This window comes from Streptomyces pacificus (assembly GCF_011766325.1).
GTDB lineage: Bacteria > Actinomycetota > Actinomycetes > Streptomycetales > Streptomycetaceae > Streptomyces > Streptomyces pacificus.
Genome location: NZ_BLLG01000001.1, coordinates 519,044 through 574,069, shown reverse-complemented (window position 1 = coordinate 574,069; position 55,026 = coordinate 519,044). Strand labels below are relative to the sequence as shown.

General features: G+C 71.1%; 64 protein-coding genes and 1 tRNA gene (2 of these 65 only partly in view). 42 read left to right on the top strand and 23 right to left on the bottom strand.

The features are described from left to right. From SCWH03_RS02440 to SCWH03_RS02325, 24 genes are all read left to right on the top strand, one after another. A protein-coding gene (locus SCWH03_RS02440) for a phage portal protein (RefSeq protein ID WP_173261079.1) crosses the window boundary here: on the top strand, nt 1–295 show its end. It extends 1,163 nt beyond the left edge of the window; 295 of the gene's 1,458 nt are visible here — the last part of the coding sequence; the start codon falls outside the window, past its left edge; its stop codon occupies nt 293–295. Beyond that, nucleotides 292–1,365, top strand: coding sequence for a hypothetical protein (locus SCWH03_RS02435; protein ID WP_173261077.1), 1,074 nt, complete (start codon nt 292–294; stop codon nt 1,363–1,365). Before SCWH03_RS02440 ends, SCWH03_RS02435 begins: the two co-directional genes overlap by 4 nt. A 62-nt stretch (nt 1,366–1,427) precedes the next feature. Next, nucleotides 1,428–2,120 carry a hypothetical protein gene (locus SCWH03_RS02430; protein ID WP_173261075.1) on the top strand — a complete coding sequence of 231 codons (693 nt, stop codon included), beginning with the start codon at nt 1,428–1,430 and terminating at the stop codon, nt 2,118–2,120. Further along, nucleotides 2,117–2,311, top strand: a complete 195-nt coding sequence (locus SCWH03_RS02425) for a ribosomal-processing cysteine protease Prp (protein ID WP_173261073.1) — start codon at nt 2,117–2,119, stop codon at nt 2,309–2,311. The genes SCWH03_RS02430 and SCWH03_RS02425 overlap by 4 nt, the downstream gene beginning before the upstream one ends. After that, nucleotides 2,308–3,633: a major capsid protein gene (locus SCWH03_RS02420; protein WP_173261071.1), complete on the top strand. Its 1,326-nt coding sequence runs from the start codon at nt 2,308–2,310 to the stop codon at nt 3,631–3,633. Before SCWH03_RS02425 ends, SCWH03_RS02420 begins: the two co-directional genes overlap by 4 nt. A 54-nt stretch (nt 3,634–3,687) precedes the next feature. Then, the gene (locus SCWH03_RS02415) at nt 3,688–4,023 is read left to right on the top strand and encodes a hypothetical protein (RefSeq protein ID WP_173261069.1); all 336 of its coding nucleotides are present in this window, start codon (nt 3,688–3,690) and stop codon (nt 4,021–4,023) included. 13 nt (nt 4,024–4,036) lie between these two features. Beyond that, nucleotides 4,037–4,672: a hypothetical protein gene (locus SCWH03_RS02410; protein ID WP_173261067.1), complete on the top strand. Its 636-nt coding sequence runs from the start codon at nt 4,037–4,039 to the stop codon at nt 4,670–4,672. After that, the gene (locus SCWH03_RS02405; RefSeq protein WP_173261065.1) at nt 4,669–5,085 is read left to right on the top strand and encodes a DUF6093 family protein; all 417 of its coding nucleotides are present in this window, start codon (nt 4,669–4,671) and stop codon (nt 5,083–5,085) included. The genes SCWH03_RS02410 and SCWH03_RS02405 overlap by 4 nt, the downstream gene beginning before the upstream one ends. Next, nucleotides 5,082–5,474, top strand: a complete 393-nt coding sequence (locus SCWH03_RS02400) for a hypothetical protein (RefSeq protein WP_173261063.1) — start codon at nt 5,082–5,084, stop codon at nt 5,472–5,474. The genes SCWH03_RS02405 and SCWH03_RS02400 overlap by 4 nt, the downstream gene beginning before the upstream one ends. Continuing rightward, nucleotides 5,471–5,872: a hypothetical protein gene (locus SCWH03_RS02395; protein WP_173261061.1), complete on the top strand. Its 402-nt coding sequence runs from the start codon at nt 5,471–5,473 to the stop codon at nt 5,870–5,872. The genes SCWH03_RS02400 and SCWH03_RS02395 overlap by 4 nt, the downstream gene beginning before the upstream one ends. A gap of 10 nt (nt 5,873–5,882) precedes the next feature. Next, nucleotides 5,883–6,215: a hypothetical protein gene (locus SCWH03_RS02390; protein ID WP_173261059.1), complete on the top strand. Its 333-nt coding sequence runs from the start codon at nt 5,883–5,885 to the stop codon at nt 6,213–6,215. A gap of 70 nt (nt 6,216–6,285) precedes the next feature. Then, nucleotides 6,286–6,768: a phage tail tube protein gene (locus tag SCWH03_RS02385; RefSeq protein WP_173261057.1), complete on the top strand. Its 483-nt coding sequence runs from the start codon at nt 6,286–6,288 to the stop codon at nt 6,766–6,768. Next, on the top strand, nt 6,768–7,283 hold the full coding sequence (locus SCWH03_RS02380; protein ID WP_173261055.1) for a hypothetical protein: 516 nt from the start codon (nt 6,768–6,770) through the stop codon (nt 7,281–7,283). The genes SCWH03_RS02385 and SCWH03_RS02380 overlap by 1 nt, the downstream gene beginning before the upstream one ends. Before the next feature lie 122 nt (nt 7,284–7,405). Next, nucleotides 7,406–7,591, top strand: a complete 186-nt coding sequence (locus SCWH03_RS02375; RefSeq protein WP_254076502.1) for a hypothetical protein — start codon at nt 7,406–7,408, stop codon at nt 7,589–7,591. A gap of 13 nt (nt 7,592–7,604) precedes the next feature. Continuing rightward, nucleotides 7,605–11,438 carry a phage tail tape measure protein gene (locus SCWH03_RS02370; protein ID WP_173261053.1) on the top strand — a complete coding sequence of 1,278 codons (3,834 nt, stop codon included), beginning with the start codon at nt 7,605–7,607 and terminating at the stop codon, nt 11,436–11,438. Beyond that, the gene (locus tag SCWH03_RS02365; RefSeq protein ID WP_173261051.1) at nt 11,435–12,907 is read left to right on the top strand and encodes a hypothetical protein; all 1,473 of its coding nucleotides are present in this window, start codon (nt 11,435–11,437) and stop codon (nt 12,905–12,907) included. The genes SCWH03_RS02370 and SCWH03_RS02365 overlap by 4 nt, the downstream gene beginning before the upstream one ends. Beyond that, complete coding sequence (locus tag SCWH03_RS02360; protein WP_173261049.1) at nt 12,904–13,995, top strand: hypothetical protein; 1,092 nt, start codon at nt 12,904–12,906, stop codon at nt 13,993–13,995. The genes SCWH03_RS02365 and SCWH03_RS02360 overlap by 4 nt, the downstream gene beginning before the upstream one ends. A 91-nt stretch (nt 13,996–14,086) precedes the next feature. Continuing rightward, nucleotides 14,087–14,797, top strand: a complete 711-nt coding sequence (locus tag SCWH03_RS02355; RefSeq protein WP_173261047.1) for a hypothetical protein — start codon at nt 14,087–14,089, stop codon at nt 14,795–14,797. Next, complete coding sequence (locus SCWH03_RS02350; RefSeq protein ID WP_173261045.1) at nt 14,794–15,549, top strand: glycine-rich domain-containing protein; 756 nt, start codon at nt 14,794–14,796, stop codon at nt 15,547–15,549. The genes SCWH03_RS02355 and SCWH03_RS02350 overlap by 4 nt, the downstream gene beginning before the upstream one ends. 10 nt (nt 15,550–15,559) lie before the next feature. Then, nucleotides 15,560–16,054, top strand: a complete 495-nt coding sequence (locus SCWH03_RS02345) for a hypothetical protein (protein ID WP_173261043.1) — start codon at nt 15,560–15,562, stop codon at nt 16,052–16,054. A 54-nt stretch (nt 16,055–16,108) separates the two neighbouring features. Next, entirely contained in the window at nt 16,109–17,209 is a 1,101-nt protein-coding gene (locus SCWH03_RS02340; RefSeq protein ID WP_173261041.1) for an N-acetylmuramoyl-L-alanine amidase, read from the top strand. Nucleotides 17,210–17,224: 15 nt separating this feature from the next. After that, on the top strand, nt 17,225–17,455 hold the full coding sequence (locus SCWH03_RS02335; RefSeq protein WP_254076501.1) for a holin: 231 nt from the start codon (nt 17,225–17,227) through the stop codon (nt 17,453–17,455). Then, a complete protein-coding gene (locus SCWH03_RS02330) occupies nt 17,452–17,706 on the top strand; it encodes a hypothetical protein (RefSeq protein WP_173261039.1) in 255 nt (84 codons plus the stop codon). Before SCWH03_RS02335 ends, SCWH03_RS02330 begins: the two co-directional genes overlap by 4 nt. Before the next feature lie 113 nt (nt 17,707–17,819). Then, nucleotides 17,820–18,263 (top strand): RapZ C-terminal domain-containing protein, encoded by a 444-nt coding sequence (locus tag SCWH03_RS02325; protein WP_173261037.1) that lies wholly within the window; start codon nt 17,820–17,822, stop codon nt 18,261–18,263. A 266-nt stretch (nt 18,264–18,529) separates the two neighbouring features. Here the strand turns inward: SCWH03_RS02325 and SCWH03_RS02320 are convergent, their stop codons facing one another. The 5 genes from SCWH03_RS02320 to SCWH03_RS02300 form a co-directional block, all read right to left on the bottom strand. After that, nucleotides 18,530–18,826, bottom strand: a complete 297-nt coding sequence (locus SCWH03_RS02320; protein ID WP_173261035.1) for a hypothetical protein — start codon at nt 18,824–18,826, stop codon at nt 18,530–18,532. 88 nt (nt 18,827–18,914) lie between these two features. Further along, nucleotides 18,915–19,790, bottom strand: a complete 876-nt coding sequence (locus SCWH03_RS02315) for a hypothetical protein (RefSeq protein ID WP_216854704.1) — start codon at nt 19,788–19,790, stop codon at nt 18,915–18,917. Continuing rightward, nucleotides 19,787–20,089 (bottom strand): hypothetical protein, encoded by a 303-nt coding sequence (locus tag SCWH03_RS02310; protein ID WP_173261033.1) that lies wholly within the window; start codon nt 20,087–20,089, stop codon nt 19,787–19,789. The genes SCWH03_RS02315 and SCWH03_RS02310 overlap by 4 nt, the downstream gene beginning before the upstream one ends. Before the next feature lie 97 nt (nt 20,090–20,186). Beyond that, a complete protein-coding gene (locus SCWH03_RS02305; protein ID WP_254076500.1) occupies nt 20,187–20,756 on the bottom strand; it encodes a hypothetical protein in 570 nt (189 codons plus the stop codon). Nucleotides 20,757–20,792: 36 nt separating this feature from the next. Continuing rightward, on the bottom strand, nt 20,793–21,317 hold the full coding sequence (locus tag SCWH03_RS02300; RefSeq protein WP_173261031.1) for a hypothetical protein: 525 nt from the start codon (nt 21,315–21,317) through the stop codon (nt 20,793–20,795). 199 nt (nt 21,318–21,516) lie between these two features. Between SCWH03_RS02300 and SCWH03_RS02295 the strand changes: the two genes are divergently transcribed. Further along, a complete protein-coding gene (locus tag SCWH03_RS02295; protein WP_173261029.1) occupies nt 21,517–21,942 on the top strand; it encodes a DUF6221 family protein in 426 nt (141 codons plus the stop codon). Here the strand turns inward: SCWH03_RS02295 and SCWH03_RS02290 are convergent, their stop codons facing one another. Beyond that, nucleotides 21,943–22,107 (bottom strand): hypothetical protein, encoded by a 165-nt coding sequence (locus tag SCWH03_RS02290; RefSeq protein ID WP_173261027.1) that lies wholly within the window; start codon nt 22,105–22,107, stop codon nt 21,943–21,945. A gap of 313 nt (nt 22,108–22,420) precedes the next feature. Between SCWH03_RS02290 and SCWH03_RS02285 the strand changes: the two genes are divergently transcribed. Beyond that, on the top strand, nt 22,421–22,633 hold the full coding sequence (locus SCWH03_RS02285; RefSeq protein WP_173261025.1) for a hypothetical protein: 213 nt from the start codon (nt 22,421–22,423) through the stop codon (nt 22,631–22,633). Between the two features lie 13 nt (nt 22,634–22,646). Continuing rightward, nucleotides 22,647–22,949 carry a hypothetical protein gene (locus SCWH03_RS02280; RefSeq protein WP_173261023.1) on the top strand — a complete coding sequence of 101 codons (303 nt, stop codon included), beginning with the start codon at nt 22,647–22,649 and terminating at the stop codon, nt 22,947–22,949. Nucleotides 22,950–23,043: 94 nt separating this feature from the next. On the opposite strand, the gene SCWH03_RS02275 is transcribed toward SCWH03_RS02280, so the two are convergent. Further along, complete coding sequence (locus SCWH03_RS02275) at nt 23,044–23,304, bottom strand: GntR family transcriptional regulator (protein ID WP_173261021.1); 261 nt, start codon at nt 23,302–23,304, stop codon at nt 23,044–23,046. A 153-nt stretch (nt 23,305–23,457) separates the two neighbouring features. Here SCWH03_RS02275 and SCWH03_RS02270 point away from each other — a divergent pair, with 153 nt between their 5' ends. Continuing rightward, entirely contained in the window at nt 23,458–23,682 is a 225-nt protein-coding gene (locus SCWH03_RS02270; RefSeq protein ID WP_173261019.1) for a hypothetical protein, read from the top strand. A gap of 202 nt (nt 23,683–23,884) precedes the next feature. On the opposite strand, the gene SCWH03_RS02265 is transcribed toward SCWH03_RS02270, so the two are convergent. Both SCWH03_RS02265 and SCWH03_RS02260 read right to left on the bottom strand, forming a co-directional pair. Next, nucleotides 23,885–24,001: a helix-turn-helix domain-containing protein gene (locus SCWH03_RS02265; RefSeq protein ID WP_173261017.1), complete on the bottom strand. Its 117-nt coding sequence runs from the start codon at nt 23,999–24,001 to the stop codon at nt 23,885–23,887. A gap of 502 nt (nt 24,002–24,503) precedes the next feature. After that, a tRNA-Val gene (locus SCWH03_RS02260) sits at nt 24,504–24,575 on the bottom strand. A gap of 415 nt (nt 24,576–24,990) precedes the next feature. Here SCWH03_RS02260 and SCWH03_RS02255 point away from each other — a divergent pair. From SCWH03_RS02255 to SCWH03_RS02245, 3 genes are all read left to right on the top strand, one after another. Next, nucleotides 24,991–26,361, top strand: coding sequence for a hypothetical protein (locus SCWH03_RS02255; RefSeq protein ID WP_173261015.1), 1,371 nt, complete (start codon nt 24,991–24,993; stop codon nt 26,359–26,361). 130 nt (nt 26,362–26,491) lie between these two features. Then, the gene (locus SCWH03_RS02250; RefSeq protein WP_173261013.1) at nt 26,492–27,106 is read left to right on the top strand and encodes a DUF4383 domain-containing protein; all 615 of its coding nucleotides are present in this window, start codon (nt 26,492–26,494) and stop codon (nt 27,104–27,106) included. Between the two features lie 9 nt (nt 27,107–27,115). Then, a complete protein-coding gene (locus tag SCWH03_RS02245; RefSeq protein ID WP_173261011.1) occupies nt 27,116–27,337 on the top strand; it encodes an FmdB family zinc ribbon protein in 222 nt (73 codons plus the stop codon). 177 nt (nt 27,338–27,514) lie between these two features. Here SCWH03_RS02245 and SCWH03_RS02240 read toward each other — a convergent pair whose 3' ends face one another. From SCWH03_RS02240 to SCWH03_RS02230, 3 genes are read right to left on the bottom strand one after another with little or no spacing between them, the layout of a single operon-like run. Further along, nucleotides 27,515–28,372 carry an HAD family hydrolase gene (locus SCWH03_RS02240; RefSeq protein ID WP_371872594.1) on the bottom strand — a complete coding sequence of 286 codons (858 nt, stop codon included), beginning with the start codon at nt 28,370–28,372 and terminating at the stop codon, nt 27,515–27,517. A gap of 5 nt (nt 28,373–28,377) precedes the next feature. Beyond that, on the bottom strand, nt 28,378–31,089 hold the full coding sequence (locus SCWH03_RS02235) for a phosphoribosyltransferase (RefSeq protein WP_371872593.1): 2,712 nt from the start codon (nt 31,087–31,089) through the stop codon (nt 28,378–28,380). 59 nt (nt 31,090–31,148) lie between these two features. Then, nucleotides 31,149–32,312: an HpcH/HpaI aldolase/citrate lyase family protein gene (locus tag SCWH03_RS02230; RefSeq protein WP_173261009.1), complete on the bottom strand. Its 1,164-nt coding sequence runs from the start codon at nt 32,310–32,312 to the stop codon at nt 31,149–31,151. 291 nt (nt 32,313–32,603) lie between these two features. Between SCWH03_RS02230 and SCWH03_RS02225 the strand changes: the two genes are divergently transcribed. Then, nucleotides 32,604–33,449, top strand: a complete 846-nt coding sequence (locus SCWH03_RS02225) for a TerD family protein (protein WP_173261007.1) — start codon at nt 32,604–32,606, stop codon at nt 33,447–33,449. 203 nt (nt 33,450–33,652) lie between these two features. On the opposite strand, the gene SCWH03_RS02220 is transcribed toward SCWH03_RS02225, so the two are convergent. The 6 genes from SCWH03_RS02220 to SCWH03_RS02195 form a co-directional block, all read right to left on the bottom strand. Next, entirely contained in the window at nt 33,653–34,390 is a 738-nt protein-coding gene (locus tag SCWH03_RS02220; protein WP_173261005.1) for a TerD family protein, read from the bottom strand. Between the two features lie 145 nt (nt 34,391–34,535). Next, entirely contained in the window at nt 34,536–35,672 is a 1,137-nt protein-coding gene (locus tag SCWH03_RS02215) for a DUF475 domain-containing protein (RefSeq protein WP_173261004.1), read from the bottom strand. Between the two features lie 172 nt (nt 35,673–35,844). Next, entirely contained in the window at nt 35,845–36,420 is a 576-nt protein-coding gene (locus SCWH03_RS02210) for a TerD family protein (RefSeq protein WP_173261002.1), read from the bottom strand. A gap of 89 nt (nt 36,421–36,509) precedes the next feature. Further along, the gene (locus SCWH03_RS02205) at nt 36,510–37,085 is read right to left on the bottom strand and encodes a TerD family protein (protein ID WP_173261000.1); all 576 of its coding nucleotides are present in this window, start codon (nt 37,083–37,085) and stop codon (nt 36,510–36,512) included. Between the two features lie 131 nt (nt 37,086–37,216). Further along, on the bottom strand, nt 37,217–37,675 hold the full coding sequence (locus tag SCWH03_RS02200) for a peroxiredoxin (RefSeq protein WP_173260998.1): 459 nt from the start codon (nt 37,673–37,675) through the stop codon (nt 37,217–37,219). Nucleotides 37,676–37,953: 278 nt separating this feature from the next. Beyond that, nucleotides 37,954–38,382 (bottom strand): DUF3052 domain-containing protein, encoded by a 429-nt coding sequence (locus SCWH03_RS02195; RefSeq protein ID WP_173260996.1) that lies wholly within the window; start codon nt 38,380–38,382, stop codon nt 37,954–37,956. 342 nt (nt 38,383–38,724) lie between these two features. On the opposite strand from SCWH03_RS02195, the gene aceE reads away from it, so the two are divergent. Next, entirely contained in the window at nt 38,725–41,472 is a 2,748-nt protein-coding gene (gene aceE / locus SCWH03_RS02190) for a pyruvate dehydrogenase (acetyl-transferring), homodimeric type (protein WP_173260994.1), read from the top strand. A 106-nt stretch (nt 41,473–41,578) separates the two neighbouring features. Further along, nucleotides 41,579–42,439: an ion channel gene (locus SCWH03_RS02185; RefSeq protein WP_254076498.1), complete on the top strand. Its 861-nt coding sequence runs from the start codon at nt 41,579–41,581 to the stop codon at nt 42,437–42,439. Between the two features lie 470 nt (nt 42,440–42,909). Here SCWH03_RS02185 and SCWH03_RS02180 read toward each other — a convergent pair whose 3' ends face one another. Continuing rightward, nucleotides 42,910–43,368: a hypothetical protein gene (locus tag SCWH03_RS02180; RefSeq protein WP_173260992.1), complete on the bottom strand. Its 459-nt coding sequence runs from the start codon at nt 43,366–43,368 to the stop codon at nt 42,910–42,912. A 246-nt stretch (nt 43,369–43,614) separates the two neighbouring features. On the opposite strand from SCWH03_RS02180, the gene SCWH03_RS02175 reads away from it, so the two are divergent. Together SCWH03_RS02175 and SCWH03_RS02170 are read left to right on the top strand one after the other, a co-directional pair. After that, the gene (locus tag SCWH03_RS02175) at nt 43,615–44,835 is read left to right on the top strand and encodes an alpha/beta hydrolase (RefSeq protein ID WP_173260991.1); all 1,221 of its coding nucleotides are present in this window, start codon (nt 43,615–43,617) and stop codon (nt 44,833–44,835) included. Between the two features lie 77 nt (nt 44,836–44,912). After that, nucleotides 44,913–45,782: a DUF4429 domain-containing protein gene (locus SCWH03_RS02170; RefSeq protein ID WP_173260989.1), complete on the top strand. Its 870-nt coding sequence runs from the start codon at nt 44,913–44,915 to the stop codon at nt 45,780–45,782. Between the two features lie 186 nt (nt 45,783–45,968). Here the strand turns inward: SCWH03_RS02170 and SCWH03_RS02165 are convergent, their stop codons facing one another. Both SCWH03_RS02165 and SCWH03_RS02160 read right to left on the bottom strand, forming a co-directional pair. After that, nucleotides 45,969–46,982, bottom strand: coding sequence for an aldo/keto reductase (locus SCWH03_RS02165; protein WP_173260987.1), 1,014 nt, complete (start codon nt 46,980–46,982; stop codon nt 45,969–45,971). Between the two features lie 6 nt (nt 46,983–46,988). Next, the gene (locus tag SCWH03_RS02160; protein WP_173260985.1) at nt 46,989–47,444 is read right to left on the bottom strand and encodes a MerR family transcriptional regulator; all 456 of its coding nucleotides are present in this window, start codon (nt 47,442–47,444) and stop codon (nt 46,989–46,991) included. 88 nt (nt 47,445–47,532) lie between these two features. Between SCWH03_RS02160 and SCWH03_RS02155 the strand changes: the two genes are divergently transcribed. Continuing rightward, nucleotides 47,533–48,348 (top strand): serine hydrolase domain-containing protein, encoded by an 816-nt coding sequence (locus SCWH03_RS02155; RefSeq protein ID WP_173260983.1) that lies wholly within the window; start codon nt 47,533–47,535, stop codon nt 48,346–48,348. Nucleotides 48,349–48,405: 57 nt separating this feature from the next. Here the strand turns inward: SCWH03_RS02155 and SCWH03_RS02150 are convergent, their stop codons facing one another. Beyond that, the gene (locus SCWH03_RS02150) at nt 48,406–49,059 is read right to left on the bottom strand and encodes a pirin family protein (protein WP_173261418.1); all 654 of its coding nucleotides are present in this window, start codon (nt 49,057–49,059) and stop codon (nt 48,406–48,408) included. Nucleotides 49,060–49,453: 394 nt separating this feature from the next. Here SCWH03_RS02150 and SCWH03_RS02145 point away from each other — a divergent pair, with 394 nt between their 5' ends. The 5 genes from SCWH03_RS02145 (at nt 49,454) to SCWH03_RS02125 (ending at nt 54,369) form a co-directional block, all read left to right on the top strand. After that, nucleotides 49,454–50,650 carry a PucR family transcriptional regulator gene (locus SCWH03_RS02145; protein WP_173260981.1) on the top strand — a complete coding sequence of 399 codons (1,197 nt, stop codon included), beginning with the start codon at nt 49,454–49,456 and terminating at the stop codon, nt 50,648–50,650. 89 nt (nt 50,651–50,739) lie between these two features. Beyond that, complete coding sequence (locus SCWH03_RS02140; protein ID WP_173261416.1) at nt 50,740–51,678, top strand: ACP S-malonyltransferase; 939 nt, start codon at nt 50,740–50,742, stop codon at nt 51,676–51,678. Between the two features lie 18 nt (nt 51,679–51,696). Further along, nucleotides 51,697–52,698, top strand: coding sequence for a ketoacyl-ACP synthase III (locus SCWH03_RS02135; protein ID WP_173260979.1), 1,002 nt, complete (start codon nt 51,697–51,699; stop codon nt 52,696–52,698). Nucleotides 52,699–52,778: 80 nt separating this feature from the next. Further along, nucleotides 52,779–53,027 (top strand): acyl carrier protein, encoded by a 249-nt coding sequence (locus tag SCWH03_RS02130; RefSeq protein ID WP_017945077.1) that lies wholly within the window; start codon nt 52,779–52,781, stop codon nt 53,025–53,027. Between the two features lie 79 nt (nt 53,028–53,106). Further along, entirely contained in the window at nt 53,107–54,369 is a 1,263-nt protein-coding gene (locus SCWH03_RS02125) for a beta-ketoacyl-[acyl-carrier-protein] synthase family protein (RefSeq protein ID WP_173260977.1), read from the top strand. 273 nt (nt 54,370–54,642) lie between these two features. On the opposite strand, the gene SCWH03_RS02120 is transcribed toward SCWH03_RS02125, so the two are convergent. Next, a protein-coding gene (locus SCWH03_RS02120) for a DUF3145 domain-containing protein (RefSeq protein ID WP_173260975.1) crosses the window boundary here: on the bottom strand, nt 54,643–55,026 show its 3' portion. The gene runs 111 nt beyond the window's last position; 384 of the gene's 495 nt are visible here — the last part of the coding sequence; its start codon lies off the right edge, out of view; it ends in the stop codon at nt 54,643–54,645.

Sequence of the window (55,026 nt, the reverse complement as noted above, 5' to 3'; positions counted from 1 at the left end):
GATGTCGCTGGAGACGATCTGGCGGGACGCTTCGACGCCGACAGTCGCACAGAAGGCCGATGCGGCGGTGAAGCTCCACACGGCGAAGATCGTGCCGCTGCGGCAGACCCGCGAGGACATGGGCTACACGCAGGCGCAGATCGCGCGCATGGAGGAGGCCGACGAGGCCGCCGCCCAGAGCGCCATGGCCCGCATTCTGGCCGGCGACCTGGCGGCTCTGGAGGCCGGCCCGAAGCCGCCTGCCGAGGATGAGGACGAGGACGAGCCCACTTCTGAGCCTGTGGATGCGGCGTGACGACCGCCCCGGAGCGTCTGGGCGCGGTCGAGCTGGCTGAGGCCTACTACGTGGCCCTCTCGGGGCTGTCGCGGCGGACCGCGGACCGGGTCCAGTTGCTGTGGCGGGAGTTGGACCGGAGGGACCTGACGGGCTCGTGGGAGGCGCTGGTGGGTCCGCGGATCGTGGAGACGGTCACAGCGGGCCAGGCGGCTGCAGCGGCGCTTGCGGACCCGTACCTGAGCGGCGTGGTGGCGGCGGACGGCGCGGACCCGGCGGTGGGCAGCCGGGTCCGGCCGGGCGCCTTCGCCGGATACGCGGCGGACGGCAGAAGTCTGGAGAGCCTGCTGTATCTGCCGGTGGTGACGACGAAGCAGGCGATCGGCGCAGGCATGTCCGACGTGGACGCGATGATGCGGGGGCTGAATCAGCTGCTGCGCATGGCCGCGTCGGAGGTCACGGATGCCAGCCGCAGCGCCACCGGGGCCGGGATCACCGGCAGGCGCACGATCCAGGGCTACATCCGGATCGCGACGTCTCCTTGCTGCGCCCGCTGTGCGATCTTGTCGGGGAAGGAGTTCGGCTGGAACCGCGGTTTTCAGCGGCATCCGCGCTGCGACTGTGTACACATGCCGGCGACGCTGATCGCCCGCGGTCGAGGGGGCCGCGGGCGTGGCCTGCCGGATCGGCCGGGAACGGTCACCAACGCCAAGGACTACTTCAACTCGCTGTCGCGGCGCGACCAGGATCGGATCTTCACCATTGCCGGGGCGCGGGCGATCAGGGACGGCGCCGACATCACGTCAGTGGTGAACGCGCGCCGCGGCATGTACACGGCCGACGCCTACCGGCGGCGCGTGGCTGCGACCCGGGAGGGTACGACCCGGCGGGGCGCGTTCTACCGGGCCGAGAGGCGCAGGGTGGAGGAGCGGACCGGTACCCGGTTCGCCCGCGACCGCATCGAGGCGCGGCGCGGTCTGCCTGGGTTTCAGCTGCGGACCCCTCGGCTCCTCCCTGAGGAGATCTACAGGCTCGCCGCTACTCGTGATGAGGCCATCGCGATGCTGCGGCGCTTCGGCTACATCGACTAGCCGAAATCTCGAGGCCACGCGCAAGGCGCGGTCTGTTCCTCTACTCCGCAATGGAGATCACTGTGCAGAGCACACGACAGAGCTGGCCGCCCGCTGCCCATGGCGCGGACTGGTTCCGGCTGAACAGGCACGACGACCCCGAGCCGGCAGAGTCGCCGGAGCCCAAGGGAGATCCGGCCCCGGCAGACGATCCGGAGCCGGACCCTGGCCCGGAGGGCGCCGACAAGCTCGGCGACGCCGGCAAGAAGGCCCTCGACGCAATGAAGCGCGACCGCGCGGAGGCGAAGAAGGCTCACGCTGCGGAGAAGAAGCGCGCCGACGACCTGGCCCGCAAGGTGGCCGAGTTCGAGGACCGCGACAAGTCTGAGCTGGAGAGGGCGACCAATAAGGCCGAGGCGGCGGAGAAGCGCGCCGAAGCTGCCCTGTCGAGGGCACTGAAGGCCGAGGTGCGGGCCTTGGCGTCTGCCGAGTTTGCCGACCCGGAGGATGCTGCGGCGTTCCTCGACCTGTCGCAGTACGCCACCGACGGCGACATCGACACCGACGGGCTGCAGGACGCTCTGGCTGAGCTGCTGGAGCGGAAGCCACACCTGCGCAAGCAGGCCGCGGCCGAGCCGGAGCCCAAGAAGACCACTCCGAAGCCGGACCCGTCGCAGGGCACCCGGAAGGATCCTGCCCCGGTCGACTACCGCACCGCCCCGCGGGAGCAGCTGCAGCAGCGGCTGGCCGAGTTCGGGGTTCGCCTGCGTCGATGATCCGCATCCGTGCCCGGCTGGGCGACGGCCGTACCTCGATCGAGGTCGACGGCCACGAGGGCCATGTCGAGAGCGGGCGGGTCTGCGCCGCGGTGTCGGCCGTCACCCATACCGCGCTGCTGGGGCTGGAGGAGCTGGCCCGGCAGCATCCGGACCTCGTGTCCGTCGAGATCACAGAGGAGACATCATGAGCACCACTGTCAAGCGGTCGTGGTTCCGGCTCGACCGGCACGACGTCAGGTCGACGCTGCCCGCGTCGATCAGGGCGATGATGCAGGACGGCACGCTCGACGGCATGTTCCGCGAGTCGCTGGCCCCGGAACTGCTCTTCCCGCAGATCGCGGACGTGGAGCCGTGGCAGGGCGCCAAGGGCGACACGAAGATCATGACCCGGAACGGGCTCATGACACCCGACCCGACGCCGACCACTGGCTCGGACGCGTCCGCCGGCTCGTACAGCATCGAGCAGTGGACCGTCACGATGGACCAGTACGGCAAGTCGATCGACACGGACCTGCTCGTCTCAAAGATGACGCAGGCGTCGAAGTACCTGAACGACGTGGGCCGGCTGGGCATCCACGCCGGGCAGACGATCAACCTGCTGGCCCGAAACAAGCTGTACGCCGGCTACGCGGGCGGACGGACCTACTGCCGCACAGCGGGCACCTCGGACTCGACCATCGAGGTAGCGTCCACGGACGGCTTCACGCACGTCCTCGTCAACGGCGTTCCGACCGCGGTGTCGGCAACGACCCCGCTGAACATCACCATCGAGGGTGTCGCGAACACGGTCACCGGCGTGGACACCGGCACCGGCACGCTGACCCTGGGCACGGCCCGCGTCGACGTCGCCGGTGACGCGGTGGTGTCCTCGCAGGCCCCCTACTCGGTGCGGGCGGGGTCCAGCAACGACACGGCGTTCGACCTCGCTGCCGGCGACCTGGCGACGTTCGCCGACTTCCGTGCCGCGGTGGCACGCCTGCGGCGCATGCACGTCCCCCCGGCCGAGGGCAGCAACTATGTCACCCACATCGACTCGGTCACCGAGTCGCAGCTTTTCGAGGACACCGAGTTCCAGAACCTGTACCGCGGTCGGGCGGACTCGCCCACCTACCGGGATCTGGCGATCGGCGTGTTCGGCGGCATCGTGTGGGTCCGCAACGAGGTCGTGCCGTACCTGACCACGTCGACGACCGGGTACGAGGACCTGTCCACGACCGTGCACCGCCCGATCGTGATGGGCTCGGGCGCCCTGATCGCGGCCCCGTTCGACAACCCGGCGGATCTGCTGCGGGAGACAGGCGTTGCGGACGTCCCCGAGATCTCCATGATCAACGTGTCGCCGGGTGTGGACGTGGCGCGGATCGTCCGTCCTCCGCAGGACCGTTACCAGCAGAACGTCTCCACGACCTGGTCGTGGGTCGGCGACTACGGCGTCCCGTCGGACTCGCTGGCGAACGGCGACTCGGCCCTGTTCAAGCGCGCGGTCGTGCTGGAGCACTCCGCCAACTGACCGCACGCCCCACCCGACCCCGTGGCCGGGTGGGGCCTCTGAGAGGAGGGTCTCGTGCGCGTCCGCGTCAACGAGAACATCAAGGTGTTCAGCGGGCACAAGCCCGTGCGGCTCGCCGCCGGGCAGGAGGTGGCCGGGGAACTGGCCGCCATGCTGCTGGAGCGGGCCCCGAGGAAGGTCACCCGGCTCGACGGTGAGCCCGAGAACGGCAGCAAGAGCTCCGACCAGCCGCCGGCCTCTCTGGAGGACGCGTCGACCGCCGCCGAGGTGCTGGACTGGGTCGGCGACGACCCCGACCGCGCCGCGGAAGCCCTCGAGGCGGAGGAGGCCGCGGACAAGCCGCGCTCCACGCTGGTCAAGCAGCTCAAGAAGATCGCCGAGCAGGACTGAGGGGGCGGTCACCGTGGCTCTTCCCCCGCTGGCGACGGTGGCCGACCTCGAGGCCGCGATGCAGCGCGACTCGGGCTCCCTGAACGAGTCCCAGGCGGAGCTGGCGCTGCGCCGCGCCTCTGCCCGGGTCCGCGCCCACACCCGGCAGGACATCACCCTCGTCGAGGGCGAGACGATCGAACTGCCGGGCGGGGAGCGGGTGCTGACCGTGCCGCAGCGGCCCCTCGTTGTCGACGAGTCGCATCCGCTGACCGTGGTGGAGCTCGGCATGCCGGGCGGTGTCGAGGTGACGCTCACCGAGAACACCGACTACACCCGGCTCGGGAACGAGCTGACCCGCGGCTACCCCTGGTGGTCGCCGACACGCACGATGGGCTGGCCGTGGCAGCAGCAGCCCGGCGTGTGGGCGCCGCGAGTGCGTGTCACCTACTCGCACGGCTGGAGCGACATCCCGGACGACATCATGGACATCGTGCTCGACCTGGCGTCGATGAACCTGGCCAACCCGGAGAACCTGCGCAGCATCAGCATCGACGACTATGCGAGGACGTTCGCGTCGGAGACGATCGGCAACGCCCGCCTCACCCCCGGTCACAAGGCCGACCTCCGACCGTACCGGCGGCCCGCCTTTTCGGTGAGGCCGTCGTGACCGCGCTCGATGCCGCTCTGGCGGCGGGCCGGCGTGAGGCCGAGGCTCTCATGGTCGACACGATCAGCCTGTACCGGTTGGGCCCGGACATCTTCGACCGGGACACCGGCATGACGGTGCCCGGCGCGGTCCTGGTGACCTTCTACACCGGCAAAGCCCGCGTGAAGCCCGCGCAGCTGGCGGTGTCGGAGGTGCAGGCCGGTGAGGAGGAAGTCCGTCTGCGCCAGTACCGCATCACCCTTCCGTTCGGCACGGAGCCGCCGGCCGCGGGGGAGCGCCCGAAGCCCGGGGACGTCGTCGACGTGACGGCCTCCGCAGACCCCCGCATGGCCGGTATGCGGCTGTGGGTGCAGAGCGTCCAGTACAGCGCCACGGCCACGGCATGGCGGATCATCGCGGAGGACCGGTCATGAGCATCAACGCCAACACGCGGCAGCTGGACGCGCTGGCGAGCGTGTTCCGGGTGAACGGGGTGCGGGCCCAGATCCAGGTGCGGGCGGTTGTCGCCCGCGGGGCGCTGAATGTCAAGAACGGGTGGCGGGCGAACGCCGCGGCCACGGCGGGCCGGCACGCGCGCCTGTACCCGTCCAGCGTCAGCTACGACATGAAGCCTCACCCCACCGGGGCGGCGGCGGAGATCGGCCCGGACAAGTCCCGCCCGCAGGGCGCGCTCGGGAACCTGCTGGAGTTCGGGTCGGTGAAGAACCCGCCGCACATGGACGGCGCGCGGGCGCTTGCAGCTGAGGCTGCCGAGTTCACGGCCCATGTGGCGGCGATCGGCGCGCAGATGGGCCGCGGATGAGTACCCCGGCTGTGCTGCCGCACCGGGATGGGATCGTCGCCGCGCTGGAGGCCGTGAACTTGGTGGTGGGTCGGGGCGCCGCTCCGGATCCTGTCCCGGCGTCGCGGATGTATGCGGTGGTGTACATGTCGCCGGGCCGGTCGGTGTCGGAGTCCCTCGCCGATCTGCGCACGAATTTCGACGCCCTGTTTCAGGTGACGGCGGTCGGCCCGGACGAGGAGCGCTGCCTGTGGGTGGCGGACCGGGTGCGGGCCGGGCTGCATGCCGGTGTCACGGTCGAGGGCCGTGCGGTGTGGAGGCCGGAGGAGATCGGCGGCCCTCCGGTCATCCGCGATGACGACGTCTCCCCGCCACTGTTCTTCCTCCCCATCCAATTCATGATCCGTTCCACGAGCTAGGAGACATCCCGTGGCCACTCTCTCTGTCCAGGCGATCACAGCAGGCGGGCTGAGCCCGACCTACAGTGCCGCATCCGGCGGTGGCGACAAGGTCAAGCCGGGCCCGACGACCTTTCTGCACGTGATCAACGGCGACGCGTCGCCGATCACGGTAACGGTCGCGGTGCCGGGGAACTTCTACGCGTCTGTCGCCAACCCGGACCTGCCGGTCACGGTCGGCGCATCGGACGAGGAGATGATCCCCGTGCCGGCGACCCCGTTCGCCGACTCGTCCGACTCCGGTCTGGCGTCCATCTCGTACAGCGCCGTGACGTCCGTGACCGTGGCCGCGCTGCGCATCTGACCCTGCCCACTCGCTGCCCGCCCCGCCGCCCGGCTGGGGCTTCTTCTATGCCCCCGAAGGAGGCACTGCCGTGTCCGATGTGATCAACGACGGCAAGACCCGCGTTGCCTGGGTCACCACCATCGCCAACATCACCGCGCCGACGGTCGCCGAACTGGACGCAGGTGACGACCTCACCCAGCGGATCACCCCCGACGGCCTGAACATCCCCGCCGAGACCGCCGACGTCGACAACAGCTCGCTCGCCAGCACGTTCACCACGAACCGGGCTGGCCGCCGCGGCTTCTCCCCGGAACTGACGTTCAAGCGCGGCGACACCCCCACCGACGACCTGCCGTGGTCCACCCTCACCTACCAGACGCAGGGCTACCTCGTCGTGCGCCGCATCCTCCCGTACACCACGGCGTGGGCCGCCGGCCAGGAGGTCGAGGTGTACCCGGTTGAGTGCGGCGAGCGGAACACGATCCCGCCGGCGCCGAACGAGGTCGGCAAGTTCACCAGCCAGATGAAGCTGCGCGAGGAGCCCGACACTTCCGCGACGGTGGCCGCCTGATGCCGAACCTCAAGGACATCCTCGCGAAGGCGCGGGCCCGCGAGCACACGGTCAGGATCTGCCTGGCAGGCGATGTCGCGGCCGAGGTCGACCGGCTGGAGGCGGAGCTCGCCGGCCTGTCGCAGTGGCAGCAGGAGAGCCTCGCCGACAAGAACCCGGGCCTCGAGCTCGCCGAGAAGATCAAGGCGGCTCGGGAGCGGATGAAGGAGGCCGAGGTCGATTTCACCTTTCGGGCCCTCGGTGCGAAGGCCTGGTCGGATCTCGTGGCCGAGCATCCGGGGAAGGACTCCGACGAGTCGTGGGATGCGGAGAGCCTCGCCCCGGCGCTGGTCGCCGCGTGCGCTGTCGACCCCGAGATGACCCCGGCGGAGGTCGACGAGCTGTTCGAGGCCCTCAACTTCGGGCAGCGTCAGCAGCTCATCGACGCCGCCTGGCAGGTCAACGGGGAGGCGACGACGATCCCTTTCGCGCTGCACGCCTCCGCGATCCTCGCCTCCCACACCGAAGGGAAGTAGAGACCGCCAGGGCATGGGGCGTACCCCGGTCCATCTTCCTGGGCAGGCCGTGGCCGCAGCCGGGCGAGCCGCTGTGGCTGGACGACGACCGGGAGTGGGCCCTGGCCCTGCAGTACGTCGAGATGGACGTGTGCCCGGACTGCCGTCAGCCGTGGGACGACGCCACCAGCAAGGCCAACGAATACCTGTGGCACGCCACGCTGACCCGCTGCCACGCGTGCGCCGCGGCGGCTCGCGCCAGCGGCGAGTTCGAGAGTTCGGGTGGCGACATGCGCGGCCTGCACGTCCATGTCTCCCGAGACCAATAGCATGAGGTGAGCCGTGGCCGTCCGGACCGTATCCGTCCTGCTGACCGCCGACATCGCCGCGTTCCGGGCCCGGATGGGCGAGGCATCCCGGACGGCGAACCGCACGTCTAACGACATCCGCACCAGCATGCGCAACGCGGGTCGGACGATGACGCAGGTCGGGGAGAGTCAGAGGAACGCCCTCAAGGCGGTGCAGGGCGGCTCCATTGCCCTGATCGCCGCTTTCGGGTTCGCGGTGGCCGCGTCGGCGAGGTTCGAGAAGGCCATGTCGAACGTCGCGGCGGTGACCCAGGCGTCGGCCGGCGAGATGGCCGGCTTGCGGGCGGCGGCGCTGGAGGCCGGGCGGACGACGGCGTACTCGGCGACGCAGGCCGCGGAGGCGGAGTTCGAGCTGGCGAAGGCGGGTATCGCGGTCGCCGACATCGCCGGGGGCGCCCTGAAGGGCTCCCTGAATCTGGCGGCAGCGGCCCAGATCGACCTGTCCGAAGCGGCGGAGATCTCCGCGACGACGATGACCGTGTTCGGGCTGAAGGGCAAAGACGTCGGGCACATCGCGGACGTCCTGGCGGCCGCGGCGAACAAGTCCGCCACCGATGTGCATCAGCTTGGACTGTCTTTCAAGATGACCGCGCAGGTCGCGGCGCAAACCGGACTGACGCTGGAGGACACGACCGGCGCGATGGCCCTTTTCGCGTCCGAAGGGCTCAAGGGCTCGGACGCCGGCACGAGCTTCAAGGTGATGCTGCAGCGGCTCACGCCGCAGTCCAAAGAGGCTCAGGCCACGATGGACCGGCTGGGCTTCTCCGCCTATGACGCGAACGGGAACTTCGTCGGGCTGCATGAGGTCGCGCAGCGCATGAAGGAGGCTTTCGGAAATCTGACGCCGGAGGCGCGGAACGCGGCCATGGGCGTCATCTTCGGCTCGGACGCGGTCCGCGCCGCGGGGATCCTGTACAAGCACGGCGAGGCCGGCGTGCGGAAGTACACCGACGCCGTGGACGATCAGGGCTACGCGGCAGCAGTCGCCGCGACGAAGATGAACAACCTCATCGGCGACCTGGAGCTATTGAAGTCCGCCCTGGAGACGGCGCTGATCGAGTCCGGGTCTGCCGCGAACGCGGCGCTGCGGGACATGGTGCAGTGGGTCACCCGGCTGGTGAACGTGTACAACGGCCTGCCGCCGGCGCTGCAGCAGACTGCTGGCGTGATGACGGGCCTGGTGGGCGTCCTCGGCCTGGCGGCCGCGTCGATGCTGCTCCTGCTGCCGCGCATCATGCTGGTGCGCCGGGAGCTGGCCGCGATGGGGGTCACGGCGGCCACGGTCCGGGCGCAGATGATGACCCTCGGCAAGCTGGGGCTGGTGCTGGGGACGCTGACCGCCCTGGCCTGGGGTATCGACACGGTCGTCAGGCAGCTCGATAACGCCTCGCCGAGCGTCGCCAAGCTGACCAACTCGATGCTCGACTTCGAGCGCAAGGGGAAGGCAACCGGTGAGGCAGCGCGCCTGTTCGGGGAGAGCCTCGACGGCGTGGGGGAGGCCGCGGCCCGCATCGCCCACCCGGGCGTGCTCGACCGCTTCGAGGACTTCTTCTCCACCTTCGACCCGATGGCCGAGGGCGGCCCAGGCCTCGAGAAGGCCCGTACCCAGCTGAAGGCGATCGACGAGTCCCTCAGCAGCCTCGTGCAGTCCGGGGCCACGAAGGAGGCGGCCCGGCAGTTCGCCCTGTACGCGGCGGAGGCAGAGAAGGGCGGCACGTCCACCGAAAAATTCCGCACCCTCCTGCCCGGATACGCGGAGACGCTCGCGGGCGCAGACACGCAGACGAAGCTGGCCGCGGACTCGCAGGGCCAGCTCGGCAGCGAAGCGGCCACCACCGCGGACGAGCTGGCCGACCAGCGCACCGAGGCTGAGAAGCTCACCGACGCCCTCAGCACGCTGAACGGCGTCGCGATCGACGCCGCCCAGAAGGAGATCAGTTTCCGCGACTCCCTGCGGTCGCTGACGGAGGCGGTCAAGGAAAACGGCACGTCGCTGGACGTCACGACGGCGAAGGGCAGCGCCGTCAAGGGCGCATTCCTCGACGCCGCGGACGCGGCCATGGCGCACGCGCAGTCCGTCGCGGAGCAGCAGGGCTCGATGGAGGCCGGTAATGCCGTCCTGGGTGCGAACATCAGCGCCTTGCGGATGGCCATGGACCAGGCCGGGTTCACCAAGAAGCAGATCGACGACCTGACCGCGTCCTACCTGCGGCTGCCGCAGTCCGCGGCGACGAGTATCACCGCGCCCGGAGCGGTGAAGGCCGCATTGGAGGTCGACCGCCTTTATATGGAGGTCGCCGGGCTCCAGCCGGGGAAGACGGTCACCATCAAGGCCCCGACGTCCGCCGCGATCAAAGAGCTTCGCGCTGCCGGCTATCAGGTCAAGGCGATTCCCGGCAGCAAGAGCGTCAAGGTCACAGCGCCGACCGGCACGGCGGTGGCGAACGCCGAGGCGCTGAAGCGTGCCATCGACAACCTTCGCAGCCGCACCATCACGGTCACGACTCGGCATGTCGTCACCGGCGACACGGCACGGGCTCGAGGCTCGCACGGCTCCCAGCTCAGAGCCGGTGGCGGTCGCATCCGCCGCTATGCCGAGGGCGGCTCGGTGTGGGGCTTCCCCGCTGGCGGCATGGTGGCCGGCCCCGGGAGCTCCACCTCGGACAGTATCCCGGCGTGGCTGTCGAATGGCGAGTACGTCATCCGCGCAGCCGCGGTGAGCAAGTACGGCCTGGCGATGTTCGACCAGATCAACGCGATGCGCCTCGCATCTGGCGGGGCTGTCGGGTACGCGAAGGGCGGCAAGGCGAAGAAGACGCCCCAGTCGGTCCTGACCGCCCGCAGGGAACTGCCGGGCGACTTCGGCGACTTCTCCCGCTCGCTGACCAAGGCCGCGGGCGACATCCGCACCGCGTCGAACGCGCTGATCGCCGACCTGAAGAAGCTCGGCAGCGCGGGCTGGAAGCTCGCCGGCCAGGTCGACCGCACCAGCCGCAAGCTGCAGACCATGGCAGCTCAGCGCGACCGGATCCGGGCCAGGATCACAGAGGCGAAGGAGTATGCGTCCACGCAGCGCACATCTGCGATGGATTTCATGGCGCTCGGGGAGGGTCGGGACGCGGCGGCTCTTATCCAGGGCCTCAAGGAGCAGCAGTCTGCCGCATTCTGGTTCCGGCGGAACACGGCCTCCCTGGAGAAGCGCGGCCTGCACAAGGATCTACTGGCGCAGGTCATCGCCGAGGGTCCCGGCGGGGCGCTGGCGAGCAAGCTACTCGGCGCCAACAGTTCCGAGTTCGCCCAGCTCAACCAACTGGCGCGGCGCGGCTCCACGCTGGCCACCAGCATCGGCCGCACCACCGCAGACGCCATGTACGACGCGGGAAGGATGGCCGGTGCGGGGTTCCTCACCGGTCTGCAGGCGCAGGAGAAGGCGCTGCAGCAGCAGATGAGCAAGCTCGGCAAGTCGATGGTGGCGTCCATCAAGAAGGCCCTGAAGATCAAATCTCCGTCGCAGGTGATGCGAGACCAGGTCGGCAGGCAGCTCGGCGCCGGCCTGGTGCAGGGCATGGATCAGTCCCTAGTGGACGTGCAGGCCGCCGGCTCCCGCATGTCTGCCGCCGCGGTCAACGCCGCCTGGGGACGGCCGCTCACGGGAGCGGTCGTGAGCCCCGGGGGCGGCACGTTCGAGGGCCCCTTGTACCTCGACAGTGGCGAGTTCCTGGGCGTGGTGCGGGGCGTGGTGCGGCCGATGCTGCGCGAGTCCGAGCAGCGGCAGGCACGCCGGGCGAAGGTGGGGAGGGCGACGTGACGATCTCTTATGTCGACACGGGGGCGCTGTCCAGCCATGCGGACACCATCACGCCCGCATTCCCTGCTGGCGTCGCAGTCGGCCGGCTTGCCGTGCTCACAGTGGTGTCCGGGCATCCGAGCGAGTCGATCCCCACCATCCCCGCCGGGTGGATTCGGGCCGGGACGTTCTCGGGCGGCGGTGGCTCATTCGCGTCAGGCACTGGGCCGCGGCGCCTGACCTTCTTCACCCGAGTCCTCGACGGAGCCGAGTCGGCCCCCTCGACGCGCATCCCGTCCGGCAGCAGCGGCTCGCACATCGCCGGCCGGATCACGGTCCTGTCCCGCTCGGCAGGCACCGGCTGGCGATGGGCCGTCTCGCTCGGCGAGGACACCAGCGCGGGCACCGGCTTCTCCGCGGCGTGCAGCACCGCGCTGCCGTGGACGGCGGGCGACTTCGCCATACTCGGCTACGGCATCCGCTCCAACGCGCCCACGATGTCCGCTGAGGCGATCACCGCCACGGGGATCGCGTTCGGCACCATCACCGAGCGGGCCGACGACTCGGTCGCCATCGGCCACCTGGCCCGGCTCGGCATCGCTAGCGGGACAGTGAGCAGCGGGGCGGGCACACAGGTGCCGACCGTCGCCGCAACCCTCTCCGCGGCTCACACCGGATCCGCCGGCGTGCTGCGGATCCGGGAAGCGACCGCCAGCCTCGACGCCACCGCACAGACAGTCTTCCCGCCCCGCAATCTGATCTCCGTGACAGGGATGGCCAGTGACGACATCGTCACGGCCACGATCGAGCGGCAGGTCGGCACCGACCGGACGGCGGTACGCGCCGCGACCGAATCCGACGTCACCGGCAGCGACGTGCTGCTCCGCATCGATGCGGAGCAGCCGTTCGGTCTGGCAGTGACCTACATCGCCACCCTCACCGACAGCACTGGCGGCCAATGGGAGCTCACCTCCAGCGCCATCACCTCCACCGTCGATACGGATGTCATCTCGGACGCGGTCCGCGGTATCGGCGCCGCCGTGAGACTGAAAGCGCCCTTCAGCAAGACTCGGACCAGGGATGCCGCGACGTTCAACATCGGCGGCCGTCTCGTCGTTGTCGGTCGTCGCCGCTCGCAGCCCACCACAACTGCCACCGCAGAGACAGCGACGGACTCCGCCGGTGACGCCCTCGACGAGACCCTCGCGGACGCCACCGAGGGTGTAATCCTCATACGCGCCCGCGCCAGCATGCCTCGGCTCGACGGCCACTATGCAGTCGTCTCAGATGAAGAGGCGCCCACTTGGTACGACGGGCACAGGCTGTGGACCCTCGAGCTGGTGCGCGTCGAGGCCTGGCCCGACGTCCTGGAAGCGGCAGGCTTCACGCTCCAGGACATCGCCGACAACTTCGAGACCCTGGCCGATCTCGCGGACACCTTCACTCCCGGCACGCTCCTCGACATCGCCCTCTTCGACTTTGGAGCGTGAGCATGCTGGAAATGTCGCCCGATGCCCTCTCCGTCGTCCAGGGCTCCCACAGCATCTACATCCGCGCCGAGTCGTGGCTTGATGGGGAACTCCTTGCGGCAGAGATACCCATCAACTCTGGCGGCGAGGAACGTGACCGGTCAGCGGCGATACCGGAGTCCGTCCGGCTCAATGTGCCGCGCCGCGACAGAGGCGTGAGCTGGGAGCCCATCGAGCCCGATCACCCGCTCGGCGCCTTCGGGCAGCAGCTGCGCATCGACTACGGCGTCGACATGGGCGGCCACATCGAATGGATCAACCGGGGCTGGTTCCTGATCACCTCGTCGGAGACGGACGGCGACACGGTAGCCGTCCAAGCCGAAGGGCTGCTGACGCTCATCGACGAGGCGAAGTTCGTCGGCCCCTTCCAACCGGCCCTCGGCGACACACTCGCCTCGGTCAGCCGCGCCCTGGTGGAGCCGGCGCTCACCATCGCTTTCGACGGAAGCCTCGTCGACCGGCCGGTGCCGCAGGGCATGCAGTGGGACACCGACCGGCTCGGCGCGCTGCGCGAGGTGCTCGGCGCGTGGCCGGCGGACTGCCGCGTCACCGAGGACGGCTTCCTCGCCATCGAGCCGCTCGTCGACACCGGCCCCCCGGTGCTCAGTCTCACCGACGGCGTCGGCGGAACGGTCATGCGCTGGCAGGGCGGAGCGTCCCGCGACGGAGCCTTCACGGTAGTGGTTGCTCAGGGCGAGGACGCCGACGGCGGCCAGATTCAAGGCGTCGCCTACGACGACGACGAGACCAGCCCGTTCCGCGCGGGCGGCCCTTTCTCCCCGCTTCCCGTCCCGCACTACCACCAGTCCCCCCTGCTGACGACGGTAGCCCAGTGCAGAACGGCCGCCGCCACCACGCTGCGCCGCCTCCGTCGCAGCGCCTCAAGGAAGCTGGGGGTATCCATGGTGCCGCACCCAGGGCTCATGACCGGTGACGTGGTCTCGGCGACCGGGGCGGGCCTCACGTCCCAGCCCTGCATGATCGAGGCACTGTCGCTGCCGTACACGCCATCGGAGATGCACCTGACGGTGAGGGTCCTCAATGGCTGACTGGGCAGACACCCGCATATCCCTCGCAGGACAAGGAACGCTCGTCGGAAAGGCACTCACGGCGCCGTCCGGCGGAGCATGCCGGGCCCGCGTGTCCGGGATCGAGGTCACCGCACGCGTCGTGGATGGCGTCTCGATAGCCGTCAACGACAGCATTCTGCTGCTGCGATGCGGCTCGGTCTACTATGCGATCGCCGTGCCCCCGGCCGCCCCGTCGGTGGAGCCACCGCCACCTGACCCGGAAGAAGTGGAGGAGGACGAGAGCGACCCTCCACCCCCGCCGAAGCCGACAGTCCGAACCGGCACGCTGACGTGCGTGCCGGTGGCGACCGCCACGTACCGCAGCGGGTGGCGCAGCGACGGCAACCCGACCAGCAGCTTCGACACCTACCAGGGCCGCTACTCCGGCAGCAGCTTCGGCAGGATGACCGGCTGCGCTTTCTACGGCTCCAAGCCCCGCTCGATCACCGGCGCCACCGTGACCCGGGCCACCGTGAAGTTCCGGCGCCTGCCGGGTGGCGACTTCGCCGCCCGCACCGCCACCCTGCGCCTCGTCTCCCAGTCCACCCGGCCGGCCGGGGCACCGACGCTCAACGAGTCGACGGGAGGCCCGTCGCTGGCGGTAAACGCCACAGCCAGCTCATTCGTCATCCCCGACTCGTGGGCGCAGGCCATGGTCGACGGCACCCGCGGCGGCCTCGCCATCCACGTCGACTCCGACAACCCGTACATCCGGCTCGCCGGCCGAAACAGCTGGTCCGCCGCCTGGACCCTGACGATCTCTTGGAGGCGGAGCTTGTGAGCGAGACCACGAAGGGCATCACGTACCCGGACGAGACCGGCCACACTCGGATCTGGGAGCACCTGCAGACCCTGGCCGAGGACATCGACGGGCTACTGCCCACCACGCCGCAGGTCGACGTCTTCACTTCCTCTGGCACGTGGAGCAAGCCGTCCGGCGCGCTGTGGGTGGTCGTCGAAGTGCAGGGCGGGGGCGGCGGCTCGGGAGGCTGCGCCGCAACTGGCGCGGGCCAGGGCGCATGCTCGGGAGGCGGCGGCGGGGGGGAGTTCGCCCGCGGCCAGTTCGCCGCGTCATCGCTCGGCTCCACCGTAGCCGTCACCGTCGGTGCCGCAGGATCGGCCGGCGCAGCCGGTGGTGCGGGCGGCAATGGCGGAACGTCGCAGTTCGGCTCCCACGTCACCGCCACCGGAGGCGCCGGCACCGCCGCGGCCAGCGCCTCGTCCGGCAATGACGTCGCCTCGGGCGGGGGCGGCGGAAACGGCGGGGCGGGTGGCAGCTTGCGAATTCAGGGCGGGGGCGGCGGAAACGGCGCCGTACTCGGCGGTGTGCCGGTCAAGTTCAACACCGGCGGCGACAGCTTCCTCGGTTCCGTCACCCCGCCGAGCGCATCCACATCCGGCCAGCGCCCCGGGAACACGGGTCACCTGTACGGGAGTGGTGCGTCTGGCTCCTCCAACGGGGCCTCGGTATCGGCCTGCACAGGCGGTGCCGGCGCGCCCGGTGTCGTCATCGTCACCACCTACAAGGCATAGAGGTGTAGTCGTGACCATCCTGAGTACGGGCGGGCTGTCTCTGGCGGGTCTGCATTCCACTACCGAGGTGGTGGCGTCCAGTCTGCCGGTGGATCTGGTGACGACGACGTGGCGGACGATGCTGCGGCTGGTGGTGCCGGTGGCGGCCGGGGATGTCCTGGACGTCGACGCCCGCGCCCGCGTCACGTCCGATGTCGGCTACACGGTGGGTGTGGGCTGGCATTTGTGGGCCTACGACGTCGACGACGGGCAGGGCTCGGCGGGCCCGTGGTGGCGCATCGGCACCAGCTGCGGCGACAACGTGCCCCCGGACCGGCATCACATGCCGCTCGCGATCACCGACGTGTACCAGGTGCCGCAGGACTGGCCTGCGGGGCATCGGATCGTGATCGTGCTGCGCGCGGACGCGCACTCCACCGCGTGGGTGTCGGGCGACACGCTCACGGTGGATGCCGGATACGGGCGGCTGACGGTACGCCGCTGGACCGGCGCACCCGCCTGCTGACCATCCACTGTGCCCCGGGCCGGCCCGGGGCACCTCATGTCTGGAGGCCCCCTGATGGCTCCCCCGATGCCAGCGCAGACGCTGGTAGACATCCTGCGCGCTGAGGGCCTGACCGTGGTGGAGGTCGGCAACTGGCGCACCCACAACCGGAACAGCAGGGGCCCGTGGGGGCCCGTGCACGGGGTGATGGTCCACCACACGGTGACGTCCGGGACGCAGCGGACCGTGGACATCTGCCGGACCGGCTACAGCGGCCTGCCCGGCCCGCTGTGTCACGTCGTCGTCGCGAAGGACGGCACGATCTACCTGGTCGGGTACGGCAGGGCGAACCATGCCGGGCCCGGAGACGGCGACGTCCTGCGCGCCGTCATCGCCGAGACCCCGGCCCGGCCCCGCGACGACGATGCGGACACGGACGGCAACGCGCACTTCTACGGGTTCGAGTGCGAGAACCTCGGCGACGGCAAAGACCCCTGGCCACAGGCCCAGTTGGAGGCGATCGAGCGGGCGGCTGCCGCTGTCTGCCGGTACCACGGGTGGGGGCCCCGGTCGGTGATCGGGCATCTGGAGTGGCAGCCGGGGAAGATCGACCCGCGCGGCTTCACCATGGACTCGCTGCGGGACCGGATCGGTGACCGGCTCGCCGTGGACCCGGAGCCCGCACAGCCCGAGCAGCCGGCGGCGGTGGGCGGCCCGTACACCGTGGAGGCCGGCGACACCCTGTCCGCGGTCGGCCGGGAACTCGGGGTGCCGTGGAAGGACATCGCCAAGGCCAACCGGCTCAAGAGCCCGTACCGGATCGTGCCAGGGCAGGAGCTGAAGATCCCCGGCAAGACCACGGCGCCGAAGCCTCTGCCGAAGCCGAAGAAGCCGGTCGTCGACCTGTCCCGGCTGCAAGCCGCGTTTCGGGCCGACCCGCCGAAGCGTGGCACACCCGTGTCCTACAGCGGCGTGCGCACTGTCGAGGTCGCCCTCATCGACGAGGGCCTGCTCTCCAAGGCATATCTCGACGGGCACGCCGGCACCGCCACCCGCACCGCCTACGCCGCCTGGCAGCGACGCTGCGGCTACCGAGGCACGGCGGCCGACGGCATCCCCGGAGCCGCATCCCTGAAGAAGCTCGCCGCCCGCCGCGGCTTCACCGTCACCAACTGATCGATCGGAGACCACGTGTTCACTTCCGCGTTCTGGAGGGCCACCGCCGAGCGGATGATCCGCACCTTCGCCCAGGGCACCCTCGGCGTGGCGAGCGCCGACGGCCTCGGCATCCTCGACGTCGACTGGGCCCAAGCCGCGTCCGTCGGCGGACTCGCCGCAGCCCTCGCCCTGCTCACCGCCATCGCCGCATCCGGCACGGGTCAGCCCGGTCCGGGCATCACCGAGTCCGCGGGCCGGACGTGACCCCGCCGGAGCAGCACCAGGTGGCGCTGGAGCTCGAGCGGCTGCGCGGCGAGGTGGTCGCAGGATTCGCCGCACTGGGCGGCCGGCTGGACACCGCGCTGCAGCGGACGTCTCAGACGGAGGCGGATATCGACAAGCTCGAGCAGCGGATCGAGCTGCTAGAGCGGGCCCGGTGGCCCCTGCCGTCGGTGGCCGCGCTGGTCGCGGTGGTGGGGCTGGGCCTGTCGCTGTATCAGCTGGCGGCCCGCTGAGATGGTGGTCCGTGCGCTGCGGCCTACTCACCTGATCATCGCGGACAGACGGGCACCAAGACGCAACAGGCAACCCCTACCGGGGCCGTCACGGGGCCGGGATCGTGGTCGACATGCAGACCACACACCTCGACGGCACCGGCCCCGTCACCGCTGTCATCCGCTCCATCGGCGCCCGCCACGATGGCTCCCACGACCTTGTCACCGACGGGCTCTACCTCGACCTGCGACGTGCACTGCGCAACCCGGCCGAGGACCCCGCCATGCGATACCTCACAGGCCTCGACGAGGCAGTCCGTGCCCACGTCCTCGCCACCCCCGGCGCCCGGGAGATCATCAGCCGGGCCGCCGTGCAGCTCCGCGCCTTGGCCGACGAGGTGCCCGTAGGTCGCCTGGCTCGCCTCACCGTCGCGTGCCAGGGGGGCAGGCATAGGAGCGTCGCGGTCGCTGAAGCCGTCGCACGCGAGGTCTGGACGGCCTGGAGCGGCGAATACGGCGTCGAGGTGGAACACCACCATATCGACCATCCCGTCCTGCCGTCGGCACAGAAGTCCTGACCCAGACACAAGCCCCCACCCCCTGCCGAGCGCAGGGCGGTGGGGGCCTTCTGCTGTGCGGTCAGCGGCGAGCAGGGTCGCGCTCGACGGGCGGGCGCTCGTGCGCTCGGCTGCGTCCCGTCAGAGCGGTGTGCCATAGTGGAGGCCTGCTCCCCGCGTCAGCGGGGATGGCCCCAGCTTCAGGGGTGTTGCACCTTGCTCCCCGCGTCAGCGGGGATACGCGCGAAGAGCCCCACCCGGATTCGGGTGGGGCTCTCGTTATTCGCCTACGGGCCGGGCACCGGGGCCGGCCCGTCACCGACCCACTCGGGGGTGCACACCCACTCTCCGGGGCCCATGCCGGTCGAGAGCCGGTCCCAGTCGTAGCCGGGCTCCCAGTCCGGGATGTCCACGGTGAGGGGCTCGCCCGTGCGCCGCAGCCTGCACGTGCCGACGGCCACGACCTTCGGGAGTCGGCCCGGCAGTGAGGCGTAGACCGTGGCCTTGTGCGTCGTGTAGGTGGGTGACCATGTGCCGTGGGTGGAGAGCTGGTACTCGACGGCGGGGCTGGCGGGGTGTGTCATTTTGGGCTCCTTGTCTGTGCGATGACCCCACTATGCCGTACGTACGGCGAAGTCGTCAAGGGGGTCGGCCCACGACACGTCTGCGCCCTCACCGACGCCACACATTGACCTTCTCCGCCACCAGGAGCGGAGCACCATCAGGCCCTTTCACATACGTCGGCACCCACGTCCGCCGACGCAGCGACCGGCCGGGCCCGTGCGCCTGATCCCGCCAATGCCCGGACACGACCCACCGGTGCCGGTACCGGCTACCGGCCCCGTCACCATTCGGCTCAGCGGTGTCGGGAACGTAATGACGGCGTAGGTCCACAAGCGTCACATCAGGTACCGGCCGCTGCGCGCGCCGGTATGAGCGGGCGACTGTCTTGTCCGCTGGCAGCGTGGCACGTTCGACGAGGTTGGGCTGCTGCATCAGAAGCCACGATGCGGCCAGCGCCTGCATCACGATCAGCGGGCAGTCCCCGACATCCAGCTCAGCCATCGGCAGCGCCTCACCGGTCAGTGGGATCGTGAACCCGTACACCGGAATCAGCGGCGGAGTCTCCTCCTCAATCAGCTGAATGTCGGTACGGGTCATCTCCGCGATCAGGCGGCGGCGGGACAACAGCAGCCAGACCATGCACTCCCCGTCATACGGCCCCCACGCGACCCCTTCCACGGGAATCTGCGCGCCCCGAGCGTCAATCGTGCTGATGCCACCGTCGAACATCGCCAGGCCGATCGGTGAGGGTCGGTCCGCGACCGTCCACCGGGCGGCGGCGAGCTGGGAGCCAGCTGACACCGCGAGGGCCGCCATATCCTCAGTGACCCAATACAGGTCAGCGGCCCTCAGCTGGCTGGCGAGCGCGTCGAGGCCGGGCTGGATGCCACTGCTCGTCCCGGACCGCAGCGCCGACTGGGGGTCGTCGAGGAACCGAAGCGTCTGGTCGCGCAGTTTCGGCAACTGAGGGGCGCGCACGTTCACTGGCTGCCTGCTGGGGCAGTGCGCCGGACGCCACGGAAGTGGCGGGACCATTGGCGTCGGCGGCGCTTGATGTCGCCGTCTCCGCCGCCGCTCCACCATTCCCAGGCGGTGTAGGCGGCCGCAGCCGCCGAAATGGAAGCCGCTGTCGTGTTCCCCTGGATGAAGCCGGCCGTGCCGGTCAGCACTTGGGAGATAGACAGGACGCCATACGCGCGGTAGGCGGGAAGCCGTCCGGCGGCCGCAGCCGCTGATGCGACCACAAGAAGTGCGATCCCCGCACCAAGCATCAGACTGGACATGAGGTGGCCTTGGATCCTTTCCGGTCCGGTGTATGGGGCCAGCCCCGGCCGTATCGGCCGGGGCGCCCGGTGCCCGTGTCGGGCTTGCTCCTATCGGTCACTCGGCGGCCTTCAGGTCGGTGCGTGTGCCGCGTCCGGGACGCTGGGCGAGCGCGTCCCGGACGTCGCCCGCCCGGTACAGGGCCTGCGGGCGGCCGGAGTCGGGGTGGGGGTGGTAGCCGTAGGCCGGCTTCACCTTCAGGCGGGACATCATCTTCGATGCGGCCTTCGCCGGGTCCTCCGCCTGCGACCCCATCTCGACGCGGCCGATCTCCTCCAGAGTGAGAGGCTCGTACCGCTCGACGATCGGCTCAAGGTCGATCTCCTCCACCATCGCGGCGAAGTCGAGCCGCCCGTCGTCGTCGACCGGGTATCCGTCGAACTCTCCCTGCTCGGGGACCGCGGGGCCGACGAACTCGTCACCGCACAGGCTGATGTCGGGCGGGAGGACGGCGTCGATGGCGGCGCGGTAGGCGCCCTGGATCTGCGCGAGCGCACCGCTCTGGTCGAGGCGGGTCCGCCAGTCGGTGTCGCCGCCCCTGATGTAGTCGAGGACGTCGGCGTCGGGGCTGGTGCTGTAGGAGCTGACGCGGCTGCACCAGGTGCCGTACACGGTCGTGGTCGTCATGGAGATGCCTCTCTTACGGGTCGTGGGTGTGATTGGTCAGAGGGCGGCGATCGCGGCGCGGACAGCGCCGAAGATGCGGGCGGCGATCTGGTCGCGGTCGAGGGAGCGCGGGTTGCCCCAGCCCCACTTGATGTAGACCTTGCCGTCGGTGGCGTCGAAGTAGACCTTGTCGACGGCGGTGGCGAGCCGGCCGGCTTCCGCGTTGCTGATGCCGCTGCCGTCGAGGCTGGCGCTGTAGATCCGGCCGGTGTTGTAGTGGTCGAGCTCCAGGCCGGGGACGGTCGCGTAGTCGCCGAGGTAGACGCGGTCCATGCTGCCGCGCTGCCAGCGGCTGCCGCCGATCGCGGTCATCGTCTCGACGGAGTACACGACCTTGGCGGCCGGCTTCTTGGTGGCCTTCATGGCGCCGATGGCGATGCGGTGGGCGAGGGAGGCGGCTTCGATGATCCAGCGGCCGGCGGTCTTGGTGGCGGCGATGACGCCGCGGCGGCACCAGGTGCGGATGGTGGCGACGGTGACGCGGGCCTCGACGGCGGCGACGGTGGCGGTGATGGTGGTCATTTTGGGCTCCCTCCCTGTGCGATGACCCCACTATGCCGTACGTACGGCGAAGTTGGCAAGAGGGATGCCCGAACCACTTCAACTCGACTGTCAGCCGCGCCTGCCACACTGGGGGTGTCAGTGGCTGCTCTACCCGGGCCCGCCCGCCGGCCCCACACGGGACAGCACCCGACGGGCGGGGACGGAACAGGAGACATACGTGAACGACCTGGTGCAGTTCCTCCGGGAGCAGTACGACGAGGAAGCGGATGCGGCGCGTCAGGCATGTTGGGACGACGACGCGAGCGGCCGATGGACTGCTCACCACCGCGAGGAGTACGACGGTCGGTGGGTCATCATCGACGGCATGGACGAGGGCGTTACTGAGGTACGCCCCCAGGCTGCTGACGACGGGCCCGTTGCCCGGCACATCGCCCGCCATGACCCGGCCCGCGTGCTGCGCGAGGTCGAAGCCAAGCGGCGGATCCTCCGCGAGCACCGCCAGGACTCACTCCCTGACGGCATCGATCTGGAGGAGTGCTACACGTGCGGCGGCGTGAACGAACGCTGGCCCTGCCCCACACTCCGCCTGCTCGCCCTGCCCTACGCCGACCACCCGAACTACCGGCAGAAGTGGAAGCCCTAGCTACGCCGCGAGCCGCTGCCCGGCCTGCCGCTCCCGCGCGACCGCCGCGGCCCACTCCACCAGCAGCGCGTGGTACGCCTCCCGGTCCACCGGCACGCCAGCGCCCGGCGGCCACAGCGCCCGGATCGCCGCATTCACCTCAGCCGCGCTACGCCCCCCACTCATAGGGCAAGGCTACTCGCGGGCACCGCCAGCCGGCCGGTCTGGGAGCTTTGCGCCGGGGCATCCGACGTACCACTCCCATAGCTGGCGTGTGATGTTGCTGCGGTCGCTGCCTGCGGCGTGAGCTGCGGCATCGAAGTCGTTGACCAACTCGTCAGAGATGCCACGCACGACTCGCTGCTTGTGCCGGTGACGGTGCTGCCGTCGGCGTTCCTCTTCGCTGGTCATAAGAAGATTGTGGCAGGTGGCTTGCCACCGGTCAAAGGGTGCGGAATGATGGTGGCAAGCCACCAGTGGAGGAGTGAGGACACCGAGCATGGCCATCTCTGCCGAAGACCAGATCATCCACTACCTGAAGGACAAGGTCGGGCTGGCCAAGGCCGACGAACTTGTGGCCGGACTGAGGGGGGAGATCGCAGCATCCCTGCGCGAGTTCGCCGATCAGGAAGACGCTCACCTCGCCCATACGTCGGCTTCGGCTTACGTGCGGGGGATCCGAGACGCCGCCGACCGCGTCACCGACAAGTAGTGAGGACACTGACATGACCGACACCATCCGAAGGACCCGCCCCGAAGCTACGGTTGAGAAGACCCTGGTCTTCGACGACACTCCCGAGACCATCCTGGTTCGCCCTATCCCGACTGCCTGCCGCACCGACATGGCCAACGACGTGATCGACCGTGACGGCTGCGGCGGCACCGGATGGATCTGCCCCGCCTGTCACGAGGGGGACGACTGCCCGACTGTCGGCAGCGACGACTGCGAGCCCGGCACCGAAGGAGCGCAGGCGTGCGTCTGTGTAGACGGCCAGTCCGGCAACTGGGAGCCCTCTACCTGGGCCTGAGCTCCGCACACAGAAGCGCCCCGCCTGAGGTAAGCAGCCGGGGCACCGCCCGTACCGTATCCGAAGCCCCGCCATCGTGCGGGGCTTCGGCATGTCAGCCCTCCGTCTTCTCCGCGACATACGTGCCGCGCTGCGGCACGGTGAACACGGCGCCTTCCTCAACCAGGACGGCGACTGCGCGCCGCACCGTGGACCGGGCCAGACCGTACTGCTGCACCAGCGACGTCTCCGACGCGATCGCCCTACCCGGCTGCCAGTCCCCGCGGGCGATCCGGGCCCGCAGGATCCCCGCCAGCTGCTGGTACGGGGTCACCGGCCCCTCGTGGTCGATCTCCGCATCCGGATCAAAGTCCATGGTCACGACGCTATGGGCGGGGGAACGAACCGGCCCGTTGAGATACGTCCCGGCACGAGCGCATACGTAGCGATACAAGACGGTACGCTGCACAGAAGGACCCCGGCGGCCGTGTCACCGGCCCCGGGGCGCGGACGACTAGCAGGAGTCGCCATGGCGGACGATAGAGCCACCAGCGCCAAGAACCCAGACGGCTGGCCCCTCGAGCGCGCCTTACGCGCCCAGGTCGACGCCGGGCAACTCGCGCTCCTCACCGCCTACCGCGCCTTCATCACCCACACCGAAACCTGCCGGCCCTGCCGCGAGACGAGCGTCGACTGCGACGAGGCCGCCGGCCTGCGGCAGGCGTACCGGGCCGCGAAAGCCGCCACCCCGTGAGCTGCCACCCGCCCCGGACGGCGGACCAGGGCGGGCGGCAAGCCCGGCATCGAACCAGCACAACGCCTGCCGACCCACAACACCGCAGGTCACGGCGCTAGACGGTGGAGGAGTTGACCGCGAGCCAAAACCGAACTGGAGTTCTGTACTCAAAACGCTTGCCGAAGGGCAATGGCGTCAGGAACGCTAACGCCGTAACCCCTTACCTGAGGAGGTCAGCGGGGTGGATGTCCAGTGCGCGGGCGATCGCGAACAAGTGGCTGATCTTGATCTCTCGGCCGGACTCGATGCGTCGGATTGTGTCGATGGAGATCCCCACTGCGGCATTTCCTGATCATGAAATAGGCGCGACGGACGGACCGCGTCCCCCCGTAGAGAAGGTGAAGACCCCACGGCGCAGGCCGCTGGCCAGCCTCACGACGGTATGGCGTATGCCGCGAGGCTAGGCGTAGCGTGCAGAAATCGAACAAGCGTCCACCCGATGGGGTGAACTACCGGTTGCCCCCTCCACCACCCGGCAAGGAGACGGTCACCCCCAGGCGCGTCAAGGGCAGCGCCGGCAGTGATTAGGGCCCACAGCCACGTGCTCTCGACGCAAGGCGACCCCCCTCTAGATCGCGGAGGGGGGTCGCCGCTCTATACGCACCCACCTGCTCGGATACTCATGATCCGCTAGGAGATTTTTGGGAGACGAACCTACGTAGCGAGCCTGGGTGAGTGCGTAGTGAGACTGTGGTCAAGCTGTAGGGAGACGCGTAAGGCCCAGGCAGAGCATGCACTCTGACCTGGGCCTTTGTCGACCAGATAACTGGTCAACGCGGTGGGCGCGGACGGTTTCGAACCGCCGACATCTGCTTTGTAAGAGCAGCGCTCTACCCCTGAGCTACGCACCCGAGAATGAGGCAACAGCCTACATGGCCCCGGGGTGGGTGCCGCAAACCAGATCGCATGGGAACTCCATGGTGAGCGGGGTGGGCGGGCCCCGGGGGCGTCCGGCGCGAGCCGCCGGCCGGCGCTGCGCGGGGAGGCGGAGGCAGGGTCGGTCACTCCGCCCGCGGGGAGCGGCCGGGGGGCAAGGCGGTGCGGCAGGGCCCGCGCCCGGTGCAGCGGCGGGAGTCCGGTGGAAGAAGGGGACCCGTCGCGGGGAGGGAGCAGTGGCGCCGCGGCGCCACTGCGGTCCACGAGCCTCGCGTTGCGTGAGCGCGTCCGCAGGATTGCCTCCTGAACTGTGAACTATCAGGCTCGTGTGTTCGTCCTTACCCAGTGGGAGAATGAACCGGCAGGACGGACACGGCACGGGAGAGGGATGTGACGGCGACACGCGCACGGCCCCGCGCAGGAGCGAGGGCGAGAGCAGTCGCCGTGCGCGACATGGCCGCACTGGTGCTGATGCCGTTGCCTTTGGTGGTCGCCGGACTCCCGGCCGCGTTCGCCGGAGGCGGGACGCGACGGTGGTTCGGCGGCCGTGGCGAGAGCCGCCGGGCCGACGCGCAGGCCGCGAAGGACGCCGCCGCTGCGGCGTTCTACGACTTGGACACCGCGCAGCGCGACCTGCGGATCTCCATCGAGACGATCGCTGCCGTCGACAGCTCTTCGGGCGCCCTCCGCGCGGTCGAGGAGTTCACCGCGCTGGGACACCGGATCGACGAGGTCAGCCACGCATACATCACCGCCGTCGACGCGCACGAACTTGACCGTGACGAGCTGGACCCCTCTTCGGCGGCGCGTGCGCGCAGGGACCTGACCGGGGCGAAGGACGCGCTGGTGCGGGTCAGGGGCGAGCTGGACCGGTTCGCGCACGGCCTCGGGCCGCTGCTGGAGAAGGCGGAAACCCAGCTGGCCCGGCTCGCCCCCGCGGTGGAACGGGCCCGGCAGGCCCTGCTCTCGGCGAGCAACGCCCTTGACGCGGTGCGCGCCTCCGGTATGCGCGCGGACGACCTGGCCGCCCGGCTCGCCGCCCTCGCCCCCGAGCTGACCAGGCTCAACGAGGGTGCCGGCCGGCACGGCGTGACCGAGACGCTGCAGCGCGCCGACCAGGTGGCACGGGAGGCCGAGACGATCCGGACCGAGGCCGGGCGACTTCCGGAACGCGCGGCCGAGATCGACAAGCGCCTGGTGTCGCTGCGTACCCGTGCTCAGGCCCTCACCACCCGCACGGAGGGCGTCGAACCCGTCCTCAGCGAGCTGCGCCGGCGCTTCACCGCCGCCTGCTGGCAGGACCTGCAGCCCGTTCCCGCCCAGGCCGCCGAGGACATGCGGCGTGCCGAGGAGAAACTCAAGGAAGCGGCCAGGGCACGGGACGAGCAGCGCTGGCCCGATGCCACGGCCCTCCTCACCACGGTCCGGGCCCTGCTGAACGGCATCGACGAGGCCGTCTCGGCCGCCGGTGACCGGCTGCGGCGACTCGACGCCGTCGCCGGGGACCCGGAGCAGGAGATCCAGCGCACCCGGTTCGCCATCCGCGACGCCCAGCGCCTGGCCATGGCAGGCCGCAACACACCTGATCCGCGGCATGCGCGCCCTCTGGACGACTCCGTTGCCCGGCTCGATCGGGCCGTCTCCGGTCTTGAGGGACGCCACCCCGACTACTGGCACTTTCTGACCGAGCTAGAAGCGGTGCGGCAGACCGTGGCCGGCGTCGTGGGCCTGATCCGCGGCGACCGCGGTCCGGCCGCGTGACGCCCCACTTGCCGGTGACGTTCAGCGCATGCGCGGTCACGCCTTCGAAGGCGTGCGCGGGATCCCGTTTGTCCGGGTGCCGCGGCGGGCGGATCCTGTAGGGAGATACGCACGGCCAAGGGAGGCCGCCATGGCATCCACCAACGCATCGCAGGACACCCGGCACCGCGGAGGCGGGCCCGTCGCCCTGAACGAGCACCTGCCCCTGGACCACAAACTCAACAAGGTCTACCGCTACGGCGCCGGTCTCATGGGTCTGATCCTGCTGGTGTTCGGGACCCTCGGGCTGACACGCAACCTGAGCTTCTTCGACACGGGCGACGCCACCATCGCGGGCCTGAGCACCAACGGTGCGCTGAGCGTGCTGTCCATCTGTGTCGGACTGCTGCTGTTCGTCGGCATGGTCATCGGCGGGAACTTCGCCTCCACGCTGAACATGGTGCTCGGCATCCTGTTCGTCTTCAGCGGCTTCGTGAACCTGGGCCTGCTGGACACCGGCGCCAACTTCCTCAACTTCCGCATCCAGAACGTGCTCTTCAGCTTCGTCGTGGGGATCATGCTGATGTGGTTCGGCATGTACGGACGGGTGAGCAGCACGCTCCCCCACGACAATCCCTACTGGAAGGCCCGCCACCCGGAGGAGGCGGCGCGGGAGGAGCGGATGCAGGCGGAGCGGATGCAGGCGGAGCGGATGCTGCCGCGGGAGGGTTCGGAGTCCGGTCGCCAGGAACGACGGCCCGGCTAACCTGTCCCCATGCCCCGATACGAGTACCGCTGCCGTACCTGCGACAACACCTTCGAGTTGAGTCGGCCGATGGCCCAGTCCTCAGCTCCCGCACCCTGCCCCGCCGGGCACGACGACACCGTGAAGCTGCTCTCGGCGGTCTCCGTGGGCGGGACGAGCACGGGGCCGGTGCCTGCGACGGCCGGCGGTGGCGGCGGTGGCGGCTGCTGCGGTGGCGGCTGCTGCGGCTGAACGACAGCCGACCGAGGGCTGACGGCTGAGAGCTGAGGGCTGAGGGCTGAGGGCTGAGGGCTGAGGAAGGGTGTAAGCCCGTATCGGCTGAGTCGGTTCCTGCCCGGCCTTCGCCCCGGGATCCCCGCCGGCCCCGTCTCGCCCCCCGGCCGGCGGAAGCCCCCGCCGTCCTCCCCTTCACGCCACGCCCCGCCCTGCTTCCGTCACCCCGCGCACCGGCCCCGTCACCCCGCGCCCCTCGTGCGTGACCATCGCCGTGAACCGGCGCAGGATCTCCTCACCCGCCGCGACCCCCTGCTCCTCAAGGGCGGTCACCTGCTGCGGTGCCCATCCGGTGTCGGCGAGTTCGCCGTGACCGGGACGCCAGGCGTGGTCTGCGGTCAGCAGCAGATCGGCGTCGAGGAGCGAGTCTCCCGCCGCGAGCACGCGCTCGGCTCCGGTGCGCCGCACGAGTTCGCGGACGGCCGCGCTCTTGGTGAGCGGCTTCGGTACGGCGTAGACCTTGCGCCCCTGAAGGGAGACCGTCCAGCCCTTCGTCTCCGCCCAGGCGGAGAGTTCCCTGGTCCAGTCTTCCGGGAGGAGCGAGCGCTCCACGACGAGATAGGCGAAGAGATCCTCGGCGACCCGCTCCTTGAGCAGCCAGGCCGGGTCCGCCGCGTCGAGCAGATGGGCGCGGACCTCGGCGAGGGAGGCGCACTCGTCCGCGAGTCTGGCGGCCACCGCGCGCTGCCAGTCGCGGTCGGACTCGCCGTCGACCAGCAGATGGCCGCCGTTGGCGCAGATCGCGTACCGGGGGGCGGGGCCGGGGAGCCGGATCCTGGCGTACTGCCGGCGGGTGCGGGTCGTCGCAGGTACGAAGACCGCGTCGCCGACGAGTTCGCCGAGCAGGGCGGCGGCGGCCTCCGTCATGTACGACAGCGGCTTGCTCTCGTACACCTCGACGCACAGCAGCCGGGGCGCCAGGGGGTCGGGCACGGTCAGCTGCAGTGCGGCCGCGGAGTAGATCAGTGTCCGGTCGAGGTCACTGGTGATCAGGGAGGTCACAGCGTGGCCACCGCCTTTCCGTCCGCACCGGTCGCTCCTCTGGTGAAGCGGGGGTGGATCAGGCCGACGCAGCTGTAGGGCAGGCCGTCGGCCTCCTCGACGGGTACGCCGCGCTGCTCCGCGAGCAGCCGCACGTGGTCCAGGTCGGCGCCCGCGCCGCGCCTGGCCAGGATTCTCCAGGGGACGCGGCGCAGCAGCACCCGGGTGGTCTCGCCGACGCCGGGCTTGACGAGGTTGACGTCGTGGATGCCGTAGTCCTCGCTGATCCGTTCCACCGCCGCCCAGCCGGCCCAGGTGGGCGCGCGGTCCTCGGCGAGCAGGTGGTTCACGTCGTCGTCGACGGCCCCGGCCACGTCGTCGAAGCAGGCCTCGACGGTGTCGAGGAAGCGTCCGGACACGTCGGCGGCGGCCAGTTCGCGGTAGTACTTCGCGCCGTGGAAGTCGTGCGGCCCGACCAGGTCGGTGCGCAGCACCGTGCGCGAGACCAGCCCGGACACCGTGGAGTTGAGGCAGGCGGAGGGGATGAGGAAGTCCTCGCGGGTGCCGTACGTCCGGACGCAGCCGCCGGGGTCGGCGAGGACCGCGATCTCCGGGACGAAGCCGTCGAACCCGCCGAGCGCGGCGGTCAGTTCACGGGTGATGGCTCCCTTGCCGGTCCAGCCGTCGACGAACACGACATCGGCCGGGTCGTGGTGGGCCGCGATCCAGCGCAGCGCGTTGGCGTCGATACCGCGGCCGCGGACGATGGAGACGGTGTAGTGGGGCAGGTCCAGGCCGTGGCGGTGACGGGCCCAGCGGCGCATCAGCACTCCGACGGGTGTTCCGGCGCGGGCCAGCGACACCAGCACGGGGCGGCGTTCGCGGAGCGGGGTGCCGGAGCGGTGGCGCTGCCGGTGCTCGGCGAGGACGGTGCCGGTGACGGCTCCCACGGCGCGGGCGATCCGGGCGGCGGAGGTCTCCAGGGCGGTGTGGAACAGTGCCTGGTACGCGTCACTCGGCTGGTACTCGACGGGCAGCGATTCGGCGTAGTGCGCGCCGCCGCTCTGTATCGCCTCCTCGCGCTCCTCGGTGGGCGCCTCGAGTTCGACGTCCGAGAGGTCCTGGAGCAGCCAGCCGACCTCGTCGGGCGCGTAGGAGGAGAACTCGGGTCCGCGAAGCGGCTCGGACAGCATGGGTTCCTTTCCGGGGCCGGGTGCGCGGGCGGCGGTTGGGGCGCCGGCGGGCCCGCGGCCGGCGGGAAGACCATCCGCAGGTGCGCGGCCGGCGGGCAGGTAGCCGGGGACGACGGCGAGTACGACGTGCGGTATGTGCGCGGCGAGCTGTGCGAGGAGTCCGCCCGGTGCGTGCAGGGCGGCCGTGTCGGCTGCCGAGTCCACGACGGCGACGACCGCGTCGAAGCCTCCACCGGCAACGTTGTAGGCGTATCGCTCGCCCGGCCCGTCGGCCGGTCCGTCGTGGGCGGGGAAGACCAGCCTGGTGCGTATCGCGTAGCCCGGGTCGTCGACGGCCAGTACGGGGGACCTTGTCGTCGTCGAGTAGCGCACCTCGCGGGTGCCGCTGCTGCGCTCCAGTTCGAGCGCGAGTCGCAGCGGCGCGTACATCAGTTCCTCGAAGCCGAGTACGAGGACCTTCGTGGAGCCGTTCGTTTCCGGCACCGCGGCGGCCAGGGCCGGGGTCGGCGGGGCTCCGCAGGGCTCAGCCGGGCCCCCGGCCGGGTGCGGCCGGGGCCTGCCGAACTCCGCCGGTCGGTTGCCCTCGAGGGCTTCCGCGACGCGGCGCGCCATGGCCGGCAGGGCCGCCTCCAGCTCGGCGCGGTGCGCGGGCGTGAAGCCGTGCCGGCCTCCGTCGGGAACGCCCGCGGGCCAGCCGAGGTCCACGCGTACGACACGCGATCGGGTGCGCCCCGGGGCCGGCCGGGCAGGCACCGGGGCGGCCACGGGTGCCGTGGCCGGGGCCGTGCCTTCGCCCTCGTGAGCCGCGACCAGGGCCCGGCCCCTGGCGAGGACGCCCTCCGGGAGGCTGATCGTGCCGCGGGCGTGGGCCACCAGGTCGATACGGGTGCCGATCTCCCGGGCGAAGACGTCCAGCCGGCCCAGGTCCTCGGCCGAGCGCATGTCGACGAGGGCGACGACGACGTACCGGCCGCGAGGACGGCGGGCGTGGAGGTCGCGGATGGTGTTGAGCACGGTGTTCCCCGTGGAGAACTCGTCGTCCACCAGGACCAGCGGTCCCTCTCCGGCCAGCAGCCCCGGGTCCTCGGGCAGCAGCAGGTGCGAGGTGGCGTGCGAGTGGGACTCCTCGAAGCCGCCGGCCGGGCCGACACCGTCGACGGGGCGGCGGGTGGAGTGGAGGTACGGCGCGAGGGCCAGGCCGTCGGCGACCGAGTGACCGAGGCCGGTGGCCGTCTCCGCGTAGCCGAGGACGACGGCCCGCGCGGCCTCTTCGCGCCCGAGTATGTCGCGGACGCGCAGGCCGAGCCGGTATCCGTGGCCGTATACGACGGACGGCTTCTGCGGCACATGCTTGCCGAGTACGTGTGACACGAGCAGGTGCGCTCGCTTCGGGTTGCGCCGCAGGGCCAGGCCGAGCAGTTTCTTCAGCCCGTCGCCGCCGACGAGCTCCACGCCGAGTCGCTGGGAGACCCAGCTGCCCGACCACACCGCCTCCTCGTCTTCCTCGCCCATGGCCTCGTTCATGGCCTCGTTCATGTGCTCTCGCATGTGCTCCCGCATGTGCTCCTTCGTTTCCTCCCTCGTTTCCTCCTTCGTCAGCCTGCCAGACCCGCGGTCAGCAGCTCGACGAAGCCGATGTCCTCGCGCGCGACACCGAAGGCCTCGGCGCGCCGGAGCGTGCGTTCGGCCCAAGCGCGGTGCGGCTTCACCTCGTTCATCTTGTTGGTGTAGACCGAACGCACCACCCCACCGCCGCCCCGCTCCGGGCGGAGGATGTCCTGTGCGTCGCTGAACTCCTCGTGGCTGACCACCGATAGAGCGTGGACCGGCAGCACATGCGAGGGGTGGATGCAGGTCTTGCCGAGGAGGCCGTTGGCGCGGTCCAGCTCGATCTCGCGCAGCAGGCCGTCGAGATCGTGTTCGATCAGTGTCGTGCGCAGTTCATCGGCCCGCACCTCCATGAAGGGGCTTCGGCGCAGCTGAGGTTTGAAGATGCGCTCCTGGAGGCGGAAGTACTCCCAGACCGGGCCGGTGATGGTGAAGCCGGTGCCGTCGGAGCGGCCGAGGACGTTGACGACGTCCGCGATGACGCCGGCGACGATCTGGACGTCGTAGGCCGTCATGTCGGGCGAGCGGCGGAGCCCGTAGGCGGAGCAGAAGTCGGTGACACCGAGGCGCAGGGCGAGGATCCGGTCACGGTGGCGGCCCACGGAGCGGGCGATACCGGCCAGGGTCTCGTGCCGGGTCTCCAGGTGGAGAAGCTCGGGCGACTCCAGCACCGGCATGACGTAGAGCGTGCGCGCGGTCATCGACTCGGCGGCGGAGACGGCCTCCATGAAGGGGGCAGAGCGCGCCTCGGTGAACTTGGGAAGGACGAAACCGGACAGCAGTCGGCTCGCCGGGCCGAGACGCCGCACGAGATCCTCGACCTGGCCGGGTTCGCGCACCCGGATGAACAGCAGCGGGAGCTCGGCCCCGCGTGCGGCGAGGTCGGCGAACTGGCGGACGAGGTTCTCCTCGGCGGTGCAGACCTCGGCGTCGTCGATGGAGTCCTCCAGGCAGAGCACCATGGAGACCACTCCGCGAGCCGCCTGCTTGAGTACGTCGTCCGCGAGGCGGGGCCGGGTCGCGGGGCTGTAGAGCGTGGCGCCGAGCGCCACGGAGAGCAGGCCGGCGGGAGAGTCGGCATCGAACTCCGACGGCTCCTGATGGAACAGTTCCTTCCGGGCAACGGCCGAGATATGACCGAAATGCCGCATATGAATCCCCCGTACTGCCTGGGCGGCACTGTGGTGTGGGTGGCCGGTAATAGTACGTAAGGACAGGTGCCGCGAATCCCCCGGCCGTATGAACTCCAGGTGACTCACGCGCTTCGGTCCCCGACTCAGCCTGCCCTACGCCCCGCGCGGCATGCCCGGCCGCCCCCTTCTCCGCGTGTCCGTGCGGCGGTTGCGTCACGATCCGTGTGGCCGGTACGCACCGCAGACCCGCCGGGGTCTGCGCGGGGCCCGCGTTGTCCGCGACGGCCGCGGGAGGGCAGGATGACGGGCATGACGCACGCGATGCTGAAGGGCTCCAACGTTCCGCTCGGAGCGACCTCGATCCGGGCAGTGCTGCGCTGGACTCCCGGCGCAGCAGTCCCGGACGTGGACGCCTCGGCGCTGCTCCTCGGCGCCGAAGGCCGGGTGCGCGCCGACGAGGACTTCGTCTTCTACAACCAGCCCCGGCACCCCTCCGGCTTCGTGCGGCTGCTGCCCAAGAAGCGCACCGCCGAGGGACTCACCGACACGGTGCAGGCCGACATCGGCTCCCTGGACGCCTCCGTCGACCAGGTGGTGCTCGCGGCGTCGTCCGACGGGGGCTCGTTCTCCGGGGTCCCCGATCTGCGGATCGTGCTGTACGACGCCGCGGTGCCGGACGGTGAGCCGCTGGCCGTGTTCGACGTGCGGGCGGAGACGGGGGAGGAGACGGCGGTCATCTGCGGCGAGTTGTACCGGCGCGGCGACGGCTGGAAGTTCCGCGCGGTGGGGCAGGGCTATCCCACCGGGCTGATCGGTCTGGCAACGGCCTTCGGCATCTCGGTGGACGACAGCGAGCCGTCCCCCGACGCGTCCGCACCCGGACCCGCTGCCCAGACCGAGCCCCCGACACAGGCCCGGGCCGAGTCTCAGGCGCAGACCCGGGCTGCGCCGCGGCCCGTGCCCCGGCCGCACGGCCCGTCGCAGCCCGAGCCACACACCGATCCGTCGTACGGCTACCCCCAGCCGGCGTCCCCGGCGTCCCCGGCGGCGCAGCCCGCGTACGGCTACCCCGGGCCCGCGGCCGCGGCCGGCCCCGCGCCGGGCCCCGACCCCGACTTCCGGCTGCCGCCGATGGGGCCCCAGTTCATCCGGTAGCACCGCGCAACCGCATACCCCCCTGCCCGCGCGAACGCGCGCCCCGTGCCCCGTGCCCCGTGCCCCGTGCCCGCACAACGGTGTGCCCGGCAGCCACGCAGCCGTGCGCCCGTACCCGCGTACCCGCGTACCCGTCTGACAGCGGGTCCCGCGCGCAGACGGCCGGCGCCCCCGCGGAGGGCGGGGCACCGGCCGGCCGGGGCTCAGGTCCTGGTCTTGAAGCCGCGGCCCCACTGAAGGCCCCAGCCGTACAGCCGGTCCAGCTCCGCCTGGAAGCCGTACACGAACCTCACCTCGCGGCGCACGATCAGCTCGCCCTTGACGTTCTCGACCATGAACACGGCGCATGAGCGTGCCTGCGGTGCGCGTTCGTCGAGTTCGATCTCCACCCGGGGCCCGTTGCTGGGGTAGAGCGTCACCTTCGCGTCCGTGCGGTCGAACGCGGGTGTCTGGTCGTAGATGTACACGAAGAACAGCAGCCGCCTGATCTCGTCGCGGTGGTCCAGGTTGACGAACAGCGTCTCGCCCGACGGTGCGCCGAAGCGGTCGTCCCCGCTGAGGCGGACGTACGGCACCTCGTTGAGGCTGCCGAGGAAGCCGCCCAGCGGCTGCACCACGCCCTTGCTGCCGTCGGCCATCTCGTAGAGGCAGCCGAGGTCGAGGTCCACGTTGACGACGCCCTGGGTGTGCGCCTGGACCACCTCGGGGCGGAAGAGCTTCGACGGATTGCGCAGCAGGCGGCCGCTCTGGCGTGACCGCCCCTCGATGTCGGAGGTCCGCATCCGCCAGGAGAGGTTGACCCGGAGGTTGCCGGTGGCGGCGCTCTGCTTGGAGAGGGAGACCTGGGGGCGACGCCTGGTCAGCTCGATGGAGTTGGACGCGGCGCTGCCCGAGTCGAACTGCGCTGCCCGGCCGCGCCGCAAACCGTCCCAGAAAGCCATGTCCCACCCCTGACTGCCGCCGGCTCCCTCCCGGAGCCGGTCCGGATACACCGCGCGGCCCCGTGCTCCGACAGCGCGCGGGGCGGCCCGGAGACCCTGGGTCTCCGGGCCGCCCCGCTGAGAGCGTTCCTCAAACCCCGCGGTGTCACACCTCGTCCGCCGCGAGTACCACTTCCTTCTTCTCCTCGTACGCCCTCAGACGCTGGTTGCGCCGCACGGAGGACCAGAAGGACCAGGCGATCAGGGCGACGCCGATGAGGCCGGTGACGACCTCGGGGACCTCGTACTGGATGGTGACCAGCAGGATCACGGCCAGGGCGCCGATCGCGTAGTGGGCGCCGTGCTCCAGGTAGACGTAGTCGTCGAGGGTGCCCTGCCGGACCAGGTAGACCGTGAGGGACCTCACGTACATCGCGCCGATACCGAGGCCGAGCGCGATGACCACGGGGTCGTTGCTGACCGCGAAGGCGCCGATGACGCCGTCGAAGGAGAAGGACGCGTCCAGCACCTCGAGGTACATGAACATGAAGAACGCGGCCTTGCCGACGAGCTTGGTGGCCGAGAGCGGCTTCCCGGTCCTGCGGGCCTCCTCCTCGGCCTCCTGCTCGCGTTCCTCGTCCTGTTCCAGCTTCTCCTCGAAGAAGCCGGAGAGACCACCCACGACCATGTACGTGACGACACCGGCGACACCGGCGAGCAGTACCGTGGACGACTTGTCGACGTGTACGCCGCCGTACTGGTGGGCGTTGACGGCGAAGGTGGTGGCGGTGATCAGCAGGACGATCAGCGCGACGCAGGCGGCCAGCATGTCGATCTTGCCCAGCTTGGCCAGGGGCCGCTCCAGCCAGGCGAGCCACCGGATGTCCCGGTCCTCGAAGATGAAGTCGAGGAAGATCATGAGCAGGAACATGCCGCCGAACGCCGCGATGGCGGGATGGGCGTCGGTGACCAGTTCCTCGTAGCGGGCATGGTCGTTCAGCGCGAGGTCGACGGCCTCGATGGGGCCGAGTTGCGCGGTGACCGAGACGATCACGACGGGGAACACCAGCCGCATGCCGAACACGGCGATCAGGATGCCGATGGTGAGGAAGATCCTCTGCCAGAACTCGCTCATCTTCTTCAGCACCCCGGCGTTGACCACGGCGTTGTCGAAGGAGAGCGAGACCTCCAGGATGGTCAGGATCGCGACGAGCCCGAAGGCCGTCCATCCCCCGTAGAACACGGCGGCGACCAGGCCGAGCGCAGTGACTGCGAACGACCAGCCGAAGGTTTTCAGTACCACTGGCTACCCAATCGTTGTGTACGGAGCTCTCCCGCAGAGAGCGGGATACCCCCGCGCCGCACGCGGCATCCGCTGCATTCTCCCCCGGCGGCCGGGGCCGGACCCCGGCGGGGTCGCAGGGCCCGCCGGGGCCCGGCCCCGGCTCAGGCCGGAACAGTGCGTGAGCAGTGCTTCAGGAGACGTTGACCCCGAAGTCTAGAGCGATGCCGCGGAGCCCTGACGCGTACCCCTGGCCGACCGCCCGGAACTTCCATTCCCCCTCGTACCGGTACAGCTCGCCGAAGATCATCGCCGTCTCGGTGGAGGCGTCCTCGCTCAGGTCGTAGCGGGCCAGCTCCTCGCCGTCGGCCTGGTTCACCACGCGGATGAACGCGTTGGCGACCTGGCCGAAGGTCTGGCCGCGGCTGTCCGCTTCGTGGATCGAGACCGGGAAGACGATCTTGTCGCAGTGCGGCGGGACCCGGGTGAGGTCGACGATCAGGGACTCGTCGTCCCCGTCCCCCTCGCCCGTGAGGTTGTCGCCGGTGTGCTCCACCGAGCCCTCCGGGCTCGTCAGATTGTTGTAGAAGACGAAATACTCGTCCCCCAGAACCCGCCCCGACTGGCACAGCAGCGCGCTGGCGTCGAGGTCGAAGGGCGCTCCGGTGGTGGAGCGCGCGTCCCAGCCCAGACCGACGAGGACCTGGGTGAGGTCGGGTGCGGCCTTGGAGAGGGAGACGTTGCCTCCCTTGGCGAGCGTGACGCCCATGTCGGTGTCCTCCCCTGAACGTACGGAACTGCAGGCGCGTCCGGCGCCGCACGGTGTGTGCGGCGCCGGACGCTTCGGGTGCTGTCGGCTCAGACGTTGACGCCGAAGTCCTGCGCGATGCCGCGCAGGCCCGAGGCGTAGCCCTGGCCGATGGCGCGGAACTTCCACTCCGCGCCGTTGCGGTACAGCTCACCGAAGACCATGGCGGTCTCGGTGGAGGCGTCCTCGCTCAGGTCGTAGCGGGCGAGCTCCTCGCCGTTGGCCTGGTTCACCACGCGGATGAACGCGTTGCGGACCTGGCCGAAGGACTGCTGGCGGGTCTCGGCGTCGTAGATCGACACCGGGAAGACGATCTTCTCGACGTCGGCGGGGACCCCGGCCAGATTGACCTTGATCTGCTCGTCGTCGCCCTCGCCCTCGCCCGTGAGGTTGTCGCCGGTGTGCTCCACCGAGCCGTCGGGGCTCTTCAGGTTGTTGAAGAACACGAAGTTGCCGTCGGCCGCGACCCTGCCCTCGGCGTTCGTCAGCAGGGCGCTGGCGTCGAGGTCGAAGTCGGTGCCTGTGGTGGTGCGGACGTCCCAGCCCAGACCGACGGTGACCGCCGTCAGGTTGGGGGCGGCCTTGGTCAGCGAGACGTTGCCGCCCTTGCTGAGGCTGACTCCCACGAGTCCTCCCATGTGGTTTCAGGGGCAGCGCCCCCGTCGTGCGTTGGCATTCGGATCAACGACCGGATCCTAGTGACGGGTTCCCGGGCGGGACAGACGGTCACGCCGGGGGTCACAGGGTGTCGGCCCCGTCACAGCGCGTCCAGCGCCTTGACGTAGTCGTTCAGGTCGCGGGCGTCGGGGAGGCCGTTGACGACGGTCCAGCGCACCGCGCCCTCCTTGTCGATGACGAAGGTGCCGCGCACCGCGCAGCCCTTCTCCTCGTCGAACACGCCGTACGCCCGTGAGGTCTCGCCGTGCGGCCAGAAGTCCGACAGCAGCGGGTACTCGAGGCGCTCCTGCTCGGCGAAGACGCGCAGGGTGGGCACGGAGTCGTTGGAGACGGCGAGCAGCTGGGTGTCGTCGTTGACGAACTTCGGGAGCTCGTCGCGGAGTGCGCAGAGCTCTCCCGTGCACACCCCGGTGAAGGCGAAGGGGTAGAAGAGCAGCACCACGTTCTTCTCGCCGCGGAAATCTGCGAGGGTCACGGTCCGTCCGTGGTTGTCCCTCAGCCGGAAGTCCGGGGCCTGGGTGCCGACCTCGATCGCCATGACGGGTACTTCCCTTCGTCGGCCGCTTCGGCGCCGGAGCGGCACCCGGGCGGGCCCGCGGCGGCTCCGGCGCCGCTGATGCCGCCCAGCCTACGCACCGGGGCGCGGACCCGGGCCACGGGCACGCACACCCGTCACGGCCCGGCGACGGCCCGGCCACGCAGGCACCCGGGTCACGGACACAGACACGGACACAGACACGGACACAGACACGGGCACGGGTGAAGACACGGGCCCCCGCCGGCACACCGCCGGCGGAGGCCCGGGGCGGCTGCGGCTCAGCGCTTGGCCTTGGGCGTGGCCAGCCTGCTGCCGGTCCAGTCCTTGCCCGCGTTGATGCTCCTGGTCTGCGAGAGCCCCGCCGTCTGGGAGGCCTCGTTGATGTCACTGGGCTCGACGTAGCCGTCACGGCCGGTCTTCGGCGTCATGAGCCAGACGAGTCCGCCCTCGTCGACAAGGCCGATGGCGTCCACGAGCGCGTCCGTGAGGTCGCCGTCCTCGTCGCGGAACCACAGCACGACGACGTCGGCGACGTCGTCGTAGTCCTCGTCGACGAGTTCCTGGCCGATGACGGCTTCGATACCTTCACGGAGCTCATGCTCGACGTCGTCGTCGTAGCCGATCTCCTGGACCACCTGTCCGGGCTCGAACCCCAGCCTCGCCGCCGGGTTGGTCCGCTCCTCCGCGTGGTCCGCGGTCGCGCTCACGGCTTGCCTCCTGATCTTGTTTCGGTAAGTGCTTCAGCCGCGCGCGTACGCGAGGCATGGGCCGTAGTCCACACGGGCGGGACGGATCGCGCAAGTACCCGGCCGCCGAGACCGCCGAAACGGTGACGTCCGCGGCCGTGTCGCCCCGGGTCCGGTGCGGGCGCCCGTCCGCACGCCCTGGTGAGTCACGCTCACCCCTTCGCACCCTTTGTACGCTTCCGTGCGGCCGGTTCGCCAATCGGGGCCGGTTGGTTACCGTTCGGTAGAGATGACGTTTTGCTCCCTGGGGGTACACGATGGGGAGCGCGTGACGACAGACCAACCGACCAGCGAAGGAACAGCGTGGCTTCCGGATCAGATCGCAACCCGATCATCATTGGCGGCCTTCCGAGCCAGGTCCCGGACTTCGATCCGGAGGAGACCCGGGAGTGGCTCGACTCGCTCGACGCCGCCGTCGACGAGCGGGGCCGTGAGCGGGCCCGCTACCTCATGCTGCGGCTGATCGAGCGGGCCCGCGAGAAGCGCGTGGCCGTGCCCGAGATGCGCAGCACGGACTACGTGAACACCATCGCCACCAAGGACGAGCCGTTCTTCCCGGGCAACGAGGAGATCGAGCGGAAGATCCTCAACGCCACCCGCTGGAACGCCGCGGTGATGGTGTCCCGCGCCCAGCGCCCCGGGATCGGCGTCGGCGGCCACATCGCCACCTTCGCCTCCTCCGCCTCCCTCTACGACGTGGGCTTCAACCACTTCTTCCGCGGCAAGGACGAGGGCGACGGCGGCGACCAGATCTTCTTCCAGGGCCACGCCTCGCCCGGCGTCTACGCCCGCGCGTTCCTGCTGGACCGGCTGAACGAGACCCAGCTCGACGGCTTCCGCCAGGAGAAGTCGAAGTTCCCCGACGGCCTGTCGTCGTACCCGCACCCCCGGCTGATGCCGGACTTCTGGGAGTTCCCGACCGTCTCGATGGGCCTCGGCCCGATCGGGGCGATCTACCAGGCGCGGATGAACCGCTACATGGAGGCGCGCGGCATCGCCGACACCTCCCGCTCCCACGTGTGGGCCTTCCTCGGCGACGGCGAGATGGACGAGCCCGAATCGCTCGGGCAGCTGTCGATCGCCGCCCGCGAGGGCCTGGACAACCTGACCTTCGTGGTGAACTGCAACCTGCAGCGGCTCGACGGCCCGGTACGCGGCAACGGCAAGATCATTCAGGAGCTGGAGTCGGTCTTCCGCGGCGCCGGCTGGAACGTGATCAAGCTGATCTGGGACCGCACCTGGGACCCGCTGCTCGCGCGGGACCGCGACGGAGTGCTGGTCAACAAGCTGAACACCACGCCGGACGGCCAGTTCCAGACCTACGCCACGGAGACCGGCGACTACATCCGCCGGCACTTCTTCGGCGACGACCAGCGGCTGCGCGCCATGGTCGAGAACATGACCGACCACCAGGTCCTGATGCTGGGCCGCGGTGGACACGACCACCGGAAGATCTTCGCGGCCTACTCCGCGGCCCGCGCCCACAAGGGGCAGCCCACGGTGATCCTCGCCCAGACGGTCAAGGGCTGGACGCTGGGACCGAACTTCGAGGGCCGCAACGCGACCCACCAGATGAAGAAGCTGACGGTCGACGACCTCAAGGGCTTCCGCGACCGGCTGCACCTCCCGATCGGCGACCGCGAGCTGGAGTCCGGCCTGCCGCCGTACTACCACCCGGGCCGCGACTCGGAGGAGATCCAGTACATGCACGACCGCCGCAGGGCCCTGGGCGGGTACGTGCCGACCCGCGTCGTGCGGTCGCAGCCGCTGGCCCTGCCGGACGACAGGGCGTACGCGGCCGTGAAGAAGGGTTCGGGTCAGCAGTCGATCGCCACCACCATGGCGTTCGTCCGGCTGCTGAAGGACCTGATGCGGGACAAGGAGATCGGCAGGCGGTTCGTGCTGATCGCCCCCGACGAGTACCGCACGTTCGGCATGGACTCGTTCTTCCCGAGCGCCAAGATCTACAACCCGCTCGGCCAGCAGTACGAGGCCGTGGACCGCGAGCTGCTGCTGGCGTACAAGGAGTCGCCGACCGGGCAGATGCTGCACGACGGCATCTCGGAGGCGGGCTGCACCGCCTCGCTGATCGCGGCCGGCTCGGCCTACGCCACCCACGGCGAGCCGCTGATCCCGGTCTACGTCTTCTACTCGATGTTCGGTTTCCAGCGGACCGGCGACCAGTTCTGGCAGATGGCGGACCAGCTCTCGCGCGGCTTCGTCCTCGGCGCGACCGCCGGGCGCACCACCCTGACCGGTGAGGGGCTGCAGCACGCGGACGGCCACTCCCAGCTGCTGGCCTCCACCAACCCGGCCTGCGTCGCGTACGACCCGGCGTTCGGCTTCGAGATCGCGCACATCGTCCGGGACGGCCTGCGCCGGATGTACGGCGGCGACGCCGAGCACCCGCACGGCGAGGACGTCTTCTACTACCTGACCGTCTACAACGAGCCCATCCAGCACCCGGCCGAGCCCGGGAACGTCGACGTGGACGGCATCCTCAAGGGCATCCACCGCTTCCGGGACGGCGAGGCGGGCCGGATCCCGGCGCAGATCATGGCGTCCGGCGTCGCCGTCCCCTGGGCCCTTGAGGCCCAGCGGATCCTCGCCGAGGAGTGGGACGTGAAGGCCGGCGTCTGGTCCGCGACCTCCTGGAACGAGCTGCGGCGCGAGGCCGTGGCGGCCGAGGAGCACAACCTGCTCCATCCCGAGGAGGAGCAGCGCGTCCCGTATGTGACGCGCAAGCTCGGCGGCGCCGAGGGACCGTTCGTGGCCGTGTCCGACTGGATGCGCAGCGTCCCGGACCAGATCGCCCGCTGGGTGCCCGGCCGCTACACCTCGCTGGGTGCGGACGGCTTCGGCTTCGCGGACACCCGGGGCGCGGCCCGCCGGTACTTCCACATCGACGCGCAGTCGATCGTGCTCGCGGTCCTCACCGAACTCGCCCACGAGGGCAAGGTCGACCGCTCGGCGCTGAAGCAGGCCGTGGACCGCTACCAGCTGCTGGACGTGGCGGCGGCCGACCCGGGCCCCGCGGGCGGCGACGCGTAGCCTACCCGGCGCACGCTCCGGCGGATCGTCCGCAGCGGCGTACCCGGGCATGCCCCGGGCGGGTGCGGAGCGAGGGCCCGCTCCGCACCCGCCTACCATCCCCGGCATGAAGGAACGAACGGCGCAGATGCGCTGGGAGGCCCGCACCCGGGGTCCGCTGCTGGTGCTCGCCGTGGTGTTCGGACTCGCCTACGCGGTTCCGATCGTGCTGCCGGCCGCCCCGGCGTGGGTGCACCAGGGCTCCCAGCTCGTGGAGTGGACCGTGTGGACCGCCTTCGCCGGCGACTACCTCGTACGTCTGCGGCTGGCCCCGCGCACCTGGCTCTTCGTGCGCAGGCATCCGCTGGACCTGCTCGCGGTGCTCCTCCCGCTGATGCAGCCGCTGCGGCTGCTGCGGGTGGTCTCCACGCTGCTCCTGGTGGGACGGCGGGCCCGGATGGCGCCGCAGATCACGCTCACCACCTATGTGGCGGGCGCGGTGGCAGGGCTGATGATGTTCGGCTCGCTCGCGGTGCTGGCCGTCGAGCGGGACGCCCCCGATGGGAACATCCAGACGCTGGGTGACGCCGTGTGGTGGTCGTTTACCACGATGACCACCGTCGGCTACGGCGACCATGCGCCGACGACCGGCCTCGGACGGGTGCTCGCGGTCGGGCTGATGCTCTCGGGTATCGCCCTGCTCGGTGTGGTGACCGCCAACATCGCAGCCTGGTTCATCTCCCGCTTCGAACGCGACGACGCCGAGGAGCGCCGCCAAACCGCCCTGCTGGAGACGCTGACTGAGGAGGTCAGGGAACTGCGGGCAGAGGTCGCACGGCTGTCGGCGGCACCGGGCGGTGGTACGGCGGGCGCGCCGAAGCAGCCCGCCGTGCCACCGCCCGGTGCCGCGCCAGACAGCGTTCGCCCCGTCCCGGCGCCCGGCCCGGCCGGCCCGGCGAATAGCGGACCAGCCGGATCAGGCGAGTAGGCGCGCGACGAGGCCGGGCCGGCGCGGTGGGAGGGCACCGCGCTGGACGCCGCTGATCAACCTTTATGTCGGTGTGCCGGCAGACGCCCGTACGGATGCCGGTACCGGTCCCTGCGCGCCGGGCCGGTACCGCATCTCCGTCGTGGATCGCCTGCCCGCACCCTGACCGGCGGCACGGGCCCCGGGAAGACCCGCCCGACCGGTTCACCCCGACAGGCGACGGCCCTGGTGGGAGCGCACGCCGGATCCCCGCATACGCCGCGGCGGCGGTCGGCCCCTGGCGTACACCGGCCGACCGGTCCCGTGGAGCGGTCGGCCCCGGCCCCGGCGCCCGGCCGGCGAAGCCGGGCCCGGCGGCAGCGTGACGGCGGCGGCCGTGGCGGCCGTGGCGGCACGCCCGCGCCGGCAGCGGTGACGGCTGCCGCGGCACCGGCACCGGCACCGCTACCGGCGGAGGAAGGCGGACCGGGTCAGGAGGTGGCGCACTTGCGGCCGGTGGTCACCTCCAGCTCGTACCGACCGCCGCCGGGATCCGACTCGATCCTGACCACGCGGATCTGGCCGCGGGCCTCGCAGTATGTGCCGGTTCCCCCGGTGACGGCGATCAGAAAGGGCGGCTCCGGGGCGCGTGTGGCGTTCTGCCAGGTGATCTCGCCGTCCTTGAGGACATAGGACCCGTAGCAGGTGGTCGTCGTGGGGGTGGAGTCGGCGAAGACGCAGTTGGTCGTGACGAAGCCCGCCTTCTCGCCCTTCCGGTCCAGCAGGTCGGCCGTGACGTTGGGGAACGTGCCCTGGGAGTTGGTGGTGGTGAGGGCGAACCTCTTCACCCGGTCCTTGTCGTGGTCGGTGTCCGCTTGGGCCAGGGGCACGATGAGCACGGCGGGGACGAGAGCCAGCGCGCACAGCGGCAGCGCGAGTGAGGTCTTCATGGGGTGTCCGTTCTGCGGGAGGGAGTCCTTCCGCAAGCGATCCAACGTGGGGGCGGGTCGTTCTTCCTGCTGTGCGCGGCCGGACGGGTGGGTCCCTTCACCCGTCGGAAAGTGAGCGCGATCCGCACGGGGAGTAGCCGTGCGGCCGTTCGCGTGCCCCCGGACGCGTGATCTCCCTCACGGTCGCCGTGACCTCTCTCACGGTCGTCCCGAGCGGCCCCTCTCCCGGCCTAGGCTGTCCCCTCAGTGACTGCTCCGCACCTCTCCCCCCCACCGAACGTCGCGCGCACCCTCCTCGCTCTCGCCGTGGTGTTCGTGCTGCTCGCGACCACCGGCTGGACCGCCGTGCGGCAGCAGCACGGTCCCGCCGAGCCCCGGGCGGCCGCGCTGGCCGCATGGGAGCACGCCCGCATCGGACACCGGGCGCTGCCGGACCCGGCGTCGCCTCCCGGCGCCCTGGCCCGGTTCTTCGCCTCCCTCGGAGCCGGGCAGGCGACCGCGCTGGCGGACCGCCATCCGCTCGTCGTGGGCAATCTCAACGGCGCGCCGGTGACACTGCGCTACCGCGCCAACCGGATCGCGCTCGCCCGGGAGCAGCGGGTGGAGCGGCAGCGGGCGAGCGACCGAAGGCTCTCGGCCGCAGGGCGCGACGACGCGAGCCGACGGGTGCACCGGTACGAGTCGCTGCTCCGGCCCGGCCGCCAGATCCTCGCCTTCGACCCGACTGGAAGGGGCCGGGTCGCCGAGGTTTTCGGCGACCTCGACCGGGCCCAGCGGGTGTCCGTGATCGTCCCCGGCGTCGACACCGACATCCTGACCTTCGAGCGGAGCAGGCGCAGGTACTCCGCCCCGGTGGGCATGGCGCAGTCGCTCTACACGGCGGAGCGCGCCGCCGCCCCCGGCGTGCGTACGGCCGTCGTCGCCTGGGCCGACTACACCTCGCCCTCGGGCGTGGGGCTGGACGCCTCCACCGGCCGGCTCGCCGCCGGCGGCGCGGACCGCCTGGTCGCCCTGACGGAGGCGCTTCCCGGCCGGGGCGGGGTGTCGCTGTTCTGCCACAGCTACGGCTCGGTGGTCTGCGGCGTCGCCGCACGTGAACTTCCCCGGCGGGTCGGCGACATGGCGGTCGCCGGCAGCCCGGGAATGCGCGCGGAGAGCGCCGCCGGGCTCGGCACGGACGCGCGGGTGTGGGCGATGCGCGACGCCGACGACTGGATCAAGGACGTTCCGTATCTGGAGGTCGGCGGGCTGGGTCACGGCGCCGACCCGATGGCCCCGGGGTTCGGGGCGCGGGTGCTGTCGGCGGCGGGGGCGGTCGGCCACACCGGGTACTTCGAACCGGGCACGGAGAGCCTCAGCAACCTCGCCGAGATAGGCGTCGGTTCCTATCGGACGGTCAGCTGCCAGGACGGCGAGTCCGCCTGCCGCCGTGGAATTTACGGTGCACCGGGGCCCCGACGCGCGTAGAGCACTGTGGCAAGGCGCATATGACCGTCTTGTTCACGGGGGCGACGCGCGGGCGCACGCCGCATACGATGAGCCGCATGGGTGATGTACTGGCCGGAATTCATACCGCCTGGGAAATCGCACCGGACTCCGTGCTCATCCGCTTCACTCGGGGGAACCGCGGTACGCCGAAGCTGTTCCAGGTGCTCGGGGAACGGCGCGTTCCCCTCGAAGCGCTCCAGTCGGTGACGGTCTCCCCGGGCGAACGCGGCACCGTGGTGCTGCATGCGGTGCCGAGGCCGGGCGCCGACCCGCTGATGGACGCTGCGGCGGGACAGCTGAAGGAATCCGCGGACCCGTACCGGCTGGTGCTGCCCGCGGAGCGCGCGACGGTCGCCGAGCACTGCGCCGACGAGCTGCGCGCCGTGCTGCCGGGTCCCGGGGCCGGGCCCGCGGCCCGCTGGCTGGTCTCGTCCGTCGGTGCGCCGCTGCAGTTCAAGGCGTATGACGGCAAGGTCTCGTTCGACGGGGAGAAGGTGTCCTTCCGCTGGTCGTGGACCGGTGCCTCGTCCGCGAAGTGGAAGGCGGGCGACCAGAGTTACACCGTCTCCGAGCTGGCCGGAGTCGAGTGGCGCTCCCCCGAGGCCCTCGAAGGCCATCTGCGTCTGCTGTTCCGCGGCGGCGCCCCGGGCGGTGCCGGGGAGCGGCCCGCGCGGGCCGACCAGGACCCGGCGGCCGTCGTCTTCGGGCTCGGCTACGGGCCGGTGCACGAGTCGCTGCCGTTCGCGGCGGCGGTCCTGGAGGCGGTGCGCGAGGCCGCGCCCGCGGTGCCCGCCGCCGCGGCACCCCCGCGCGACCCGGCGGGCGTCGCGGAGCGGATGCGCCACCTCGGCGAACTGCACGGCGCCGGCCTGGTCACGGACGAGGAGTTCCGCAACAAGAAGGCCGAACTGCTGGCGGAGCTGTAGCGCACGGAGCGAGCTGTACCGCGAACCTCCCGCACGGCCACGCCCCGGCGGGGCGTGCCCCGCCGGCGCGCGCGATCCGAGGGGGCCCGTGACCCGAGGGGGCCCGTGACCCGAGGGGGCCCGCGATCCGCCGGGGCCCGTGACCCGCCGCCGGGTGGCCGATCCGCCGCCGGACCCGGGGGCGTGCTACTCGCGGGAGTCCGACGTCGAGGACATGTCCGGGTACCTGTCCCCCACCACCCGGCCCGCGATCGGCTCGAGCAGCGCCAGCTCGTCCTGCGTGAGCGTGATCCGCGTCGCCGCCGCGTTCTCCTCCAGGCGCACGCGGCTGCGGGTGCCCGGGATGGGTACGACCGGCAGACCGTGGACCCCGGCCCGCTGCTGGACCCAGGCGAGGGCGATCTGCGCGGGCGTCGCACCGTGCACGGCGGCGATCCCCCGGACGGGCTCCAGCAGCGCCGCGTTCGCCGCCGCGGCGTCGCCGGTGAAGCGCGGCTGGTGGCGCCGGAAGTCGTCCCCGGCAAGCTCCGCCGCGTCCGCGAACGAGCCGGTGAGGAAGCCGCGGCCGAGCGGCGAGTACGGCACCAGCGCCACCCCCAGCGCCGCGGCGGCGCCCACCGCGCTCCGCTCGGCGGAGCGGCTGAACAGCGACCACTCCGACTGCAGGGCGGCGATGGGGTGGACGGCGTGCGCCTCGCGCAGTTCCGCGCCGGTCACCTCGCTGAGGCCGAGATGGCGGACCTTGCCCGCCCGCACGAGGTCGGCCATCGCGCCCACGGACTCGGCGAGCGGCACCGCCGGGTCGCGCCGGTGCATGTAGTAGAGGTCGATCACGTCCGCGCCGAGCCGGCGGAGGCTGGCCTCGACCGCCTCGCGGATGTAGGCGGGGTCGTTGCGGACGCCCCGGACGGAGGCGTCTTCGGCGTCCCGGACGACGGAGAACTTCGTGGCGAGGGTGATCTCGCCCCGGTGCGCCGCCAGGAAGGGCCTGAGGAACTCCTCGTTGGCGCCGCTCCCGTACATGTCCGCCGTGTCCAGGAGCGTGACACCGGCCTCCAGTGCCGCCTCCAGGGTGTCGCGTGCCGCGGCCTCGTCGGTGCCGCCGTAGAACTCGCTCATGCCCATGCAGCCGAGCCCCTGCACTCCGACCTCGGGCCCGTCCGTACCGAGCCTTACCTTTTCGATCTTGCTGTCCGCCATCGGGGCTCAGGCCCTCTCCGGCGCCCGCCGGGCGCCCGCGTAGAAATCGATCTTGTAGTCCAGCACGGCGAGCGTGCCCCGGAGTTCGGCGATCCGTGCGCGGACGTCGCGCCTCGTCGACTCCAGCAGCTCCCGCCGCTGCTCCCTGGTGTGGTCCCCCTCGCGCGCCAGTTCCGCGTAGCGGACCATGTCCGCCACCGGCATCCCGGTCCGCCGGAGCTTGCCGACGAAGGCCAGCCAGTCCAGGTCCCGGTTGCTGAAGCGCCGCTGCCCGGTGTGCGAGCGGTCGATGTGCGGCGTCAGGCCGATCCGCTCGTACCAGCGCAGCGTGTGCGCGCTCAGGCCGGTCCAGTCGGCGACCTCGCCGATGCTGTACTGGTCCTGCCCGTCGGGCCGGGGGTGGGCGGGGGGCGCCGATGCGCGGCCTTCGCCCGCCGCGGATGGGGTCTCCAGCACCGTCATGCCTCCACGCTAGAAGGTTCGAGTGCACTCCAGGCAAGCGAGAACCCTGCGGTTACGCCCCGGGCGGCGGCTGGTTACCCTCGTGACCATGCAGAGCCTGGCGTTGATCGAGAACTGGCCCGTCCCCACCGCGGCCGCCGCCGTCGTGCGCGCGGACGGCGCCGTCGCCGGCGCCCACGGCCCGACGGGGCACCGCTTCCCACTGGCCTCGGTCACCAAGCCGCTCGCGGCCTACGCCGCGCTCGTCGCCTGCGAGGAGGGCGCGGTGGAGCTGGACGAGCCGGCCGGGCCCGGCGGGTGCACCGTGCGGCACCTGCTCGCGCACACCAGCGGGCTCGCGTTCGACGAACACCGGGTCGCCGCGCCCCCCGGGACCCGCCGGCTCTACTCCAACGCCGGTTTCGAGGTGCTCGGCGACCACATCGCGAAGGCCACCGGCATCCCGTTCGCCGAGTATCTGCGCCAGGGCGTGCTGGAGCCGCTGGGCATGGCGTCGACGTCGCTCGACGGCTCGCCCGCGAAGGACGGCGTGTCGACGGTCGACGACCTCCTGCGCTTCGCGGCCGAGGTGCAGGCGCCGCGGCTGCTCGACCCCAGGACCGTGCTGGAGGCGGTGTCGGTCGTCCATCCCGGCCTCCCCGGCGTCCTGCCCGGCTACGGCCACCAGAAGCCGAACGACTGGGGACTCGGCTTCGAGATCCGCGACGGCAAGTCCCCGCACTGGACCGGCGCGGCGTCCTCGCCCCGCACCTTCGGCCACTTCGGCCAGTCCGGCACGTTCCTGTGGATCGATCCGGAGGCCGGCGCCGCGTGCGTGGCGCTGACCGACCGCGACTTCGGCCCCTGGGCGGTCCGGGCATGGCCGCAGTTCACCGACGCGGTCCTCGCCGAACTGCGCCGCTGAGGCGGGTCGCGGAAGCCCTCCCGGCCTGCGACGCCCGGCACGCACTTCGGCGCCGGGTCAGCCGGACAGCTCCCACATCAGCACCTCGGCGGGCACGGCCGCGTCGAGTGCGAGGTTGCCGGCGTCCGTGATCCGGGCCGCGTCCCCGGGGCCGAGGGCCGCACCGTCGATCCCGACGGCACCGCGGACGACGTGGACGTACACCGAGGGGGCGTCCGGCACGGCGGTCCGCCCGCCGCCGGCGAGGCGGCGCACATGCAGCACCGCCCCGGCCTCCGGAACTGCGTAGGGCGTCGCGTCGGCGATACCGCGGACGATCTCGTACGACGGCTCGCCGCCCGGGTCCTTCGGCGCGAGCCACATCTGCACGAACGTGAGCGGTACCTCGGCGTCGTTGCGCTCGATGTGCCGCACCCCGCCCGCCGAGCTGAGCCGCTGGACGTCACCGCGCCGCACGACGGTGGCATGGCCCGCGGAGTCCCGGTGGGTCAGCTCGCCGTCCACCACCCACGTCACGATCTCGGTGTGGCTGTGCGCGTGCTCGCCGAACCCGGCGCCGGGGGCGAGCCGTTCCTCGTTGCAGGCGATGACCGCGCCGAAGCGCAGGTTGTCCGGCTCGTAGAAGCGCCCGAACGAGAAGGCGTGGAGGGACTCGATACCTGCGGACGCGTCCCCTCCGCGGTAGCGCTCGCCGGCGCGCCTGATGGACATCACGCCCCCACCGTAGACGCCGGACCGGGCGGTCCGGCCGGCCGGTCCGCGTTCCCCGGGTGCGGGGCCGCCCGCCGCACCGCCCCGCCCGGCTCAGCCCCGCCCGGAGCCCGGCCCCAGCCGGCTCGGCCCGGTCCCACCAGGTCCCCTCCCGCCCGGCCTCAGTCCCCCTCTTCGCCTCCGCCCGGCACAGCCCCGCTTCACCGGGCCCCACCGCCGGGCACCGGCCCACCGCCCGGCCCGGCCGGACCCGGCTGCGGCCCGCCCCGTCCCGTCCAGCCAGGCCCCGTCCAGCCGGGCCCCGCCGGGCGCGGCCGACCTCCCGGCGGACACCCGGGGCCCGTCACTGACCCGCGTCTCCGCCGCGGCGCCCGGATAAGGCACTCTTGTCCCCGTGCCCCATCCCGAACCGGCTCTGCCCCCGAACGCCGCCCATCCGCACCCCGCGACCCTGAAGCGCCTGGAGCGGTCGTCCGGGCGTCTCGCCGCCAACGCCATCGCGCGCATGGACGAGACGCTGCCGTGGTACCGGGCGATGCCCCCGGAGAACCGGTCGTGGATCGGCCTGGTCGCCCAGGCCGGAATCGCCGCGTTCACCGAGTGGTTCCGGCACCCGGAGACTCCGCAGGCGATCTCGACGGACGTCTTCGGCACGGCCCCCCGCGAGCTGACCCGTGCGATCACCCTGCGCCAGACCGTGGAGATGGTGCGGACGACCATCGAGGTCATGGAGTCCGCCATCGAGGACGTCGCCGCCCCGGGCGACGAGTCCGTGCTGCGCGAGGCGCTGCTGGTCTACGCGCGGGAGATCGCCTTCGCCACCGCCCAGGTGTACGCGCAGGCCGCGGAGGCCCGCGGCGCCTGGGACGCCCGGCTGGAGTCCCTCGTGGTGAACGCCGTGCTGTCGGGCGAGGCCGACGAGGGGGCCGTGAGCCGCGCGGCGGCGCTCGGCTGGAACGCTCCGGAGCATGTGTGCGTGGTGCTCGGCACCGCGCCCGACGGCGACAGCGAACTGACGGTGGACGCGATCCGGCGTGCCGCGCGGCACGCCAAGCTCCAGGTGCTGACCGGAGTCCTCGGCGACCGGCTGGTCGTCATCGCGGGCGGCAGCGACAACCCGCTGCGGGTGGCGAAAGCCCTGATCGGCCCGTATGCGGCCGGCCCGGTGGTCGCGGGTCCCGTCGTCGCGGACCTGCTGACGGCGACGAGGTCGGCACAGGCCGCGGCGGCCGGACTGAAGGCCTGCTCCGCGTGGCAGGACGCGCCACGCCCCGTACTGGCGGATGATCTCCTTCCGGAGCGCGCGATCGCGGGTGATCCGTCCGCGCGGGAACAACTGGTGGAGGAGATCTACAGACCGCTGGAGGAAGCGGGCTCGGCCCTTCTGGAGACCCTGAGTGTGTATCTGGAGCAGGCAAGCAGTCTGGAGGGGGCGGCACGGATGCTGTTCGTGCATCCCAATACCGTCCGCTACCGGCTTCGACGTGTGACTGATGTCACCGGCTGGTCACCCTCCGATGTCCGCTCCGCGTTCACGCTGCGGATCGCGCTCATCCTCGGGCGTCTGGCAGACGGTGATCAACAAACCTAGGATTTTGTCGGACACCAACAATTACCCTGACGGTTCTTGGTCCCTGTCCCCACGGGCGGGCGGGACCATCGACAAGAGAGAGTGTGAGGGTGCTCGTACTCGTCGCTCCCGGCCAAGGCGCCCAGGCGCCCGGCTTCCTGACCCCCTGGCTCGAACTCCCCGGCGCCTCCGACCGCATCGCGGCCTGGTCCGACGCCGTCGGGCTCGACCTCGCCCACTACGGCACGAAGGCCGACGCGGACGAGATCCGCGACACGGCCGTCGCGCAGCCGCTGCTGGTCGCGGCCGGGCTGCTGTCCGCCTCCGCGCTCGGTGACGTGGCCCCGGACGCCGTCGCCGGCCACAGCGTCGGCGAGTTCACGGCCGCCGTGTTCGCGGGCGTCCTCGAGCCCACCGCCGCGCTGCGCCTCGTGCGCACCCGCGGCCTGGCGATGGCCGAGGCCGCCGCCGTCACGGAGACCGGCATGTCGGCCCTGCTCGGAGGCGACCCCGAGGTGAGCCTCGCGCACCTGGAGAAGCTGGGCCTGACCGCCGCGAACGTCAACGGCGCCGGGCAGATCGTCGCCGCCGGCACCAGGGAGCAGCTCGCCGCTCTGGGTGAGGACAAGCCCGAGGGGGTGCGCAAGGTCGTCCCGCTCAAGGTCGCCGGCGCGTTCCACACCCACCACATGGCCCCCGCGGTCGCACGGCTGGAGGAGGCCGCGACATCGCTCGCACCGGCCGACCCCGGGGTGCCGTACGTCTCCAACAGGGACGGGCGCACCGTCGCCACCGGTGCGGAGGTCGTGTCCCGGCTCGTCGGACAGGTCGCCAACCCGGTCCGCTGGGACCTGTGCATGGAGACCTTCAAGGAGCTCGGAGTGACGGCCCTCGTCGAGGTGTGCCCGGGCGGCACCCTCACCGGCCTCGCCAAGCGGGCGCTGCCCGGCGTCGCGACGCTCGCGCTGAAGACCCCCGACGACCTCGACGCGGCCCGCACGCTGCTCGCCGAGGCCGGTTCCCCCGCCGCCGACGCGGCGGGCGCCTGACAAGGAGGCCGAGACAGCATGTCGAAGATCAAGCCCAGCACGGGCGCCCCGTACGCACGCATCATGGGTGTCGGCGGCTACCGCCCGACCCGGATCGTGCCCAACGAGGTGATCCTCGAGACGATCGACTCCTCCGACGAGTGGATCCGCTCCCGCTCGGGCATCGCCACCCGTCACTGGGCGGACGACGAGGAGACCGTCACGGCCATGTCGGTCGCGGCGGCGGGCAAGGCGATCGCCGACGCCGGGCTCGCCCCCGAGCAGATCGGCGGCGTGATCGTCTCGACCGTCTCGCACTTCAAGCAGACCCCGGCGGTCGCCACGGAGATCGCGGACAAGCTCGGCACGAACAGGCCCGCTGCGTTCGACATCTCGGCGGGCTGTGCGGGCTTCGGCTACGGCCTGACCCTCGCCAAGGGCATGGTGGTCGAGGGCTCGGCGGAGTACGTGCTGGTCATCGGTGTCGAGCGGCTCAGCGACCTGACCGATCTGGAGGACCGCGCCACGGCGTTCCTCTTCGGTGACGGCGCGGGGGCGGTCGTCGTCGGCCCGGCCAGGGAGCCCCGGATCGGCCCCACCGTGTGGGGTTCCGAGGGCGACAAGTCGGACACCATCAAGCAGACCGTGCCGTGGACGGACTACCGCGACGGCTCCGTCGAACGGTTCCCCGCCATCACCCAGGAAGGCCAGGCGGTCTTCCGCTGGGCCGTGTTCGAGATGGCGAAGGTCGCCCAGCAGGCGCTGGACGCGGCCGGGATCACCGCGGACGAACTCGATGTCTTCATCCCGCACCAGGCGAACATGCGGATCATCGACTCGATGGTGAAGACTCTGAAACTGCCGGAGCACGTCACGGTGGCCCGTGACGTGGAGACCACCGGCAACACCTCGGCCGCCTCGATTCCGCTCGCGATGGAGCGGCTTCTGGCGACCGGGCAGGCGAAGAGCGGTGACACCGCACTCGTCATCGGCTTCGGGGCGGGACTCGTCTACGCCGCGACGGTCGTTACCCTCCCCTAGGCAGGCATCCGGATCCTCCGGATCTCCGGTCCTCCGGACAAGCCCGTCCAACCCTCTGCTCAACACCGAAGGAGCGCCACATGGCCGCCACGCAGGAAGAGATCGTCGAAGGTCTCGCCGAGATCGTCAACGAGATCGCCGGTATCCCGGCGGAGGACGTCCAGCTCGACAAGTCCTTCACCGACGACCTGGACGTCGACTCGCTGTCCATGGTCGAGGTCGTCGTCGCCGCGGAGGAGCGCTTCGACGTCAAGATCCCGGACGAGGACGTCAAGAACCTCAAGACCGTCGGCGACGCCGCCGAGTACATCCTGAAGCACCAGGCCTGATCCAGGCCGATCAGGTACGCCACCCGGCGGTGGCGCCGCTGATTCACGAACCCTCATAGACCGTGGAGAAAGAACTCCTGTGAACCCGACCAATCGCACCGTGGTCGTCACCGGTATCGGCGCAACCACACCGCTGGGTGGCGACTCCGCCTCGACCTGGGAGGGTCTGATCGCCGGGCGTTCCGGCATCAGGGCCCTCGAAGGCGAGCGCTTCGAGGAACTGCCCGTCCGTATCGCCGCCCCGGCGGCGGTCGACCCGGGCGAGGTGCTGCCCCGGCCGCAGGCGCGCAAGCTGGACCGCTCGGCCCAGTTCGCGCTGATCGCCGCCCGCGAGGCGTGGGCCGACGCAGGCTTCGCCGCTCCGGCCGGCGAGGACGGGAGCATCCGGCCCGACCGCCTCGGCGCGGTCATCGCCTCCGGTATCGGCGGCGTCACCACCCTGCTCGACCAGTACGACGTGCTGAAGGAGAAGGGCGTACGCCGGGTCTCCCCGCACACCGTGCCGATGCTGATGCCCAACGGCCCCTCCGCCAACGTCGGCCTGGAGGTGAACGCCCAGGCCGGTGTGCACACCCCGGTCTCCGCCTGCGCGTCGGGTGCCGAGGCGATCGGCTACGCCATCGAGATGATCCGCAGCGGCCGGGCCGACATCGTGGTCGCGGGCGGCACCGAGGCCGCGATCCACCCGCTGCCGATCGCCGCGTTCGCCAACATGATGGCGATGTCCAAGAACAACGACGAGCCCGGGCGGGCTTCGCGGCCGTACGACAAGGCCCGTGACGGCTTCGTGCTGGGCGAGGGCGCGGGTGTCGTCGTCCTGGAGTCCGCGGAGCACGCGGCGGCGCGCGGCGCGCGCGTCTACTGCGAGGCGCTGGGGCAGGGCCTGTCCGCGGACAGCCACCACATCGCACAGCCGGAGCCGACCGGCCGCGGTATCGCGGCAGCGGTGCAGAACCTGCTGGACAACACCGGCCTGAAGCCCTCCGAAGTGGTTCACCTCAACGCCCACGCCACGTCCACGCCGCAGGGCGACATCGCCGAGCTCAAGGCGCTGCGCAAGGTGCTTGGCGACGACCTCGACCATGTCGCGATCTCCGCGACGAAGTCGATGACGGGCCATCTGCTGGGCGGCGCCGGCGGTATCGAGACCGTCGCCACGGTCCTGGCGCTGCACCACCGCCAGGCCCCGCCGACCGTGAACGTCGACGACATGGACGACGAGGTCGAGGCGGACGTCGTGCGCGGGGGGCCGCGTGCGCTGCCGGAGGGCACGATCGCCGCGATCAACAACTCGTTCGGCTTCGGCGGCCACAACGTGGTGCTGGCCTTCCGCAGCGTCTGACGCACGACGACGAGCAGCGGGCCCCGCCTCCCACAGGACACAGGGGAGGCGGGGCCCGCTGCCTGGTGCGGTTGTCGGGGGAGGCGGGCCTGGTACGCACCCCGTGCCAGACGGAGCCGGCTGTCCGCACCCCGCGGCGGCCGGGCCCGCTCACTCGTCCGCGCCCCGTGGCGGACACGGCCGCCGACGGCGGTGCGGCGGCCGGTACGGGAGGCCGCCGGGCCCGCCCGGCCGTCGGGCCCGGCTGCGGTACGACCGGCGTCCGCGCCGTGGTCAGACGACCTGGTGGAGCCAGCGGACCGGGGCGCCCTCGCCCGCATAGCGGAACGGCTCTAGTTCGTCGTCCCAGGGCTTGCCGAGCAGCTTGGAGATCTCCGCCTCGAGCTGCGTCTCGCCCTGGTTCGCGCGCACGAGGGCTGCGCGAAGACGGTCCTCGGGGATGAGGATGTCGCCGTGGAGGCCGGTGACGGCATGGAAGATGCCCAGGTCGGGAGTGGCGCTGTAGCGCTCTCCCTCCGCTGAGGCGCAGGGCTCCGCGGTGACCTCGAAGCGCAGCAGCTGCCAGCCGCGCAGCGCGGACGCCAGCTTGGAAGCCGTTCCGCTCTCGCCCTGCCAGGAGAACTCGGCTCTCCAGGTGCCGGGGGACGCGGGCTGGCG

Excerpts from the sequence above, each read along its gene's own strand:
- SCWH03_RS02425 (WP_173261073.1), top strand. The coding sequence starts at position 2,117 with ATGATCCGCATCCGTGCCCGGCTGGGCGACGGCCGTACCTCGATCGAG.
- SCWH03_RS02420 (WP_173261071.1), top strand. The coding sequence starts at position 2,308 with ATGAGCACCACTGTCAAGCGGTCGTGGTTCCGGCTCGACCGGCACGAC.
- SCWH03_RS02400 (WP_173261063.1), top strand. The coding sequence starts at position 5,082 with ATGAGCATCAACGCCAACACGCGGCAGCTGGACGCGCTGGCGAGCGTG.
- SCWH03_RS02395 (WP_173261061.1), top strand. The coding sequence starts at position 5,471 with ATGAGTACCCCGGCTGTGCTGCCGCACCGGGATGGGATCGTCGCCGCG.
- SCWH03_RS02380 (WP_173261055.1), top strand. The coding sequence starts at position 6,768 with ATGCCGAACCTCAAGGACATCCTCGCGAAGGCGCGGGCCCGCGAGCAC.
- SCWH03_RS02375 (WP_254076502.1), top strand. The coding sequence starts at position 7,406 with ATGGACGTGTGCCCGGACTGCCGTCAGCCGTGGGACGACGCCACCAGC.
- SCWH03_RS02340 (WP_173261041.1), top strand. The coding sequence starts at position 16,109 with ATGGCTCCCCCGATGCCAGCGCAGACGCTGGTAGACATCCTGCGCGCT.
- SCWH03_RS02325 (WP_173261037.1), top strand. The coding sequence starts at position 17,820 with ATGCAGACCACACACCTCGACGGCACCGGCCCCGTCACCGCTGTCATC.
- SCWH03_RS02320 (WP_173261035.1), bottom strand. The coding sequence starts at position 18,826 with ATGACACACCCCGCCAGCCCCGCCGTCGAGTACCAGCTCTCCACCCAC.
- SCWH03_RS02310 (WP_173261033.1), bottom strand. The coding sequence starts at position 20,089 with ATGTCCAGTCTGATGCTTGGTGCGGGGATCGCACTTCTTGTGGTCGCA.
- SCWH03_RS02305 (WP_254076500.1), bottom strand. The coding sequence starts at position 20,756 with ATGACGACCACGACCGTGTACGGCACCTGGTGCAGCCGCGTCAGCTCC.
- SCWH03_RS02300 (WP_173261031.1), bottom strand. The coding sequence starts at position 21,317 with ATGACCACCATCACCGCCACCGTCGCCGCCGTCGAGGCCCGCGTCACC.
- SCWH03_RS02290 (WP_173261027.1), bottom strand. The coding sequence starts at position 22,107 with ATGAGTGGGGGGCGTAGCGCGGCTGAGGTGAATGCGGCGATCCGGGCG.
- SCWH03_RS02285 (WP_173261025.1), top strand. The coding sequence starts at position 22,421 with ATGGCCATCTCTGCCGAAGACCAGATCATCCACTACCTGAAGGACAAG.
- SCWH03_RS02280 (WP_173261023.1), top strand. The coding sequence starts at position 22,647 with ATGACCGACACCATCCGAAGGACCCGCCCCGAAGCTACGGTTGAGAAG.
- SCWH03_RS02275 (WP_173261021.1), bottom strand. The coding sequence starts at position 23,304 with ATGGACTTTGATCCGGATGCGGAGATCGACCACGAGGGGCCGGTGACC.
- SCWH03_RS02270 (WP_173261019.1), top strand. The coding sequence starts at position 23,458 with ATGGCGGACGATAGAGCCACCAGCGCCAAGAACCCAGACGGCTGGCCC.
- SCWH03_RS02250 (WP_173261013.1), top strand. The coding sequence starts at position 26,492 with ATGGCATCCACCAACGCATCGCAGGACACCCGGCACCGCGGAGGCGGG.
- SCWH03_RS02245 (WP_173261011.1), top strand. The coding sequence starts at position 27,116 with ATGCCCCGATACGAGTACCGCTGCCGTACCTGCGACAACACCTTCGAG.
- SCWH03_RS02235 (WP_371872593.1), bottom strand. The coding sequence starts at position 31,089 with ATGAACGAGGCCATGAACGAGGCCATGGGCGAGGAAGACGAGGAGGCG.
- SCWH03_RS02230 (WP_173261009.1), bottom strand. The coding sequence starts at position 32,312 with ATGCGGCATTTCGGTCATATCTCGGCCGTTGCCCGGAAGGAACTGTTC.
- SCWH03_RS02225 (WP_173261007.1), top strand. The coding sequence starts at position 32,604 with ATGACGCACGCGATGCTGAAGGGCTCCAACGTTCCGCTCGGAGCGACC.
- SCWH03_RS02220 (WP_173261005.1), bottom strand. The coding sequence starts at position 34,390 with ATGGCTTTCTGGGACGGTTTGCGGCGCGGCCGGGCAGCGCAGTTCGAC.
- SCWH03_RS02210 (WP_173261002.1), bottom strand. The coding sequence starts at position 36,420 with ATGGGCGTCACGCTCGCCAAGGGAGGCAACGTCTCCCTCTCCAAGGCC.
- SCWH03_RS02200 (WP_173260998.1), bottom strand. The coding sequence starts at position 37,675 with ATGGCGATCGAGGTCGGCACCCAGGCCCCGGACTTCCGGCTGAGGGAC.
- SCWH03_RS02185 (WP_254076498.1), top strand. The coding sequence starts at position 41,579 with ATGAAGGAACGAACGGCGCAGATGCGCTGGGAGGCCCGCACCCGGGGT.
- SCWH03_RS02180 (WP_173260992.1), bottom strand. The coding sequence starts at position 43,368 with ATGAAGACCTCACTCGCGCTGCCGCTGTGCGCGCTGGCTCTCGTCCCC.
- SCWH03_RS02170 (WP_173260989.1), top strand. The coding sequence starts at position 44,913 with ATGGGTGATGTACTGGCCGGAATTCATACCGCCTGGGAAATCGCACCG.
- SCWH03_RS02165 (WP_173260987.1), bottom strand. The coding sequence starts at position 46,982 with ATGGCGGACAGCAAGATCGAAAAGGTAAGGCTCGGTACGGACGGGCCC.
- SCWH03_RS02160 (WP_173260985.1), bottom strand. The coding sequence starts at position 47,444 with ATGACGGTGCTGGAGACCCCATCCGCGGCGGGCGAAGGCCGCGCATCG.
- SCWH03_RS02155 (WP_173260983.1), top strand. The coding sequence starts at position 47,533 with ATGCAGAGCCTGGCGTTGATCGAGAACTGGCCCGTCCCCACCGCGGCC.
- SCWH03_RS02150 (WP_173261418.1), bottom strand. The coding sequence starts at position 49,059 with ATGTCCATCAGGCGCGCCGGCGAGCGCTACCGCGGAGGGGACGCGTCC.
- SCWH03_RS02135 (WP_173260979.1), top strand. The coding sequence starts at position 51,697 with ATGTCGAAGATCAAGCCCAGCACGGGCGCCCCGTACGCACGCATCATG.
- SCWH03_RS02130 (WP_017945077.1), top strand. The coding sequence starts at position 52,779 with ATGGCCGCCACGCAGGAAGAGATCGTCGAAGGTCTCGCCGAGATCGTC.